We start from the raw sequence: 57545 nt of genomic DNA on the forward strand, positions 1-57545 counted from the left end.
TATCGCCGCACAGCTTCGCCTCAATAACCCCGCGCTCTTCATCCACGGCTTCCGCCGCACGAACCTCGCCATCGAGGTCGTCGAGATGTCGAAGCCGCGCCGCAGTCAGTTCACCATCGACCTTCTCAAGTCATCCGAGAGCCGTCCTGCCATCGTCTACGCCCCTTCGCGCAAGGCCGCCGAAGAGCTCTCGTCTCAGCTCGGTCGCGGCGCCGCCGCTTATCACGCTGGACTCGACCCCGCCACGCGCGAGCGCGTCCAGCGCCACTTCCTCGCGGGCAAGCTCGAGGTCGTCGTTGCCACCATCGCCTTCGGCATGGGCATCGACAAGGCCGACGTCCGCACCGTCGTCCACATCGCGCTCCCCGGCTCCGTCGAGGCCTACTACCAGGAGATCGGCCGCGCCGGCCGCGACGGCCAACCTTCGCGAACCGTCCTGCTCCACTCCTTCGCCGACCGCAAGATGCACGACTTCTTCCTCGAGCGCGACTACCCCGCACCCACCGAGCTCTCGCGCCTCGCCCGTGTTCTCACCGGCAACTTTCAGGAGCCCGACACCCTCCGCAAGAAACTCCGCATGGACGTCGAGACCTTCGACCGCACCGCCGAAAAACTCGTCGCACAGGGCGCCGCCGCCTTCGACATCGCCGGAAACCTCCGCGCGACGGAAAACAAAAACTGGCAGTCCGGCTACGACCGGCAGCTCGCCTTCCGCCGCGCTCAGATCGACGCCATGGCCCGCTACGCCGAAACCCCGCAGTGTCGCATGACCGCGCTCATCCAGCACTTCGGCGACACCGCCGACGGCCTCCGCCCCTGTGGCCACTGCGACTTCTGCTCCCCCGAACGCGCCACCGCGCAGACCTTCCGCGAACCCTCCGCGCAGGAAGACCGCCACCTCCGCGCCATCCTCTCCGCGCTCGACTGCGCCGCCCCACGCGCCACTGGAAAGCTCCACTCCGACCTGGCCCTCGGCATCGATCGCAAGCAGTTCGACGCCTACCTCAACGCACTCACGCGCGCCGGACTCATCACCCTGACCACCGACACCTTCACCAACGCTGAAGGCATCACGATCAACTTCAAGCGGGCCTCCCTCACCCACGAGGGCCGCACCCGCGAAGAGAGCGAAGACCTTGGCGTCTTGCTCCCATCCGATGACCAAACCGCAACGCGATCGAAAAAGAACACCAAATCGTCCCGCGCGTCGAACAATGATCGGCCCCATGCAGGCGTGTCATCTCGACCGAAGCGAAGCGATGTGGAGAGACCTGCTTCTCTACCCCTGACGCCAGCCCAGCAGGCCCTCCAGCAAAACCTCCGCGATTGGCGCAAAGCCGAAGCCGCCAAAACCGGCAAGCCCGCCTTCATCGTCTTCGGAGACTCCGTTCTTACAAACATCGTCCTTGCGCAGCCGCAAACAATCAGCGAGCTGCTTAATGTTAATGGTATAGGTCAGGATAAAGCCGACCGCTACGGAGCAGCCATCGTCACACTCTGCCGCGATACCGGCCCTTCATCTACGCCTGAGATCGTCCATCCACCCACGACCCGGGTGCCCCATCTTCGCGACAGCTCTATCGTCGCTAAGGTGGGTTATCGCGCACAAGCGCGACCCGTTCAATCTCAGACAGCCGAAGCCCTCACTCCCGCGCAGCAACTCCTCGACCAGCGCCTGCGCGACTGGCGCACCTCCGAGGCCGAGCGCCTCGGCCTGCCACAGTTCTTCGTCCTCGGCACCTCCACCTTGCGCAGCATCGTTCTCGCGCATCCGCGAACCATCACCGACCTGCGCAACGTCGAAGGCCTCACGCTCGAGAAGGCCGAACGCTTCGGCCCCAGCATCCTCGAGCTCTGCACCGCCTGACTACTTCACCGCCGCGGCAATCGGCGCACCTGCCTGCTTTTCCGCCGCATTCCAGTCCTGTCCTAGATAGCGGGCCAGCGTCGCTGCGGCCTGGCTCTGTGTTACCGGAGCGACATTCTTCTGCACCCCAAGCGCCGGAACTCCGCGCCCCGTAAAGCCCATGAAGATGTACTTCGACTCCGGGATCTTCTGCCCGTGCCCCTTCCACTCCTCGGGAGCCGACCCTCGTCCATGGTCCACCATGAAGATCAGCGTCGTCTTGCCCTTGTACTCCGGCATCGACTGCAACGCATCCCATAGCTGCTTCATGTACCCATCCACACGATGCGCAGACTCCAGATACTCGCCATAATTGCCCGCGTGCGCCCACTCGTCCGTCTCGCCCAGCGACAGGAGCACGACGCGCGGCTTCTTCACCCGTATGTACTCCATTGCCGACTCAAACACCGGAGCATCGTACGCCTCGTCCTCCCACCCTCGCGGCGAGTTCTCCTTGATGCTGTTCAACACATTCATCACCCGCGTCGTCGGCGACATCGCCGCCGCATCGTATCCCGCATTCACCATGCAGCTCAGGCAGTTCGCCGGATTCACCACGTTGGCGATCACATGCCACGCCCCGAAGGCAGCCACCTTGCCCTGAAACCCAGGCCGCTTCGACAGCCACGCAAGCACCGTCAGGTTCGGGTTGGGCTTGTCGTCGTTCGAGTCGATCCTCGGATCGCCGTGCCCTGTCAGCGTCTCGCTGTACCCAGGATACGAAAAGTTGAATCCATTCGTCACCGAGGCCTCCGAGCCCGCATCGCGGTCGCCGTAGATCTGCCCCTGGGGAATGAACGTGCTCCAGAGAAACGGCATCAGCTTCTGCCGCCGCTCCTCCGCCGTGTCCGCGAGATACTTCGTTCTCAACGCATCCACGCTGCGACCATTGTAGTAACGGTCCTTCGTCAGCAGACTCTCATCGGCGCCGCGAAAGATCTCCTGCCAACGCATCCCATCCGTCATCACCAGCACCACCCGCGCATCGTTAGCGGTCTGCGCAAACGCACTCACTCCCAGGGCAAGCACCGCCACCACCGGAAACATCTTCCAACCAGACACTCGGACCCTCCTCAAACTTCCCCGCCATCCTCTCAGATCACGCCGCCATCGCGCCACTCATGCCAGACACACGCTATGCTGGTCACGCACAGAGCAGCCATGTCCACACCAGATAGAACCCGCCACGCACCCGATTCCATGGCCGGCAGCCCCACCCTCGACGAGCGCGCCAGCCACTGCTTCGGCTGCGGTCCCGCCAATCCCCAGGGACTCCACCTCGTCTTCACGACCAACACAGACGACCCCGCGCACCCCACCGCAACCGCGCACGTCCAGCTCGACCGCTACCACGAGGGTCCGCCCGGCTACCTCCACGGAGGCCTCGTCGCCACGCTCCTCGACGAAGCCATGAGCAAGCTCAACCGCCCGCTCAACGTCCTCGCCATGACGCGCCACATGGAAGTCGACTACCTCCGCCCCGTCCCTCTCTTCCAGTCGCTCACCCTCATCAGCACGCATCTGCGCCGCGAAGGCCGCAAACTCTTCCACCAAGCCGAGATTCAATCGTCAACAGGCGAAGTTCTCGCACGAGGCAACGGCCTCTTCATTGTGATCGACAAAAAGACACTGGCCGCCGCAGGCCTAGCCAACGCCGACGACTAGTCTCACGAAATTGTCATCCTGAGCGGAGCGCAGCGGAGTCGAAGGACTTGCATTTTTCCACTAGACCTCCGACTCCTCCCAATACCCCTGATCCTTCAGAAAGTATCCGTCGTTCCAGCTATGCAGCATCGTCTTGAAGAACATCCACACCATGCGTCCGTGCCCCAGCTTGCGGAACCTCCGGTTCGTCGTCACCACCCCGCCGCGCACAATGCGGAACCGTATCCGCGCCACACCCTTCGATAGCAAGTAGTCCTCCGCAAACAAAGCCCTCTCGTTGAAGCCACCCAGCTTCCAGAACGCCCTGCGATCAAACAGCATGAACATCCCCGTAGCAAACGGCTTCAGCAGCGACCCCACATACTGCATGAAGTTGTTGCCCGCATACAGCGCGTCGTCAAAGAAACTCCCGTCTCTGCACGAGATATTCGTCGTCACCAGATGCAGCCGCCTGCGCCGCATCCGCCACAGCGCGCGCCGCAGCAGCGTCGACTCCGGCAGCTCCACATCCGCATCCAGAAATAGCACATACGGTGTCGACGCCAGCCGTGCCCCCGCGTTCCTCCCTACCGACGGCAAACCACCCTCGATCACTTCGACCAGCAACCGCCCACGAAAGCTCAGCACTCGCTCCACCGTTCCGTCGGTCGACCCGGCATCGGCGACGATCACCCTCGTCTCCGCCATGCCTTCGTAGTCCTGCCGCGTCAGCGACTCCAGCAGTAGCGGCAGCATCTCGGCCTCGTTCTTCGCCGGAATCACAATCGTCAATTCAGCGCCCATCCCGCCTCCTGCTTCCTTCTTCGCAGCCTCGGGCCTCCACCTGCGCGTCGGCGTGAACACTGTTTGAATTCTCTGCAAATCCAGCATGAACGGCCCTCCCCGATTAACCTCCAGCTATAAGGCTTCCGCCTTATCCCCCCTTTGCAAAAGCTGCTAAACTTGAATCTCTCGCGGCAACGCCCTCAAAACAGAACGCGCACCGCGACTCCCAAGGAGAATCGTCATGGCAGACCACACCACCAACGGCAACTTCAGCTCCTCCACCCTCCGCCTCAAGACCGGCCTGGCAGAGATGCTCAAAGGTGGAGTCATCATGGACGTCATGAACGTCGAGCAGGCGCGCATCGCCGAAGAGTCCGGTGCTATCTCCGTCATGGCGCTCGAGCGCGTCCCCGCCATGATCCGCGCCGAAGGCGGCGTCGCCCGTATGGCCAACCCCAAGCTCATCAAGGAGATCATCGCCGCGGTCTCCGTTCCTGTCATGGCCAAGGCCCGCATCGGCCACTTCGCCGAAGCCCAGGTGCTCCAGACCCTCGGCGTCGACTTCATCGACGAGTCCGAGGTTCTCACCCCCGCCGACGAGACCTACCACATCGACAAGCACGCCTTCACCACGCCCTTCGTCTGCGGAGCACGCAACCTCGGCGAAGCCTGTCGCCGCATCGCAGAAGGCGCAGCCATGATCCGCACCAAGGGCGAACCCGGAACCGGCGACGTCGTCCACGCCGTCCAGCACATGCGCCAGATCGTCCGTGAGATCAAGGCCCTCACCGTCCTCGGCGACGAAGAGCTCTACAACGCCGCCAAGGTTCACGGCGCGCCCTACGAACTCATCAAGATGATCGCCAAGTCCGGCAAGCTCCCCGTACCCAACTTCTCCGCCGGCGGCATCGCCACTCCCGCCGACGCCGCTCTCATGATGCAGCTAGGTGCAGAGACTATCTTCGTAGGCTCGGGAATCTTCATGAAGGAGCGCGCCACTCCTCTCGACGTCGAGAACGACCCCAAGGAGCGCGCCGAAGCCGTCTCTCGCGCCAAGGCCATCGTCATCGCCACCACCCACTTCAACGATCCCAAGATCGTCGCCGAAGCCAGCGAACAGGTCCTCGGCTCTATGAAGGGCCTCGCCGCAGCCGCTATCGAAGAATCACAGCTCATGCAGACCCGCGGCTGGTAGTGGAACGAACTGCGATCCTGCAGCCTAAAATATGGCCGAGGCCGAACTTAATTCGGCCTCGGCATGGTTTCTTTCGCTTCAAGAGCAATGTGGTCCAATGCCCCGAAGAAAATTGGTCGTTGACCTTTTCTGGTAGCTCTTGGCGAATTGATTGTTATGAATATCGACAAGACAATCGACTGATAACTTTTAGTGGTGAAGGGGCTACGATGCAGTGGGATGTATGCATCCCACGCAGACTCTATTGGGATGACAATGCTCAAGAGCCACTAGATCCCGCTATGGAAGAACAGGTGTTGCAGCGGATAACAGTAGCGCTTCAATGGATAGGATTCGGCGTTGGCTTCTTTTTTATTGATCCTGACGATCCACGGATTAAGGTCGGGTGGCTTTCCCAAACCTATTGGAGAAGCTAGAATCGTTATGTTTCCTGTATCGCCAGCACGACCCAAGTGCTGGCGATCAACTTTAATCTCAAAACAGGCAAATCACAGGTTGGTTTCTATGCGTCGAATCACTCTCCTCCCCCTCGTTCTATGTGCCTCACTCGCATCAGCACATGCAGATGAAGCCTCCAAGCGTGCCAAAGCGCAAGAGATGGTAAATCTCCTGCACACCGAACGGATAAGCCAGCAGATCGAAAACAACATCATGAAGCAGGCAGCCACCATGCCGCAGCAACTCTTCGGCGGCGAGGTCCCGTCGGCACAGAAGGAAAAGTTTGACACCTTCCAGCAAAAACTCAAGCAGACGACAGAAGAGCAGATTGGTTGGAAGATCCTCGAACCTGCTTATATCGATCTCTACGCAAAGACCTACACGGAGACGGAACTCGACGCCATCCTGACGTTCTACAAGTCACCGGCCGGTCAGTCCATGCTCAACAAGAGTCCTGAACTCTCCACACAAAGCGTGCAAATGGTTCAGGCCAAGATGTCCGTCCTGCAGCCACAGCTGCAAAAGCTGGCTGAAGACTTCGTGCAGAGCACCAGGCCTACGTCCGCGCAGCCCCCGCCGACTCTGAACCCAACGCCAAAGGCTGCTCCTCAGGCAGCACCAAAATCTACAACCCCTTAGCTCATCTCCACTCAAAGCCGGAAACGATTCTGAATCGTTCCAGGCTCTTCGGTGTCTTATTGATAGAGCGCGAGTCCACCGCTTCAGGAAGGGGCCACTTTATCCATGGCCCATCAGTTCTCCAGTCTCACTTTCACTGACAGCGTAAAAGACGTTCAGCGTGAGATGGGTAGCCGCCTCGCAAACGAGAAGCTCACCGAGCGCGGCTCACCCAACGACACCTTCGGCGACTTCGAAAAAGACTTCATCTCCCGCCGAGACGGCTTCTACCTCTCCACGGTCAGCGAAACCGGATGGCCCTACATTCAATTCCGCGGAGGCCCGGCCGGCTTCCTTCACGTCGTCGACGACCGTACCCTCGCCTACGCCGACGTCACTGGCAACCGGCAGTACATCAGCACAGGCAACCTCCGCTCCAACCATCGCGCCGCACTCTTCCTGATGGACTATCCCCACCAGGGAAGGCTCAAGGTCCTTGCAACCGCCGAGGTCATTCCCTGGAGTGAAGCGCCGGAATGGAAGAACCAGCTCCTGCTTCCCGACAGAAGCCGACCCGAACGCGTCGTCATCCTCCATCTCGCCGCCTTCGACTGGAACTGCCCGCAGCACATCCCCCAGCGCTGGACCATCGATGAGCTAAAGCAGACGCCCCTCTTCGAACGCATCAAGGCTCTCGAGAGCGAAGTCAAAAAACTCCGCTCTCAAATCGCAGAGACAAACGTATCCAAACAGCACGAGGCTAGCTTCCAGCCTTCGTCAGGCTGAACCCCACAATCGTGGCTCCCCCGTTGTACGTCGCCGGAAAGTCCTCGAACTGCTGCACAGATTCCCCTAACGCCGGATCGCAGATCAGCAGTTGGTCGTCCAGCACACCGGCAATAGCAATAACATGCTGCCCTCCTCCCGTCCACTGGATATCCACGCATATCGGCCTGCCTGCGTTGATCTCGCTTGCAATCTGGTCGAGCGTCATCGAACCGGCATCGCTGGCCCAGTTGCCATGCACCTTCAGCGCATCTCCCACGCCGCCTGACTTGATGTACTCCACGGGGATACCTAACGCAGGATTGTTCAACACATTCTCCGCAGCAGTCGTATAAGGATTGGCAAGAATCGCCGCGAGTCCCGGGACCGACGCAACCGCCGACGCGCTCGGACACGCGCTCGTGTTCTTCGCGAAGCCGTTGATGTTCTGCCCGATGGTCGTCATGATCTGGCACTGCTGCGCCGTACTCCCAGAGTTGTAGAAGTGGTTGATGCTCGTGCCCACAGCGATCCAGCACCACTCGTTCGTCTCCTGGAACTGCATCCTCAGACCGATGTTCTGCGGCGTGTCCTGACCAGTGTTACCCGGAATCGTCGCCTGCGCCGACCACTTCGCTCCATCGAACGATGCGTAAAACAGTCGCTGGTCATCATCCATTCCCTTCCACATCGCATAAAGATTCCCTGGATTGAACCGAACCGGCGTCACCGGAATGCCGCTGATCGGTGTCCCACTGATCGGAATACCGGTCACAGGAATCCGTTCGCTGACGCCAGCTTCTTTCACGGTAGGCAGCTTGACCGGGGTCGGTTTGATCGGAGTCGGGATGAGATTCGAAGCCGGACGCATCTGCAACGCCGGCCCAATACTGCTTGCCACCCCGGGGATCAGTGCCTGCGCCGACCAATGCGCGCCATCGAACGACGCAAAGTAAATTCCCTGATCACCAGTCACACCCTTCCACGCCGCATACAGTTTGCCATCAAATGCCGCCAGCGATGGCCCTACGCTTGAAGCCACTCCCGGAATCGTAGCCTGTCCCGACCAGTTCGTTCCATCGAACGACGCGTACCAGATCGCCTGGTCGTTATTCATTCCCTTCCACGCCATATATAGCCTGTTGTCATAGAAGGCGAGCGACGGCGCCACGCTCGTAGCCACTCCCGGAACAACCGCCTGACCACTCCATGTTCCATTGAACGAGGCATACCAGATCGCCTGGTCCGATCCCATTCCCTTCCATGCCGCGTAAAGCCTGCTGCCCATCGCGGCCAACGCTGGTCCGGTACTGCTGGCTACGCCGGGAATCTGTAGTTGGGGTGCCCATGCTCCATTCGCAAACCGTGCATAGAACAATCGCTCGTCGCTATGCTCACCCTTCCATGCAGCAAACATTCCACCGCCATACTCGGCGAGCGAAGGTCCAACACTGCTGTTTCCTGGAATCGTCTGCTGGGTAGCCCAGCTTGCCCCATTGAAGGAGGAGTAGAAGAGTCGGTCATCACCAACCTCACCCTTCCATGCTGCATAAAGTAATCCGTTGTATTCGCAAAGTGCCTGCAAAATGCTCATTGGTTCCCTCTTTTCACGAAGAAATAGGGGCCCTTGGATATTGCTGGGAATTATAAGTGCTATCTGTAAATCAATCTCTATGCACCACATCGCCAATGTGATCGTCATTGTGATCCACAGTCGGGGCATCCGGTAGCTCCATCTCCCCAGAACAAGCCAGGCCCCAGCCCGCCCCCCAATTACCCCATTGCAATACTTCCTCTATTGCCGGGATTTCCACAAAGATCTTGTCAAGCCCCAGAATCGCCGATCTTCCACATAACAAGCCGCTTGTAGAGTGCCGATTCGTCTTGCTCCATTCTCTATACTGGATAGAGCAGTCAAATCAGGAGTCCCGACGCAGTCCCGCAAATAGACAGCAACCGGGACCGTACAAATAAGCCCAATAACCTGAAGACTTTGCGCAGATAAGTACGGAGAGGCATGGCCACCAGAACCCCACAGGCGAAGACAAAGCAGACAGACCTGACCATCGGTATCCTCGCGCTTCAAGGCGCATACGACGCCCACGCGAAGGCCATCAGTAAACTCGGGGCAACCCCTAAGCTTGTTCGTCTCCCTGCCGACCTCGACGGTATCGACGGCCTCATCATGCCCGGTGGCGAATCGACCACCATGCTCAAGTTTTTAGAGCAGCGCGGCTTCTTCGAAGTCCTCAAGGACTTCGTTCAGAAGACACCAACGTTCGGAACCTGTGCCGGGGTCATCCTCCTCGCAAGGGACGTCACCAACCCCGCGCAAAACTCCCTCGGCGTTCTCGACGTCACCGTAGAGCGCAACTCATACGGGCGCCAGATCGACTCCGCCATTCTGACTGCTCCATCGAAACTACCGGGCGGCGAGTTGGAGATGGTCTTCATCCGAGCTCCGCGTATCGTGCGAACTGGCTCCGCCGTGGAAACCCTGGCCAATCGTGACAACGACCCGGTCCTCGTCCGCGAAGGCCATCTGCTCGCTGCAACCTTTCATCCCGAACTGAGCCACGACACCCGTGTCCATCAGCTCTTTCTCAATATGGTCAGCGAACACAAGTGCTAGTGCTGCTTTGTAGAAGCATCCATCACCTTGACCGCATGGATAAAGGCCTCCGGGTGAACCGCAATCGTGCCGTCATACGGCCTTGCCAGGTCCGCAATTGCAGCCAGTGTTGTGACGACCACGAATGTCAGTGCGGCAACCTGGCAATAGTGGAGCCACTTCTTGTCGTTGCCCAACAGGCACGACGACACGATCGTCGTGCCTCCCCCAATCACCAGCAGTATCCACAACAACAGCGGGACCTGGTTGCTGCGCTGCAGATCGCGCATATTCCTACGCTCAGCAAGATTGCCCATCGCATACTGAATATGGTCGATGCTGTTCACCGCAGCCGCATTCGCAGGCGCTGACGAAGCCAGAGCGGCCCACATCTTCGTCACCACATCGACAGCGGCGCGGTCCTCGCGGTTGGCCTGCATCGCCGGCCACTCTTGCTGCACGACTACGGTCTCGTACTCCCTTGCCAGCCTCTGAATCTCCTCCCTTTGTGGCGACGGCAGTCCACCCGCAAGCCGGTAAACATTCAGCATCGACGCCGCTTCCAGGTTTGCATCGATCTGGGCCGACCGAAATCCCTCCCAGACCGTATAAAGCATGAATCCAAGAATCACCCCATAGGTCGTTCCCAGAACACCCAGCTGCCAGGCCGTCACATCGTTTAGTACCTTACGGTTGCTGATCGGCCACAAATAGTTCAGGGCCGCCACCAGCAGCAGCGCACCGGCAATCGATGAACAGATCAGCAGAGTATTTTCGAGATAGCTCAACATCGGTCAGCCACCATCCATTTTTTTTGAAGCCAGATTACGCTTGGGCCCCACGAACTCGAAACGCTTTTTCCACGGCCTGTGCCTCTGTTACAGGCTCCGGTTCCCGCCCCACCCGTCTGCATCAGAACCATTTACACTGTTAATGGGTCGGATTGCGCCCCCACGAAGGACACAAGTTTTGTTCAACTCAGTCGTAGCAAAAGTCTTTGGTACCAGTAACGATCGCGCTGTTAAGCGCCTGATGCCTATCGTCTCCGAGATCAACTCTCTTGAGCCGGCGATGCAGGCCCTGACCGACGAACAGTTGCGCAACAAGACTGCCGAGTTTCGCGAGCGGATTCGCAAAGCCGTCGAAGCAGCCGGAGGATCGTACGGAAGTGGCAATGCCGCCATCACCGTCGCAGGGGCTTCCGATGACGATTCCCGAAAAGAAGATCAGGACCGCATCCAGGCTGCTGAAAAAGAAGCCCTCGACCAGATACTCCCAGAAGCCTTCGCCGTCGTCCGCGAGGCCGGCCGTCGCGTCGTCCAGATGCGTCACTTCGACGTGCAGCTTATCGGCGGCATCGTTCTGCACTCCGGCAAGATCTCCGAAATGAAGACCGGCGAAGGTAAGACCCTCGTCGCCACGCTTCCCTGCTACCTCAACGCCCTCGCCGGCCGCGGCGTCCACGTCGTCACCGTCAACGACTATCTCGCCAAGCGCGACGCCGAGTGGATGGGCAAGATCTACGGCTTCCTCGGTCTCTCCGTCGGCGTCATCGTCCATGACCTCGACGACGCCCAGCGCCGCGCCGCCTACGGCGCCGACATCACCTACGGCACCAACAACGAGTTCGGCTTCGACTACCTGCGCGACAACATGAAGTTCGAGATTGCCGACCAGGTCCAGCGTGGACACTACTACTGCATCGTCGACGAGGTCGACTCCATCCTCATCGACGAGGCCCGCACCCCGCTCATCATCTCCGGCCCCACCGACCAGACCACCGACAAGTACGCCCGCGTCAACGTCATCATTCCGCAGCTCGAGCAGGGCGAGCTGATCGAGACCCTCGAGACCAAGACCTGGACCGGCGACTTCGTCATCGACGAAAAGGCCCGCGCCATCACCGTCACCGACGAGGGCTGGGAGAAGATCGAGAAGCTCCTCGGCATCGGCAACATCGCCGACCCCGAGAACTGGGACCTCAAGCACCACGTCGAGGTCGCCATCAAGGCGCACTCCCTCTACAAGCGCGACGTCGAGTACGTCGTCAAAGAGGGCGAAGTCATCATCGTCGACGAGTTCACCGGCCGCCTCATGCCCGGCCGCCGCTGGTCCGATGGATTGCACCAGGCCGTCGAAGCCAAGGAAGGCGTCTCCATCCGCAAGGAAGACCAGACGCTCGCCACCATCACCTTCCAGAACTACTTCCGCATGTACAAGAAGCTCAGCGGAATGACCGGAACCGCCGAGACCGAAGCCGCCGAGTTCGACAAGATCTACAAGCTCGACATCGTCGTCATCCCCACCAATCGCAAGATGCTGCGCATCGAGTACCCCGACGTCGTCTACCGCACCGCGAAAGAAAAGTACTTCGCCGTTGCCGACGAGATTGCGCGTCTGCACGAGCAGCGTCAACCAGTCCTCGTCGGGACCACCAGCATCGAGAAGTCCGAGCTGCTCTCTGACATCCTCAAGCGCAAGAGTGTTCGCCACGTCGTCCTTAACGCCAAGTTCCACGAGAAGGAAGCCGAGATCGTCGCCCAGGCCGGACGCCTCGGCATGGTCACCATCGCGACCAACATGGCCGGTCGCGGTACCGACATCCTCCTCGGCGGCAACTCCGACTTCATCGCCCGCCAGGATCTCGTCCGCAAGTCGCAGGCCCGTGCCGTCTCCGACGCCGAGGGAGCCATCTCTCCCGTCGCAGGCCCCGGCATGTTCCGCTTCTATTACTCTTCGCAGGAGTTTGAGACCACGCAGGAGGCTTGGGACGCAGCGGTTGCCGCCCACTCCACTGCCGCGGACAAGGAACACGACGCCGTAATCGCCTCCGGTGGCCTTCACATCATCGGCACCGAGCGCCACGAGTCGCGCCGCGTCGACAACCAGCTTCGAGGACGCGCCGGACGCCAGGGCGACCCCGGTGCCTCGCGCTTCTACCTCTCACTCGAAGACGACCTCATGCGCATCTTTGCCCGCGAATGGGTCTCCACTCTGCTCCAGCGCCTCGGCATGGAAGAGGGCGTTCCCATCGAGAGCGGCATGATCTCCCGCCGCATCGAAGCCGCGCAGAAGGCCGTCGAAACCCAGAACTTCGAATCCCGCAAGCACGTCCTCGAGTACGACGACGTCATGAACAAACAGCGCGAGGCCGTCTACGGCCTGCGTAAGCAGTTGATGGAAGGCGTCGACCAGAAGCAGCTCATCACCGACGACTATCTCTCCACCATCCTCTCCAACGTACTTGACGAGAACGCGCCTGAAAAAGCGCACCCCGAAGAGTGGAAGACAGAAGCACTCTTCTCGCAGCTTTATGACCTTTTCGGTGCTCATCTCGAAAAGGAGATCGACGTCACCAACCTCAGCCGTCACGAGCTGGGCGAAGCCATCTTCGAGAACCTGCGCGCCCGTTACGAGGTCAAGGAAAAGATCCTCGGCGCACAGGCCATGCGCTATCACGAGCGCGTCGTGATGCTCTCTGTCCTCGACGGCCTCTGGAAGGACCATCTCCTCCAGATGGACCACCTCAAGGAAGGCATCGGCCTGCGCGGCTACGCCCAGCAGGACCCGCTCGTCGCCTACAAAAAAGAGTCCTTCGAGATGTTCGAGGCCATGATGCTCCGCTTCCAGGAAGATACTGTTCGCCACCTCTTCCGCATGCAGATCATCGGTCCCGACGGGACCCCCATCGAGAGCCTCGACCAGCTCCCTCACGGTTATGGCGGATCGGCCCCGATCGATGCTCCACCCGCTCAACCCGCCCTCGCCTCCGAGGCCGCGCACGCTCCGCAGCATGCTCCCGTACCCATCCCAACCCGCGCGCCTTCAACCACCATCGACGAGCTCGAGCGCGAGTTCCAGCGCAAAAAGCAGCGCGAGCTCGATCTCGCCCGTGCCGCAGGAGGAGCCGCCGCAAACAACGGCAACACACCCCGCGTCACCGGCGAAAAGGTCGGACGCAACGATCCATGCCCATGCGGTTCCGGCAAAAAATTCAAAAAGTGCCACGGCGCAGACGCCTAGCGAACCTCTGATTAAGTCCGGTTTTGTTAAGGGCACCCGTTCGACTGCGCTAAGGGCAGGCTCTTCAGCCGTGCCGCAAGTGGCTTGTCTGCAATGCGGCTTTAGCCGCTGAGGGAATGTTCGGATACTTAATCAGACCTTCCCTAGAGCATTTTTCCTCGGATGAGGGCCAAGGGCCCGACATATTCAGCCTGGGCCGAAAGGCCCAGGTAAGGAATGCCCATCAAGGCCCTGCGCGCTGTAAGCGCGACATAATCCACTCTGGAAGACTACTCCTGACGGAATATTGATCTAGATTGATCTAAGCAGCCACCAAAAGCACGAAAGCGACAGTGTTTCGTGCGCTGCCGCCTAATAATTAACTGTGTCATCCCGCGGCGACGCGGAGGAATCTGCTTTTTCCCTACAGCTTGTCGATATCATCCAGCAGCAGCTTGGCCTTCGTCGCCAGCGTCTTCGCTCCTTCAGTATCGCCTGAGGTCAACGCCTCCTGCGCCTGACGCTGGAAATTCCTTACTGTACTAAGTTGCGCCTTCTGCTCTTCGATCTTCTGCGCGGAAAATCCGCTGATGCGCTTCTCATTCGCCGCAATCAGCCCGGCCGCCTCCTGCTGTGCTCTCGGGCTGGTATCGCCGCCAGAAGACAGCGAGCCAATCTTTGCCACCTCCGGTGCCGGCGATGTTGAGGTCGCTGGCGCATCCCCATTGGGCTGGGCAATCGTCCCCGGGGGAACCGCCACAACCTGCGGCGCCCTTCTGCGCCGCTCCCGCTTGATCTTTGAGGCCGCCGACGCATAGGGCACGGGGGGTAGCTTGATCTGCGGAACCTCCACCATCGCAGGGTGGTCCACTGGTGGAGGAGTCTCCAGGTCCACCGGCTGGGTAATCTGTGGCAGGGGAGGAACGACTGCCTTATGATGGCACCCGAATAAGCCACACAGGAGCCCCGCACTTACAACGGCGGCCCGTATGTCTCGTAATGTCGTACCGTGCATCAAACGTGCTCTCCTACGGCTCTGCTCCTGGCTCCCAGCGTGGCCTTCCTTGTCTCTGTTGCCGATCCTGCCGCCATCGGCAATCGCAGCGTGAATGTTGTCCCTCGATCGGCTGCTGCAGGGTCTGGGTTCGATCGCACATCGAGCGCGCCGCCATGTATTTGCAGAATACGGTACGTCAGCGCCAATCCGATTCCGCTTCCGCGAGGTTTTGTTGTGAAATAAAGTTCAAATATCCGTGGAAGCACATCCGCAGGTATCCCGACGCCCTGGTCCATAATCTCGACCACGCTGAATTGGTGGTCTCTCCGAACCGTCACTCTCACCGTTCCGCCGTCGGGCATGGCCTGCATTCCGTTCAGAAGCAGGTTCAGCACCGCCTGACGCACCAACTCTGCATCCACTCTAACCAACACCGGATCCGCCGGCGCGTCCACCAGCACGCGGACCCCATTCTCCTGCATCTCGGCCGAAGCCAGCTCCACAACGGCCCCGATCACCCGCCTCAGGTCGTGCTCCTTCAACGTCAGCTCCATCGGCCGTGAGAAGTCTGCGAGCGTCTGCACCACGCGGTCCAGCCGCTGCATCTCGTTTGCCAGAATGTCGACATGCCGCTGGGCCCCGCCAAACGCCTCCGGCCCCGCGGCATTCAGCTTGCCCTTCAATAGCTCCAGATGCACCACCATGGCATTGATAGGGTTCTTCACCTCGTGGCCGACACCGGCGGTAAGCCTTCCAATCGCCGCCAGTCTCCGTGCAATCTCAAGCTCCTGTCCCAGCTGCATCATCGACTCAATATCGCGCAGCGTCAGCAGCGTTCCCATGCTTCCGCCGCCCAGTCCATCGTCGATGCGGTCCAGCGAGATCTGCACCTGCCTTCCATCCTCCAGCGTCACTCGCTCCGCGCTCACCTGGTCGCCGCTCGCGAACGCGCTCAACACAGCAGCTCCCAGCGCCGTATCCGGCTCAAAGATCTCCTCCAACTGCTTGCCCACCAACTCGCCTTCGGAACGGTTCAAAAAGTACGCCACCGCATCCGACACCATCACTGCCCGATGGTCTTCCGTGAACATCAGCACGCCGTCGCGCAGCGTATCCAGCATCTGGTTAAGGTTTGCCTGTAGCGCCGTATATCCGGCCTCCTTGGTGCGAATTTGTTCTCCCAGACGGTCGATTGTCTGCGATACCCTCACCACCGCATCGCTGTCCGATTCATTCGACTCCTCCAGCGACGGCTTCACTCCCTGTTGCAGCGATAGTTTCTCAAGCTGCCTGCTGATCGACTCAATCGGCTGCAACGCCAGGTTAGCCAGCAGCGCGGCAAACATCATCGCGGCCACCGCCGCCAGCAGCGCAAACAGCGCCGCCGCCCGCAGCCATGGCTCATACGAGTTCTTCAGAAACGTCGAGCGCACCCCCACATGCACGACCAGAAACGGCTGCCCATTGCGGTCCAGCGCCTGCACCGTATCCAATACCCGCGGCTTACCGAACACCTGCCGAATCTGAAATGCGACGCTTCCCGTCTGCAGGATATCCAGGCTGCTGCGACGTCCTATCCGCTGGTTCACTCCATCGGGATCGGTGCTCACCACCGCTACTCCGTGAGCGTCCACCACGCTCACATCCTGCACCGTCGGCGAGTAGCGCACGATGGCATTCATGATGTCGCCCAATGGCAGATGGCTCCGCAGAGCGTCCCTCACCGCCGCATCGAAGGCCTGGTCCGTCCCATCGGAAGGAGGATTGGCGCGAAGTCCCGTCTCCACCGCCTGGCGCGTCATCAGCACCACTTCGTGCGCAAGCACGTCGTTGGCTGCAGCCGTCTGCTCGATCCTCTGCCGCAGCAGCTCACCGACGAATAACGTCGACAGCACCGCAACAATCGCAAACGTCAGCCCCGTAGCCGATACCACCAGCTTCGTCTTCAGGCGCATCGCTAGTCCACCAGAGCAGAATTATTCGAGTATTCCTTTAACTTGTTCTGCAAAGTCTTTGAACTTATTCCAAGTATCTCCGCAGCCTTTGTCTTGTTATTGTGCGTCGACAGCAACGTCTTCAGAATAAGCTGGCGCTCAGCCTCGTCCACCGTCGTGCCAACCTCGACACGGACCGTGTTCTGGTCCTCCAGATACTTGTCCACCGCGCTCAAACGCACCGTCCCGCTGTCCGAGATGCTCTCCGGAACCGCAAACCGCCCGCTCTTCGTCAACACAGGAGCAAACCCCGGCTCGCCAAAATGAGGCGGCAGATGCTCCACGCTCAGCATTCCCGTCCCAGCCAGAATCGTGGCCCGCTCTATCGTGTTGCGAAGCTCGCGCACATTGCCCGGCCAGCTATAAGCCTCCATCCGCTTCAGCAGGGTGTCCTTCACTCCTGTCACCGAGCAGTTGTGACGCTCGTTCATGTCCGTGATCATCTTCTGCGCAATCGCGCCAATATCCTCCACATGCTCGCGCAGCGGCGGCATCTGGATATTGAACACATTCAACCGGTAGTACAGGTCGCCACGCAGTTCACCCGCGGCAACCGCAGCCTCCGGGTCTTTATTCGTTGCGGCGACTACACGCACATCCACCGGCGTTTCGACCTTGCTGCCAAGCCTGCGCAGCGTTCTGTTCTCCAGCACGCGCAACAGCTTCGCCTGCGTCGCGGCCGGCATCTCGCCAATCTCGTCCAGCAGCAGGGTTCCCTCCTCCGCCAGCTCAAAGCAGCCCGCCCTGCGCTCCAGCGCGCCCGTAAATGCGCCCTTCTCATGCCCGAAGATCTCGCTCTCGATCAGCGTCTCGGGAATCGCCGCGCAGTTCACCGCCACAAACGGCTTGTTGCGCCGCGAGCTCAGTTCGTGCAGCGCACGCGCCACAAGCTCCTTGCCCGTACCGCTCTCCCCGGTTACCAGAACGCTTACGTTTGAAGGCGCCACACGCTCAATCAGCGAGAAGATCTGCTTCATCTTCTGCGACGTGCCCACCAGCGGCCCCAGCATGCCCGTATCGCGCTGCTTGCGCTTCTTCGCCTCGAACTCCGTGTCCGCATCCGTGTCGTGTTGCAGGCTGGCGTTCTGTAGAATCGTCCGCAGCCGCATCGGGTCAACCGGCTTCGGCACATAGTCGTAAGCGCCGATACGCATCGCCTCCACCGCCGACTCGATCGACCCCTGCGCCGTCATCATCACCACCGCAATCCGCTCCGGCAGCTCGCCGATGCGCCGCAGAAGCTCCATGCCATCCATCCGGGGCATCTTCAGGTCCGTCACCACAATGGCAGGCTTCCACGAGGACACCTTCTCCAGCCCCTCAGCCCCATCCGCTGCGCCTTCAGCCCGGTATCCCCAGCTCTCGATCAGCTCGGTCAGCCCCGTGCGCGCATGGATCTCATCTTCGACGATTAAAACTCTTTCCAAACCTGTCCCTGCTTTCCTGTCATCTTTTGGGACCACCTTGAGCCGGATGTCCAATTGGATGCTTCAAACTTAAAGTGTATCGCCCGGAGCGCCTCAATAGATACCCCCTGGGACGCCTCCCAATCACCCCACAAAAACGCGAAATCCCCTGTTTTTCGTCCCGATTCCCATGGCATCGCATGGCAAGTCGACCGGTCGCCCTCCCCCGGCACCATCTCCAAGTTATTCTTATCTCATGCTGGAACCCGAAATCACCGCAGAGGCGTATGCCGAGCTCCGCAAACAGGACAAAGCTCCCCTCTTATTAGACGTCCGCGAGCCATGGGAGGCTCACGCCGCCAGCCTCCCCGAGGCCAAATTGATGCCCATGGGCGATGTCCCCTCCCGCTCCCACCAGGAACTCGACCCCGACCAGCCCATCGTCGTCCTCTGCCATCACGGCATGAGGTCGCTCTCCGTCACCATGTGGCTGCGCAATCAGGGCTTCGACCACGTCCAATCCCTCGCCGGAGGAATCGATCGTTGGTCCCGCTTCATCGACCCCGCAGTTCCTCGCTACTGAATCGCCTCGTCCTCCTCCCCCCAAAACCTCTATTTCCACCTCCATCTAGCCTTTACGCAGAAACCTGCATCCTAAAGACAGAAGCGGGGGCGGGCAGTGACACATAGGCAACCATCGAAGGCCGGGCAACGGAAACCTGGTTCTTCTCGAAAAACAGCCGGTGGCAAAGGCAAGAAACTCCGCGAGGAGCACGTCCCTTCACCGCGGCTGCTGCCAAAGCGGCATCACAAGACTGACGATAGCTCCGCCCTTCTTTCCTCCATCGTCGAAAGCTCCGACGACGCCATCGTCAGTTGTACTCTCGACGGCAAAATCACCAGTTGGAACGCCGGAGCAGAAAAGATATTCGGCTACTCCGCTGTCGAGGCCATCGGGCGACCCACCTCGGTCCTCACCTCCGCCACGGCAAAAGACGACGCCGCAAACGTCCTTCGCAAGATCCGTCTCGGCCAGCGCGTCGACCACTACGAGACCTGGCGTCGCCATAAAGACTCCTCCGACATCTTCGTCTCTCTCACGGTCTCTCCCGTATACGACTCCTCCGGCAAAATCGTCGGCGCCTCAAAGATCGCTCGCGACATCACCGCCTCGCATCACGCTGAACAGGCACTTCGCAACGCCGACAAACTCGCCCTCGCCGGACGCATGTCCGCCAGCATCGCCCACGAGATCAACAATCCTCTCGAGGCCATCACCAACCTGCTCTTCCTCCTCCAGCAGGAACCAATCTCCGAACCGGGACGCGCCTATCTCCAACTCGCCCAGAGCGAGCTCACTCGCGTCACCCGCATCGTCTCGCAGACCCTCAGTTTCTTCCGCACTGCAACCCAACCTGCATTCGAGGACCTGGCAACCGCCGCAGAGAACGCCCTCGCACTCCACGCCGGAAGACTGCTCCTCTCCAATGTCTCTGTTGAAACCGCCTACCTCGCTGCCTCGCCCCTGCTCTGCCATCCGGGTGAAATGCGGCAGATCCTGGCAAACCTCATCGGCAACGCGCTCGACGCCATGGCGTCGAAAGGCCGTCTGGTCCTCCGTATTCGTCCGGCAACAAGCACAACATCCGGCACTCAGGGAATCAGGCTCACCGTCGCCGACACCGGCTCGGGAATGACACAGGCAACCCAGAGCCGTCTCTTCGATCCCTTCTACACTACAAAAGGATCGGCCGGCACAGGCCTCGGTCTTTGGGTCACCCGGCAGATCGTTCAGAACCACAAAGGGCGCATCTCCGTGCGGAGCAGCCAGTCTCCCGCCCACAGTGGCACTGTCTTCTCTATCTTCTTTCCCTATCTCGCGGCAGTTCCCGCGCAGACCGGCCTACAGCCTGACCCATGCTCTATTTCGCCCGGGGATGAGTCTCGTCATACACACGCTGCACTTGACCAACCGTCAGTTGCGTATAACGCTGCGTAGTCGACAGACGTTCGTGCCCCAGCATCTCCTGGATCGCGCGCAGGTCCGCCCCCTCCTCCAGCATGTGCGTCCCAAACGCATGACGCAGCGTGTGCGGATGAACGTCCGCCGCCAGTCCCCGGCTGAGAGCAATGGCCTTCACGATCCTTCCCACGCTCCGCGTCGTCAGCCTGCAATCTCCCCTCATGCGGAGGTTCGTCAGCAACGGCCCGCCGTGCACCTTCGCTCCTTTACCCGCTGTGATCAGCCGGGCCTCGCGTGCCGGAAGATACTCCCGCAATGCGATCGCCGCTTCATCGCCCAGGGGAACAAGCCTCTCCTTCTTCCCTTTGCCGCGAACCAGAATCGCATCGTCTCCCCACTTCACGCTGTCCACGTTCAGCCCTACCAGCTCCGAGTTGCGAATCCCGCAGCCATACAGCAGCTCAAAGATCACACGGTCGCGCTCCGGCCACGCCACCGCACCCACATCTTCCGCAGATAGCTTCTTCGCCTTTGTTCGGGTACCAGGCTTTTCAAGCGAATTGAGCACGCGGTTCACCTCCTCCGCGCTCGGTACACGCGGAAGGTGCTTCGGCAGCTTCGGCGTGCTCACCAGCAGCGCAGGGTTCTGCTCCACCACACCCTCCTTCGCCATCCACTTGAACCAGCTCCGCACTGCTGCCAGCGCCCGCGCCGCGCTCGCCTTCGTCAGCCCGCGCTGATAGAGCACCCCCAGATACGCTCGAATATGCAGGTGCTCGACAGTCTTTACCTTGGCGTCCTTGCCCAGCAGCTCTTCCAGATAGGCGGTGAAGTTACGCACCTCCCGCGCATACGCCCGCACCGTATGCTCCGACGCTCCACGCTCGTTCGCCAGCATCGAAAGAAAACGCTCCGCCAACCTCGCAAACTCACTCACCTGTTCCATCGTTATCTCATCATCCTGAACGAAGTGAAGGATCCCTGTATCTCGTTGTTGCTGCGCTTAGCCGCAAAACCGGGTGCCCATATCTGGCGAAGCCGGATGTAGCCTTCGCGCCAAACACGGTGTTCACCCCGCATTCGCCCGTCGTCGCCCCCGCGGATGATGCATCCGATGCACCTGCTTCAGCCGCCCCAGCGCCACATGCGTATACACCTGCGTCGTCGCAATGTCCGCATGACCAAGCAGTGTCTGTACGCTTCTCAGGTCCGCGCCATGCTCCACCATGTGCGTCGCGCAGCTATGCCGCAGCTTGTGAGGACTCGCTTTCGTCCCGGTCGGAGAAGCCGCCCGCACCATCTCCCAAACCCACTGCCGCGTCAGAGGCTTGCCCCTCACACTCAGAAACAACGCCCGCTGCATCGCCCCGTTCACCAGCTCCGGTCTTCCCAGCTTCAAATACATCTCCAGCGCCTCGACCGCCGCACGCCCCAGAGGAACAATGCGCTCCTTGTCCCCTTTGCCTCGAACCAGCGCGCGGCCGGCATCGAGATTCAAGTCCTCGACATGCAGTCCGCATATCTCCGAAACCCGCAGACCCCCTGCGTAAAGCAGCTCGAGAATCGCATGGTCGCGCAGCGATAACCCATCCGCATCCGCCGCACGGGCCGCCGTTCCCGTCCGGTCCAGCATCACCGTCACATCGCTCTCCGCAAGGCTCTTCGGCAGAATCTTCCAGCTCGACGGCGACTCCACATTCACCGTGGGATCATGCGTAATCTTCTTGTCCATCAGCAGCCAGCGATAGAACCCGCGTAGCGCGCTCAGCTTCCGCGCAATCGACCGCGACTCCACCCCATGCCCGCGCAGCCCCTCCATAAATCCGCTCACATCCGCCTGCCGCGCTCCCACCAACAGACCATCGCGCCCCTCAACATGCTCCGCAAACTGCTCAATATCGCGCCGGTATGCCTCGCACGTCGCTGGACGCATTCCCTTCTCCACACGCAGATACGTCACATACTCGCGCACAATCCGTACGTTCCCCGTACTCTCGCCCTGTTCCTGCATGACCTCATTATCGTTGCGCGGACACACACCAACGCCGCACAGACTACGCCCCGTACCCACCTAGCTACGAACCCTCCCACGCACCCCTCGCAAATCTTTCGCAACAAGCGTGTGAATCTGAAATGCGTCTTCGGAAAGCAACCGGGGTGTCATCCTGAGCGATGCTTGGCGCGCTCTTGCGCCAAACATCGCCGCATCCTGGCCAAACGCTCCGGGCGCGACGACGCATCCATCTTGATGACTTACCATGATGCTCTCTCTAACTCATCCCGCGTGAGGTTACTCATGACGCCCATCGACCCCTGGCTCGCACTCGGAGTAGCCGCCTCCACCGCCGCCACCGACGCCGTCTACGTCCTGTTCAACGCCGCCGTCTCCTCGCGCCGCCGCATCCCGGCCGCCACCTGGAGCAGCATCTGGTATCTCCTCTCCGCCTTCGCCGTCATCAGCTACACCCACCACTGGCTCTACGTCGTCTTCGCCGCCGCAGGCTCCTGGATCGGAGCCTATCTCTCCATGACCTTCCTCTCCCGCGACAAACCTCTCACCGGCCCCCGCACAACATAGTCGAAACTTTCTCCTGTCCCGCGAAGATCGGGCGCCCCATCTTCGCAACGGCTTTATCGCCGCTAAGGCAGGACATTCGCGCAAAGCGCGGACCGGCTCAATCGCCACTGGTAAACTGGAAGGCAGTCATGTTCGAGAATCTTTCCGATAAGCTCCAGCGCTCCTTCAAAAACCTCCGCGGCCAGGGAACCATCACCGACGAGAACGTCTCCGACGCCCTCCGCGAGATTCGCATCGCCCTCATCGAGTCCGACGTGAACCTCGCCGTCGTCGACCAGATCATCGAGCACATCCGCACTCGCGCCATGGGCTCGCTCGTCGCCACTGCCCTCTCCCCCACCGAGCAGCTCGTCAAGATCGTCCACGACGAGCTCGTCAACATCCTCGGCAAGGACACCGCGCGCTTCCAGAAGGCCTCGCAGCCGCCCTCCGTCATCCTCATGGCCGGCTTGCAGGGCTCCGGTAAAACCACCACCTCCGCCAAGCTCGCCCAGTGGCTCAAGAAGGCCGGCCACCGCCCCATGCTCGTCTCCGTCGACGTCTACCGCCCCGCCGCCCGCGAGCAGCTAAAGGTCGTCGCCCAGTCCATCAACGCGCAGCTCTACGAAGGCAAACTCGACCCCTCAACCACACACGGCACCGACGACGTCCTCCGTCTCGCCCGCGAAGCCAAACGCGAGGCCGCCAACTTCGGCTGCGACATGCTCATCGTCGACACCGCCGGCCGCCTCGGCATCGACCAGGCCCTCATGGACGAGATGGCGCAGCTCAAAAAGCTCCTCTCCCCCTCCGAGATCCTCTTCGTCGCCGACGCCATGACCGGCCAGGACGCAGTCAACTCCGCCAAGGCCTTCAACGACCGCCTCGCCATCACCGGAGCCATCCTCACCAAGATGGACGGCGACGCCCGCGGCGGCGCTGCCCTCTCCATCCGCAACATCACCGGCCAGCCCATCAAGTTCCTCGGCACCGGCGAAAAGCCCGACGCCTTCGAGCCCTTCCACCCCGACCGCATCGTCTCCCGCATCATGGGCCACGGCGACATCGCCACCCTGCTCGAGCGCGCCGAATCCACCCTCGACAAGGGCAAGGCCGAAGCCTTCGCCAAGAAGGCCCTCACCGGCGACGGCTTCACCCTCGAGGACTTCCGCGACCAGCTCCGTCAGATCAAAAAGATGGGCTCCATGAAGTCCATCCTCAAGATGCTCCCCTCCGTCGGCCCCTTCGCCGGAATGTCGCAGGCCATCGACAACGTCGACGAAGGCCAGTTCACCCGCGTCGAATCCATCATCAACTCGATGACGAAGAAAGAACGCGCCGACCACGAGATCATCAATGGCAACCGGCGCAAACGCATCGCCCGTGGCTCCGGAACCACCGTCCAGGACGTCAACAACCTCCTACGCCAATACGCCCAGATGCGAAAGGTCTTCAAAACCATGGGCTCAGGCGGAGGCATCAAGGCCCAGCAAAGAATGATGAGCCAGATGCAGGGACGCCAAAAGTTCGGGCGGTAAGGTTCAATAATATATTTGTTTTCAGGTAACTCTGCTTGTAGACTCCGGATCATCCACTGCAGTTATGTGTACGTTTTGGAGTCGCCTTGGCTGAGCTCAGAATTAGTTCTTTCGAAAACGAATTCGTCCTCTATTTCGAAACGCCTGAATCTCGAATAAATGCATATGCACTAGCTTCTACACTAGTATCCTTAGCCGACGCTGCTAAGGCAGCCGGAAGAAGCCTCAATAGTGCTGTTGATATTGAGATTGTTGTTGAAGCAATTCAATCTGGAAGCTTTAAAGCGAAGATTGCAGCACTCGCACGCGAATCAGGAATCTTCACTAAACAGCAGCTAATTGCAGGCTTCACAAGCATAGTATTTGGCGTGCTCGGAAATTACATCTATGATCACACTCTTGCGAAGAAGGGTGATGTTCAGGTTGTTGTCAATACAGACGAAGTGATTGTTACGCAGGGTGACACGAAGATCATCGTCCCGCGAGAAATTCACGATGCGACTCAGGTAGTAGCTCAGAATCCTGTATTCACAAGAGCAATCGACCAAATGCTTGCAAGCATAACGCTCGACGATAGAGTTACTGCTTTTGGTTTCGCAAAAGACCTAAATGCTGCTCCTGATCTTTTGATACCAAGAGAGCTACTTGCAATCCGTGACAATTTCTTAGAAGAACAAGCCAAAACGAGAGTGGTGGAAGAAAACTGCAACCTTTACATAGTCAAAGCGATTATGGAACGAAGCAAAAGAAAGTGGGAATTTAAATGGCATGGCATAACCATTTCAGCTCCTATAAAAGATCCAAACTTCTACGACGATTTCGCAAAACACAATTTCACAATTGCACCAGGTGATGAATTTCAAGTTCGGTTAGCAATTCATCAGAAAAAGGACGATATCTCGGGAATCTATACAAACACGAGCTACGAGATACTCGAAGTTTATAGACACATATCACGGCCTAGACCACAGGCATTGCCAATGTAATGGGCCTAGACATCGTAGAACTCGTCATGCGCGCCGAAGAAGTCTTCAACATCACCATCGAAGATTCCGACGCAGAACAACTCCGCACCGTAGGCGACCTCTACGAACTAGTCTGCAAGCTCCTCAACGTCTCCCCCACACCCAACCCCGCAACACCCGCCACCATCCACAAGCCCCCACCCCGCAAATACTCCTCACTCAAGACCTACACCGCCGACGACATCTGGATCATGCTAGTCGCCATCATCCACGACCAGCTCCAGGTCGATGTCAGCGACATCCGCTACAACGCCAGGTTCCAGAACGACCTCGGTGCGGACTAAACCACCTAATCGGGTGCCCCATTCATGCCGAAGGCATGGGTGGGATCATTCGAGCAAAGCTCGAACCGCCTTGCTTAAGGGCACGGCTTCAGCCGTGCCGCAACCGCGCCTCGAACGAGGCGCTACCGCTCTGCCGAAGGCCGTCGCGAAGCCCGAAGGGCGAAACGACTGACCTATTCGCAAGCGCATCCCGGCCAGCCCTACGACGATAGTTGGGCCGTCATCTGCCTGTGTGCTTTTCGGATCGAAGCTGATAATGTGATATGCGGCTTCCACTCCTGCAACGCGGTAGCGCCCCGGGGGAGATACTATGACCCGACGCTTTATCCTTTCGGCCTTCGGATCTGTCTTGGTGCTGGCCTTCACCGTGGCGCATGCAGCGCCCCCTGATGATCCCGTCCTGGGGACCTGGAAGCTGAACACCGACAAGTCGAAATTCACTCCCGGCCCAGGATGGCAGAGCCAGATTCGAACATACCAAGCCACTCCGGCAGGCGCTTCGGTCAGCTGGACCGGAGTCGATGCGAATGGCGAGAAGATGCAGGTGAGTTACACGTATAAATATGATGGGCGCGATTATCCGATGACCGGTTCGGCAAGCTACGACACGTTGAATGCCATTCGGATCGACGCATGGACGGTCAGATCGGAGGAAAAACGAGACAACAAAATCGTGGGCATTGCCGTGCGCACTGTCTCACGAGACGGAAAAGTTCTGACCATCACTGACGAAGGCACCAACCGAAAAGGCATGGCATTCTCGCAAGTGTTGGTGTTCGACCGACAGTGATCGTATTCGGCCTCGGAACAAACAACGGACGGGTGGCCCATGCATCAAAATCTCACTACACACTGGGTGCCCCAATCATGACGCAGTCTCATCGCGGCATGATTGGGGCATTCGACTGAAGCTCGAAACCGACACCCGCACAAAATCTGTCAAGCCCGATCGTGTGCAAATTCTTCAGCATTCATCCCGCAAATGAAATAAATCAAAACTACTTACCACTCCAAGAAAATTCTCCACAAAAGCGCCTGTTTACCACCCTCAAATCCCTACAATAGAAATAGCTAACGAGAAAGCCCCGGCATTCCGCCGGGGTTTTCTCGTTAGCTCCACAAACCATCTGCTTTGAAGATTTTGCACGCACCAACACCAGATTTCCTGGATTTTCAGGGTTTGGCAAAAGAACTGCGCCCGTGGTCCAGATCTAACTTATCTATTTTGAATATTTTGCATAAAAACAGGAGGGGTACCCATGCTCAATGAAGCCATGCACAACAACGACAAGCCGACGAATCTCTACCAATGCCACCACATCTTCCCCGACGACACCCGCTGCGGCAGCCCACGCATGCGCGACGAGCAGTTCTGCTACCACCACCACGACTCACGCCGTCCCGTCGTCCGTCCCCACAACCGTATCGCCCGTCGCAGCACCTTCTCCCTCTTCACACCCACCAGCCAGAACGCCCTGCTGGAGTCACTCGGAGAAGTTATGACCCGCATCGCCGCCAACGACATCGATCCCCGACGTGCCGGCCTGCTCCTCTACGCCCTCCAGCTCGCCTCCACCAACCTGCGCTCCGCCCGCCAGTCCAACGAGCCCGAGTTGACGCTCCACCCAGACTTCTTCAACGAACCGATGCCCGAGCCCCGAGCCCCCCTTCCAAAGAGCACATGCAGCTAACAAAGAATCCTTCCCCACCTGTCCCTCTAAAGGCCTACAATTCCTCACTCCCCCGGGCCACAATTCCAATCTCCTGAGAACCGTCATGCTCGGAAAACACCTCGGCACCGTCAAAGGCAAGCGGCTCGTCCGCCGCGTCCTCACCGTCACCCCGCCAACCGCAGAAGTCTCCTTCGAAGACTCCGGCGACATCCTCGGCGTCCACGTCACCGGCATGGGGACGTACACCTCCGCCGTCCGCGCCGACGGCTCCATCTTTGGCACAGGACAAGGCATGAGCCTCACCGACAACGGCGAGGCCGTCACCTGGACCGGCTCCGGCCTCGGCAAGTTCGGCCCCGGAGGCTCCGTCAGCTATCGCGGCATGCTCTTCTTCCAGACCACCTCCACCCAGCTCGCCGCACTCAACAACACCTGCGCCGCCTTCGAGTACGAGGTCGACCCCTCCGGCAACACCACCTCCAACATGTGGGAGTGGAAGTAGACGCCGAGCATCCTACATCGAGAATCCAACTATCAATCGGGTGCCCTACATCTGACTGCCTCCACCGCCAGATGTGGGACATTCGAGCAAAGCTCAAACCACCTCAAACAACCCCACCTAAACCCTCTACTCCAAAAGAGTTAGTTTTCCAAGAAGAAAGAGGTGGTACGCTCCCATAAATAGGAGCGTTACAACGGCGCTTCAAGCCGATCAAATTTCGCGAACATCCCCAAGGCCCGGCATGAACCCGTTCGACATAAGCATCATTCACTTCCTGAATCAGTTTGCACAAAGATCACAGACCTTCGACTCCTTCAACAATCTGCTCTCCGCCAGTCATGTGTCGACGGCCGCCCCCGTTGTAGCCATCCTCTGGTGGGGCTGGTTCCGTAACAAAGGAGAGAACAACCGGGACCGGCGAATCGTGATCTCCACCGTCGTCTTGTGTACAGCGTCCATCTTCGTCGCAAGAGTTCTCGCCATCTCTCTTCCTTATCGCGAACGTCCGTTGCGGAACCCCCTCCTGCATTTCCGCGTCCCCATCGGCGGGAGCCCGGACTTCCTCATGCGATGGAGCGCCTTCCCCAGCGACCACGCAGTATTCCTCTTCTGCCTGGCTACCTCTGTCTTCTTCCTTTCGCGCAGGTTGGGAATCGCAGTCTTTTGCTATGCGTTCATCCTTGGCGGATCGCGTGTCTACCTCGGTATCCACTATCCAACCGATATTCTGGTGGGCGCCCTGCTGGGAACCGGCATCGCCAGTCTCAGCTTGATCGAGCCTCTAAGAAATTACCTCAGTTCCAAACCGATACGTTGGGCCGAAAAATCGCCCACCTCCTTCTATCCCTGCTTCTATCTCATCACCTTCTTGTTTGGAACGATGTTCGACTCTCTCCGCGAAGTTGCGCTCGAGATCTGGCACGCAAGCTACCGCTTCCTTCATCACTAAGCCGATGCACGACGGCCCATAAACGAAAGCCCTGGCGGATCAGATATGGGGGTCATTCGGTGCGGACGCCCGGTCGGTTCTAAAATGTCTTCATGAGCACGAAGATCACCGAACCCGAGATATCCATCCTCGTCGAAACCTTCTATAACAAGGTCCGCCGCGATCCCGACATCGGGCCCATCTTCAACGCCATCGTCGACGACTGGACCTATCACCTCGCCCTCCTCAAGGACTTCTGGTCCACGGTGCTGCTCACCACCGGCCGCTACAAAGGCGACCCCATGATGAAGCACCTTCAGCTCCCGCTCGACCACGAGCACTTCGAGCGCTGGTTGTCTCTCTTCGCCGAGACAGCCAACGAGGTCCTCACACCGGAGCACGCCGCCGAGGTCATCGATAAATCGCACCGCATCGCCCAGAACTTCAAGGCAGGCATCGCCTACGTGCAGCAACGATCGGCGCAATAATCGGAAGTCTCCATGCTCAAATCAATCACAGCCATCCTCTGCACCGCCTTCTTCGCCGCAGCACAGGCCCAAAGCTTCCCCGACATTAAACCCTCGCCCGCGCAGATCGCCTGGCAGGATCTCGAGATCGGCGTCATCATCCACTTCTCCACCAACACCTTCCTCAACCGCGAATGGGGCGACGGAACCGCTTCACCCTCCACATTCAACCCAACTAACGTCGACACCGACCAGTGGATGCAAGCCGCCAAAGCAGGCGGAGCGAAGTACGCCGTCCTTGTCGCCAAACATCACGACGGCTTCGCCCTCTTCCCCAGCGCGCATACGGGCTACTCAGTGAAAGCCAGCCCCTGGCTCAACGGGAAGGGCGACCTCGTCCGCTTCGCCTCCAACTCCGCGCACAAGGCCGGACTAGGCTTCGGTGTCTACCTCTCGCCCTGGGACCGTCATGATCCGCGCTACGCCGACCCTGTTGCCTACGACAAGTACTACCTCTCGCAACTCACAGAACTTGCCACCCACTACGGCCCGCTCACCGAGTTCTGGCTCGACGGCGCAGGCTCCGCCGGCCGCACCTACGACTTCGACAAGATCGTCCAGGAGCTTCGTACCTATCAGCCCAACACCCTCGTCTTCGCCGACGTCGCGCTCTACAAAAACGCAGACATCCGCTGGGTCGGCTCCGAGGACGGCACCGTACCTTACGAAAACTGGAACGTCATCGACCGCACCGGCTACCTCCGCTGGCGCCCGATCGAAGCAGACACCCCGCTTCGTAAACTGCACTGGTTCTGGCATCCCAACGACGAGGCCTCCCTGCTCACTGTCGATGAATTGTTGAATATCTACACAAAGACAGTAGGCCGGGGCGCGCAACTTATGCTCGGGCTCGCCCCCGACAACGCCGGGCGCCTTCCTGAATCCGACGCCACACGCCTCCGCGAGTTTGGCGAAGCCGTTCAGCGCATCTACGGAAACGACAAAAACCTCGCCGTCAAAACGCCGCACACACTCAATGAAGCATCTGCATCAGCCGCCGTCGACAACGACCCTGCAACCTTCTGGTCCGCTCCAGCGCGTCACGCCACGCTTGAGCTTCGCTTCGGCAAGCCAATCACCTTCGACCGCGCGCTCACCATGGAGTGGCTCAACGAAGGACAGCACGTCGAAGAGTACAGCATCGAGGCTTGGCAGAACGGCGCATGGAAGACGATCGCCCACGCACAGGCGATCGGGCACAAGAAAATTGACTTATTCTCCCCGATAACCGCGCAGCGAGTGCGCCTCAATCTGCTGTCTACTGCTGGATCAGCGGCAATTCGAGAGTTCCAGCTCTTCAACGGAACGACAACCAGATAGAGAACTTACGATCAAAGATCGATAACCCTCCGGCACACGAGACGGAATCTGCATCGTATCTCTTTAGCAAAATCTCCAGGGAGACGACTAAGACATGATCCTCCTCATCATCGTACTTATTCTATTGTTTGGCTTAGGCGGATACCGCATGGGACCTGGGCTGGGATACTACGGAGGAGGAGGACTCAGCCTTATCCTCACCATAGTCCTGATTCTGCTTCTGCTTAAAGTTATTTAGGGTCTGGGAGTTTCTACGAGAAGCTTCATCATTCTCATCAAGCAACGATTATAGGCCGCAGTCCCATCACGGCTCTTCGTCTTCTTGCAGGCCGATTGAATTCCCGATCGGTCCTCGGCGCTCAGCGACGACATATCAGGCGCAGCATTGCCCAATTGAGCGCTGACACATTCCTGATACTTAGCCGGATCCTGTTGTTCCTTCTCACGTTGGCAGACTGATTCCACGCGTTCTGCCTCTGCATCTGTTAGCTGGCGAACACGGAATGAAGGTGTAACGGCTCGATGAGGAGGATTTGTCTTGCCCGGGGAAACATGCAACTCAGTACGGGGTGAAGCATCAGTGCCGCTGTTGCCTTTGCTCATTGGTTCCTGACTCTGCGTCTCTGGAATCACTTGAGGCTCCGCCACCGTTTTCGATCTGAAATGAAGTGCCATCACCACAACCAATACAACAATTGCCGCACAACACCCGGCAACCGTCCAGCCAACTGTAATTCGCTTCAAACCCATAACATCGTGACGCCCGCCTTTTGCTGACCGCATGTCAGAACTTCGGTATGCCTTGGCGGCTTTCGCACTGGATGAATAAACACCTACCGGCCCCGGATGCGACTGCAACACTCGATAGGCATCATTAATCTGTTGGAGCTTCTCCTCAGCCTTGCGACGCAATCGCACGTCGTTCCCGAAGCGATCAGGATGCCAGACCTTCACAAGATCTCGATAAGCCTCTTTTATCTCTGTGGCAGCTGCACCAGCCTCCAGCCCCAAAGCTTCAAGTGCATCATCTGGCAGCACACAATACTCCTCTGAATCAGATCGGTTTTGCCGAACTGAATCTATCGTCGTGACGAGCCGCCAAGCAACGATCCCAGTACGCCACGGATAATCTGCCGTCCGACGGTGCTTCCCATCGTGCGTGCAGCGCTCTTCACCATCGCCTGCACAACTGTGTCGCCACGCCGAGACCCACCACCGCCCAGCACTCCGCCCAACGCTGTACCAGCGGCCTCAAGGCTGCCCAACCAGCCAGACCCCGAGCCTCCTTGCGGCGCAGTTCCAGCTCCCGCACCGCTCGCCGCTGGAGCATTCGGTGCGCTGCCGGCTTCTATTTTGCCCTTCAGCTTCTCGTAAGCCGACTCACGATCAACGGCCGTCTCATACACGCCCGCAACCAGGGAGCTCCTGATAATTGCCGCTCGCTGCTCGGGCGTAATCGGCCCAATCTGGCTGTGCGGCGAGCACACCATCGCGCGTTCGACGACGCCAGGAATTCCCTTCGCATCGAGAAACGAAACCAGCGCCTCGCCGACTCCCATCTGCGTGATGACCTCTTCGACGTCGAGCTTCGGGTTCTCGCGGAAGGTCTGCGCCGCCGCCTTCACTGCCTTCTGGTCTTTCGGCGAAAACGCGCGCAGCGCATGTTGCACACGATTCCCAAGCTGTCCCAGCACAGTGTCCGGCACATCGATCGGATTCTGCGTCACAAAAAAAACGCCGACGCCTTTGGATCGAATCAGGCGGACAACCTGCTCAATCCGCGATTGCAGCACCGGCGGCAGATCGTTGAACAGCAGGTGCGCTTCATCGAAGAAGAAGACCAGCTTCGGCTTCTCCTGGTCGCCGACCTCGGGCAGCTTTTCAAAAAGCTCACTCATCAGCCAGAGCAGAAACGTCGCATACAATTGCGGCGATTGAAGCAACTTGTCCGCTGCAAGTATATTCACCACTCCCTTGCCGCTGGAGTCGGTCTGCAACAGGTCTTCGATATTCAGTGCAGGCTCACCGAAGAACTGATCTCCCCCCTGCTGACCCAGCGTCACAAGCCCGCGCTGAATCGCGCCGATACTCGCTGCAGAGATATTGCCATAACTCGTCTGATACTCCTTCGCGTGTTCAGAGACATGCAGCAGCATCGCCTGCAGGTCCTTCATGTCCAGCAACAACAGCCCGTTGTCGTCTGCGATCTTGAAGACAAGCGTCAACACGCCGGTTTGCGTGTCGTTCAGATTCAGAATGCGGCTGAACAGCAGCGGCCCCATTTCGCTCACCGTCGACCGCACCGGATGTCCTTCCTTACCGAAGACGTCCCAGAAGACCACCGGGCAGCCGGCAAACTGCACCTCGCCGAGTCCCAGCGATCTCACGCGCTCATCGAACTTCGGCGAGCTCTTCCCCGGCTGGCTAATCCCTGACAGATCGCCCTTCACATCCGCCGCAAACACCGGCACTCCGATGGAGCTTAGCGCCTCGGCCATCACCTGCAACGTCACGGTTTTGCCGGTTCCCGTTGCCCCGGCCACCAGCCCATGGCGGTTCGACATCCCCGGCAGCAGATACAACTCGTCGCTGCCCTTTGCAATCATCGGCATCTCAACCATCTCGCGCATATCCTCCGGAACAAATACTTCAGCACCTTTCACCATATCGCATCTGTCTGCGCCTCTCGCCTTTCAAGGCGACGAGCCGAGATCCTTCACCATCCGCACAACTTCGATCTCTTCGCCGTCGCCGACTGGCACCTTCACTCGTCCGGCTTCGCTGTATCCCTTCAGCGAGTACAACGCCACGCCCGTCAGCGTACTTCCCATCTCGAAGCGCCGAAATCCTGCCGCCACGGCCGCATTCTCCGCGGCCTCAAGGAGCAGGCTCCCCAGCCCCCTGCGCGCAAACTTTGGATGAACAAAGATCGCCCGCACCTTCGCCGCATCCACTGCCGGGTCCAGCAACTCTGGTTCGATCGCCTCCACCTGGCTGTCGCCGCCATAGAGAGTCCGGCGCTTCGACCAGCCGCCACATCCGGCAATCTCGCCATCCCCATCCACGGCAACGAAATACGTCTTGTCGGCGATTAATCGGCTGTCGATGGTGAACACCGTCTTCAACGCAGAATCGATCTGCGCCGCAGAATAATCCCCCGCCTGCAGCCCGCGCACCGACGCATCGATAAGTCTGCCTATCGCCTTTACGTCCGCCTCCGTCGCTACCCTGATGGAAAAATTCATGCCTTTCAGTTTATGGAATGCCTTGCTCATGCCACCTCGAACGCCTTACACTTTCGCCCATGCGCCGACATACGCTCTTCCTGCTGCCCGCCCTTCTGCTGCTTGCAACCTTCCCTCTGGCCGCTCAGCAATGGGCGAAATCGAAGCTCGATGCCTCACCACGCCACCGCGAGTACGTCACGCTCAAGCACGGCGACCGCAGCCTGCAGGCCTTCGTCGTCTACCCCGAGGTCAGCAGGAAGGTCCCCGTCGTCATCCTCATCCATGAGATCTTCGGCCTCTCAGACTGGGCCAAGGAGATGGCCGACGAGATCGCCGCCGCCGGCTACATCGTCGTCGCCCCCGACCTGCTCTCCGGAGCCGGCCCCAATGGCGGCAACTCCGACTCCTTCACCAGCATGGATGCCACAACGAAGGCTGTCTCCGGCCTCAACGCCGATCAGGTCAACGCCGACCTCGATGCCGCAGCCGACTACGCGAAGAAGATTCCTGCCTCCAATGGCACCTTCGTCACAGCAGGCTTCTGCTGGGGCGGAGGCAAATCTTTTGCCTTCGCCACGCACCGCAAGGACCTCGCCTCAGCATTTGTCTTCTACGGCCCACCCCCTGCGGAGTTCACCACCATCACAGCGCCCGTCTATGGTTTTTACGCCGGTAACGACGCCCGCATCGGAGCCACCATTCCAGCGACGATCGAAGGCATGAAGGCCGCAGGCAAGAAGTACGACCCTGTCACCTATGACGGAGCAGGACACGGCTTTATGCGCGCAGGCGAAGATCCGGGCAACACCAACCCAGCCAACAAGACCGCACGCGACCAGGCCTTCGAGCGGCTGACCACATTGCTCAAGGCTCTCCCCTCCAAACGCAGCTCCGTCCGGCCGCTCTACATGCCCGTACAGGCTTCGCAAAAAGCGAAGGTCGCCAAGCCGGAGGTCTCTTGCCACTCTGATAACGCAGCATCCGCCTCAATGTAACCGTGCCGCTTCACTGTCTTGTTTCATGAGCGGCTGCGATAATAAATCCGTGGCCGCTTCCATCAACAAATCGCTCAACGTCTCGCTACAGGACCAGCTCGACCGCATCACGCAGAACACCCGAGCGCTCGTCCAGCCTGAGCGGCTCGAATTCTCAGAGCGCACGATCGCCGCGCTCTTCTCCACCGGCATCGAAGACCGCATCCTCAAGGTTGGCGACCATGCCCCTTCGTTCGCGTTGCAGGACACCCGCACGGGCAAGCCAGTCAACTCCCTCGATCTTCTAGCGCTCGGCCCTCTCATCGTCAGCTTCTTTCGTGGACGCTGGTGTCCCTACTGCGTTACGGAACTCGAGACCTGGCGCGACCTTCACGCTGAAGTTCGCAGCCGTGGCGCGCTCTTCGTCGCCATCTCACCGCAGAACGCCCGCCAGAATGCCTTCACCATCGAGCAGCACGGTCTGCCCTTCCCGCTGCTCGCCGATCCCGGCTGCGAGGTCGCCGCGAAGTTCGGCCTGGCCTACAGCGTCACGCCGGAGCAACGCCGCTACTTTCAGTCCATCCTCGTCAACATTCCCTACAACAACGCCGGCCTCAACTACCAGACGGCCACCGAAGCCAGTTGGCAGCTCCCGCTGCCCGGAGTCTTCGTCATCAACCGCGACAACACCATCGCCTTCGCCCAGGCACACGCCGACCACCGCGTCCGCCCCGAACCCGCCGACGTCCTCGCCGCCCTAAAAAGCTAGATTTGATTTCCTTTGCTGCGACTCTTAAATCGAGTCGCCATTCTGAGCGCAGGCGAAGATCCCCGCATTTTCTCGTGACGCCACGGGACTTCGCTTTGAAAGCACACTGCCAATCGAATCCTATACGGCCCTCAAGAAGAAAACCCCGCTGACCGGTGTTTTTCTCCTTGTATTCACGTGAATCGCTCACTTGTTCCTGCGATACCGCTTGATCAGGTTTGTCGTCGACGAGTCATGTTCCAGCTTCGGCTCGTCCCTGCTCTCCAACTCAGCCAGGATCTTCGTTGCCAGCACCTTGCCCAACTCCACGCCCCACTGGTCGAACGAGTCGATATTCCAGATCACACCTTGCGTGAACACAGCGTGCTCATACAAGGCAATCAACTTACCCAGCACTGCGGGCGTCAACTCCTTCGCCAGGATCGTGTTCGAAGGGCGGTTGCCCTCGAAGACGCGATGCGGAACAAGCCAGTCGGGAGTTCCCTCCGCCTTCACCTGCTCAGCCGTCTTGCCAAAGGCCAGCGCTTCAGCCTGGGCGAAGACATTCGCCATCAGCATGTCGTGATGACGGCCCAATGGATTCAGCGTCTTCTCAAAGCCGATGAAGTCGCAAGGAATCAGCCGCGTTCCCTGGTGAATGAGCTGATAGAACGAGTGCTGACCGTTCGTGCCCGGTTCGCCCCAGTAGATCGCTCCAGTCTGATAGTTCACCTCCGTGCCTTCCAACGTAACGTGCTTGCCGTTCGACTCCATCGTCAACTGCTGCAGGTACGCCGGAAACCGCTTCAGATACTGTTCGTACGGGAGCACAGCCTGCGTCTGCGCATCGAAGAACTCCGTGTACCAGATTCCCAGCAGCCCCAGCAGCACCGGCAGGTTCTTCTCAGGCGGCGTCGTGCGAAAGTGCACGTCCATCGCGTGGAACCCCGCCAGCATCTCACGAAACCGCTCCGGCCCGATCGCAATCATCGTCGAAAGTCCGATCGCCGAGTCCATCGAGTAGCGGCCGCCCACCCAGTCCCAGAAGCCGAACATGTTCGCCGTGTCGATGCCGAACTTCGCGACCTCCTTCGCGTTGGTGGAGATGGCAACGAAGTGCTTCGCCACCGCCTTCTCATCGCCCAGCTTCTTGAGCGACCAGTCGCGCGCCGAGTGCGCATTCGTCATCGTCTCCTGCGTCGTAAACGTCTTCGACGCGACAAGGAACAATGTCTCTTCAGGATTAAGATCCTGCACTGCTTCAACAAAATCCGTGCCATCGACGTTGGAGACAAAGCGGAACGTCAGGTCGCGCTGCGAGTAGTGCTTCAGCGCCTCGTATGCCATCACTGGCCCAAGGTCCGAACCTCCAATCCCGATGTTCACCACGTTTTTGATCCGCTTGCCCGTGTGTCCCTTCCACTCGCCCGAGCGGACCCGGTCCGCAAACGCGGCCATCTTATCCAGCACCTCATGCACGCCGGGAACGACATCTTCACCGTCAACGAAAATCTTCTCCGACTTCGGAGCACGCAGGGCCACATGCAGCACAGCGCGGTTCTCGGTGATATTGATCTTCTCTCCCGTGAACATCGCCTCTGTTCGCGCACGCAGCCCGGACTCCTTCGCCAGGGCAACCAGCAGCTTCAGCGTCTCGTCCGTCACCCGATTCTTCGAGTAATCGAGAAAGATCCCCTCCGCCTCCGCCGTCAGCCGCTCGCCACGATCAGCATCCTGCGCGAAAAGGTCTCGCAGATGAGTGCCGCGAACCTGCTCTGCATGGGCCTTCAGGTCCTTCCAGGCTGCGCGTTCGGTCAGAGATACAGTCTTTGTTGCCGTCATACGCTCACTTCTCCTTTAGTGATCCGATCCACCAGGTCTGCATCGTGCGTTTTGTCTTAGGTTTTACCGCCGAGTCTCACTCCAGTGTAGAGCGGAAGTCCCCGGACCTGCTTACACATCGCTCCTCCGCAATGGATCGGCACCAGGATCGCCGCTGCAATGACTAGCCACTGCAACCCCACCCCGTCACGGTCAATCCGCCGCTAAACATGTCTGTTCGATAAACGAACGAGCCATACAAAACACTTGCACATCCTTTATTCGTGCGTTTATCGTAATCTGCATCCGACTATCGCCCTCACCTTTGTGCCGCCCGATAGCCGCCAGGAAAGGGACACATGATTAACGCTTCTACTTCGGATACCTCAGCCCTGCCAAAGGCACAGCCCTCCACGGCAGCGAAACCCACTCCAGCCGCCTCGCTCGACGTTTTTGCCGGCGATCCCAATTTCATGACCTCGCTTGCTCGAGGCCTGGTCGTCATCCAGGCGTTTACCCAGCAGAACCCGCAGATGACGATCTCGCAGCTCAGTGTACGCACTGGCCTTTCCCGCGCTGCCGTTCGTCGCTGTCTTTACACGCTCACCAAGCTCGGCTTTGCCGGTGCAGAGGACGGCTCGCGTTACTCCCTCCGGCCGCGGATGCTCACGCTCTCGCACACCTACACCGCATCGAACACTCTCTCTTCGGCAGCGCAGCCCATCCTCGAACGGATGTCCGCGACGCTGCGCGAGTCCTTCTCCGTTGCTACCCTCGATGGCGACGATATCGTCTACGTCGCGCGTACCACTGTCAATCGCGTTATGGCGGTCGATCTCCACATCGGAAGCCGCCTGCCCGCCTACTGCACCAGCATGGGCCGCATCCTGCTCGCCTATCTGCCGCCCGACCAGCTTGAGGCCTACCTCACCCGCGTCGCTCTTACTCCATTCACCACCCGCACCGTTACCTCAATCGAGAAGCTCCGCATGCTCCTTCGCACGACGCGCCGTAACGGCTATGCTCTCTGCGATCAGGAGTACGAGGTGGGCCTGCGCTCCCTTGCGGTCCCCGTGCTTGCGCCCAATGGACGCGCTGTAGCCACTATTAACCTCAGCGGCAGCGCGCCACGACTCTCCACCCTTGAGATGCAGACGCGGTTCCTGCCCTATCTGCGGAATGCAGCCAACGAACTCGCCGTCTTCCTTCGCTAGAACGAAGACGGCCGAGTCCCGGCCTATCCTGCCTGTGGAGGCGCCACACACCGCACAAAAGCGGCATCACCCTCAGCCTCGACAATCACCTGACCGACCCCTGCCGGAATCACAACCGCTTTGCCTGGTTCAAGCTCTACCTCTTCGCCCGGCGTAATCACTGCGACCGTGCCCTTCAGCCCCACCAGGCATCCCGGCCCTGTCATCACAATCAAACGCTCCTCGGCTTTATCGAGATCGAAGCGGTCAACCGTGAAGTACTTCTTCTCGATCAGCCGCGTAAATCCGTCCATCTCCCTCGGAGCAACCTTGCCTGCATCCGTTTTCCGACGAATCACCTTCAGCCCCTGCTCCAGGTGCAGCTCGCGCGGACGGCCGTAATCATACAGCCGGTACGTGATGTCGCTCGTCTGCTGCGTCTCCAGCAGCACCACGCCGGGCTCGATCGCGTGCACGGTACCGGCATCCACAAACAACATGTCGCCCACCGATACCGGAACCTTCTCCACCAGCGATTCCATCGTGTTATCGGCAACAGAAGCCGCCAGCATCCCGGCATCCACGCCCGGCTTCAGCCCGAGCATCACCGTCGCGCCCGGCTCTGCCTCTAGAACATACCAGCACTCCGTCTTGCCGCGGACTCCACCAGCAGCCTGCGCCTGCCCATCGTCGGGATGCACCTGCACCGAAAGCTTCTCGTTCGGAAACAGCAGCTTCACCAGCAGTGGAAACTCGCCACCAAGAGCGTCAGTCAGCGACTCCAGCGTCTTCCCTTCCAGCTCGCCCTCTTCCACAACGCACTGCGGCCCGGTCAGCCACGCCTCCCCCACCAGCTCCTTCGTTCCGGTCTCGGAGTACCACGGCTTCAGGCTCTTCCTTCCCCACGGTCTCTCACTAAACCATGGCTTCAAACGAAATGGCGCAACACTCATTCGTACTCCCCTCCTCTGCTAAATCCTCGTACCATCCTGGCGAAGCGTAGGGCCTGCCTGGCTGAGCATAGCGCCCCCAAACGTTGTCATCCTGAACCAAAGCAGCCGAATGATCGTATTTTCCACCTCATCAATTTCCTCCTATCGGCCAAATTCTCCCTATCTTTGTATAAATGGAACTTTACGGAATTTGGTTCGGAGGATAACTAATTCCGTGCGGCCTGACGCAATGTCTCTGCCGCCGACTCCGCCGTGATGTCCCTCTGTGGCGAACCCAGAAGCTCAAAGCCCACCATGAACTTCCGCACCGTGGCCGAACGCAGCAGCGGCGGATAAAAGTGCAGGTGAAAGTGCCACTCCTCGTGCTCTGCGCCATCGAAAGGTCGCGGGTGCAGCCCCATCGAGTAAGGGAACGGTGTGTCGAAGACCTTGTCGTAGGTTGACGTCACTGTCTTCAACATCGCGGCCAGATCGACTCGCTCGACCTCGGTCATCGCGGCAAGATCTGCGACATGGCGCAGAGGAAGAATCATTACCTCAAACGGCCACACCGCCCAGAAAGGAACCAGTGCGGCAAAGCTCGCGTTGGTAGCGATCACGCGCTCACCGAGCCTGGTTTCCATCTCGCGATAGGCACACAACAGACAGCAGCCATGCTCCGCAAGATATGCCGTTTGCGCCGCCTGCTCAACCACAGCTTCATTCGGGACCGAACGGCTGGCCCATATCTGACCATGCGGGTGCGGATTGCTTGCACCCATCATCGCGCCACGGTTCTCGAAGACCTGCACATAGCGGATGCCTTCGCGCGCGCCCAACTCCTGCGTCTGCACATCCCAAAGGTCCACGACTTTGCGAATGTCGCCGACATCCATCTTCGCCAAGGTCAAATCGTGCCGTGGCGAAAAACAGATGACGCGACAGACGCCGCTCTCGCCCTCAGCGACCAGCAACCCCTTGCCGCCTTCATTGTCATGAAATCGCGGAGCGTCGGGCTTGAGCGCAGCATAGTCGTTCTCAAAGACATAGGTGCTCGCGTAGTCGTCCGTGCGCACCCCGCCCGCTCGCATATTTCCCGGGCACAGATAGCACTCCGGATCGTAGCTCTTTGCTGCTGGCTGAACCAGCTTCTCCACCTGCCCCTGCCAGGGACGCTGCGTACGGTGCGGCGAAACCAGCACCCATTCGCGCTTCAGCGGATTGAACCTGCGATGAGGATTCTGCTGCGCCAGTGGGTTCACGCTGCACCCGCCTTCTCAAACAGCGCCAAAGCGCCGTCCGAAGGTGAAGAAACAAAGCAATCGGCTTTGATTCCTACGGCAAGCTCGTAGTCGCGCTTGACCTGCTCCACAAACGTCGCTGCAGACTCAGTCTTCACCACATTCACCGTGCATCCACCAAAGCCGCCGCCGGTAATCCTCGCGCCAAAACATCCCTGCTGACGACGCGCAATCTCAACCAGTGAATCGACCTCAGAGCAGCTTGCAGCAAAATCGTCGCGCATGCTCGCGTGTGCCTCGATCATCAACTCGCCAAATCGGTTCATATCCCCTGCAAGCAGAGCCTCGCGGGCCGCCATAACACGCGCATTCTCGGTAATGATGTGCCTGCACCTGGCATAACTTTCAGCGCTCATCTTTCCGCGACAGGCATCGAGATCTGCAACCGCTGCATCGCGCAGCAACTCGATTCCCGGTCGCTCGCGCCGCAGAACCTCCTGACCTGCTTCCACCTCATCGCGGCGATTGCCGTAGTCTCCGGTTGCTACCGAATGCTTTACCATCGAATTGGCAATCACAACACGAACGCTGGAAGGCAGCGGGAGCAGCTCATACTCCAGCGAACGACAGTCCAGCATCATTGCGCGATGCTCAACGCCGCCAGCGACGATAAACTGGTCCATAATTCCGCACTTCGCCCCGACATACTCGTTTTCCGCCGCACGGCAAAGCGGCGCAAGCTCTTCAAGCGGAAGTCTCATCTTCATCTGAGACAGTATGGCGATTGCGACGGCAACTTCAACCGAAGCCGAGGAACTGAGTCCGGCTCCAAGCGGAACATCCCCATCAAGACTCATATTGAATCCGCTAGGACCGATACCTGCCTGCTTCAAACTCCACAGAACGCCAGCCGGATAATCGCTCCAACGCCCATCCGGCTCTTTCCCCAGAGAAGCGATATCAAACTCTCGCGCCTCTCCGTAGTTTGTCGAATAGAAGACGGCCTTACCGTCGCTGCGTGGGCTTATAGCAGCAACCGTGCGAAACCCGATCGCCATCGGCATAACCAGACCGCCCGTGTAGTCCGTATGCTCGCCAATCAGGTTTACGCGGGCTGGAGCTGAATACGTCTTTGCTTCTGAGCCAAACCGGTCAGCGTGTGCTGAGCGCACCTTCGCATCTACTGCTGTCATCCAGGGCACCAGAGTTCATGGATTGCAAGTCACGTTCAATCCTACAACGGACGCGCATCTGGCTTGATTTATTCTTCGCGCAGCACCTCAAGAGGCTTCTGTCCAAGCACCCTGAAGCTCGCTGCCCACCCCGTAAACACCGTGATCGCTGCAGTCGCGAACAAAGCCGCCAGCGTCCAGCTCCAGTGAAAACGATACGGAACGGACATACGGCCAAGCAGGCTATGCGCAATTAGATTTGCAAACCCTACACCGACAATGCCCGCAACCAGCCCCAGCACAGCAAACTCCACCGAGAAAACTGTGCCAATCCGTGCACGTGTGGCGCCAAGCGTCTTCAGCACAACCACCTCGCGAATCCTGCGGTAGCGGGTCCCGGCTATCGCACTGGCAAGAATGACGATACCTGCAAAGACACTGAACGCGGCGAGAAATTGAATGACGTAGGTAATCTGAATGACGACTGACCGAACCGTCTCCAGCGCCTGCGCTACATTGATCACCGTTATCGTCGGGTAGCTCTTATATAGCGCGCGCTGCACCTCGCCGACACGATTGGGATCGACATGCACTCCGCCATACCAAACAACCGGCAAACCCCTGAGCACCGCCGGAGGCAGAATAAACTCGGCGCGTGCATAAGTATGCTGACCATCGGCCTTTGTAAGCGCCGTAACCGTCGCTGTAATCTGCGCATCCTGTGCGGCAAAGGTGATCTTCGAGCCTACCTTCACGCCCAGCCGCTCCGCCGTCCTTCTACCTATCGCAACCTGTGGATGTGTCTCTTCCGCACCCCACCACTTTCCGTCGGTGACGCTCGTCCCGACGGGTGGAGCGGTGAATGACGTCAGTGAGATCGTCTGCAGCATCCTGCGCGGGAAGTTCTTGAGCCTGGCCTGGTTCGCCGGAACACCATCGATAGCAATGATGCGCGATGAGACCACAGGCAGAAGCTCCGGATCGGCAGTGACCGCAGGCTGGGCTTTCAATAATGTGCGCACGCCGGAAATTTCATCGCTCGTGATATCGATCATGAAGACATTCGGCAGATTAGGTGCGCTCGATATATGCAGCTCCGACACAACAGCCTGCTGCACCAGAAACACTGCCGTAATTTGCATGACTCCCATACCAACAGCCGCCAGTAGCGCTGCCGATGGATTGCCCGGGCGATAAAGATTCGCCAGCCCATGACGCAACGCCGATGGCAGGCGCAAACGTGTTCGCGAGAGAAACCATCGCAAGGCCGCAAGTAACGCAGCACATGCCGCCAATAGAACGGCCAGCACTGCGACAAGACCGATGGAGAAGACGTGCCCCACAGTCGCGGAATCGGACAGCGTGGTCGCAATTGCCGCAAGTCCCGCAAGGATAAGCGCGACCGCGACGATTTGAGCGAGGTTCTTTGAAAGCTTTCGGAAAAACGCGGTCACAAAGGGGTCGGCGCTCTCTTCAACCGCTCTGCGGAAGATCAACACCGGCCGTACCGAGCGTATGTCGAGCAGCGGCGGCAGCGTAAACAGCAGGGTCGTCAGCACACCGGTCGCAAGCCCCGTCAATATCGTTCGTATCTGCAGATGAACGCTCGTCGGCACGTTGAGCATCTTGCCCAGGACATACGGAAAGGCAATCTGCACACCTGTGCCCAGCGCAATCCCCAGCACGGCGCCCAGCACTCCCAGCATCAGCGTCTGGATAAGATAAATGCGGATGATCTCGCCGGACCCAGCGCCGATGGCCTTCATAATGGCAATCGTGTCGAGCCGCTGTTCGAGATGCGCACGCATTGCCATCGCCACGCCGACTGCTCCAAGCACCAGAGCGACCAGGCTCATGAGCGAGAGCAGACTGGTCGCGCGATCCAGCCCCTGGGTCAATGCCGGATTGGTCTCGCGGTAGTCGATCACCTGCGCCTCAGGCAGCAGTTTTTCCAGACGCTCCTTGAGGCTCGCGACCGCCGATTCAGAGATAGGCGCACCGTTCTCCGGCTTCGGCACACGGAACAGGTACCGTTGTCCTGCATGGCTCCCAGGGGCCAGCAGACCGCTCGCGTCCAACCCTTCGCGCGAGATAAAGACGCGGGGTCCAGCCGCGAAGTTTCCAGAGAGGCGGTCCGGCTCATTGACCACTACCGCAGCAATGCGAAAGATGCGATTGCCCACCTTCAGCGAATCGCCGATGTTGAGCCGCAGACGCACCAGCAGATCGTCCGCAACCACGACCGTATCGTCGTGCAGAACGTCGCGCAGGCGCCCCGCAGGTTGAAGCTCGACCTCACCGTAAAACGGATACATCTTCGGGTCGACTGCTTTCAACGACACCAGAAGAGGGTCCAGCGTCTTCGCCGAGCTGGCCATAGAAAGCAGCTCTGTAACCGGCGTCATCTGAATGGATTCCGCCTCTATCGCATCCAGCCCCTTCTGCTCTTCCGGCGTTGGCTGCTGGAACATGCGCGCCGAAAGATCCGCCGCCATGATCGACCGGGCACGATCAAGAAGCGCCGACCGGAACGACGATGAAAATCCGCGCACGCCGGTGAGCGCTCCTACACCTATAGCGATGGAGAGCACGACAAAGAAAAATTTTCCGCTCGAAGCACGCATCTCGTGCCTCGCAATTTTTAGCGCCGTGCGGTACGAGAGCGATGCCATGGCTAGCGCACCAGCTCTTCTGAATTCTTGGGCGTCAGTTCGTCCGAGATCACCAGTCCGTCGCGAAGAACAATGCGGCGATCGGCGTAGCCTGCCAGCATCGGGTCATGCGTCACCAGGACAAGCGTGGTTCCTTCGCTGCGGTTCAGGTTCAGCAGAAGCTCCAGAACATGTGTCCCGTTGGTCGTATCGAGGTTGCCCGTCGGTTCATCGGCCAGAACAATAGGCGGCCGCAGAATAAAGGCCCGCGCAAGGGCGACGCGCTGTTGCTCGCCACCGGAGAGCTGTACCGGATAGTGGTCCATGCGGTCGCCGAGCCCCACATTGGTCAGCAGTTCGCGCGCGCGTCTCAATCCGGCGTCGGTGTCTCCTTCCACATTCAGCTCGTAAGGCAGAAGAACATTCTCCAACGCGGTCAACGTAGGAACAAGCTGATACGACTGAAAGACAAAGCCGACGGTACGCCCGCGCACCTTCGCGAGCTTGTCTTCAGGCAGATAAGAAATGGCCGTGCCATTCAGCTTCACCTCGCCCGCAGTCGGCGTATCAAGGCCGGCCAGCAGGCCCAGCAGGGTCGACTTACCACTGCCTGAAGAACCCATAATGGCGACAAACTGCCCGCGCGGCACCTGAAAGTCGATCCCCTTGAGGATGTCCACTGTGCGCGCGCCATTGCGTATCGACTTTCGCAAATCCTCGACTACGATCACCGCCGTTGCTTCAGTCACCTTTACTCCCCCGGCTTCACCCTTGATAGATTCATATACATGCGGCGAGTCGCAATTGTTCCTATACTAGCGTTTCTCCTGGCATCGCTGAGCGGCTGCCGCTCGGACAAGCCCGGCATACAACCGCCAGATGCAGGCGCTGACACAACAAGGAACGAAGCAAGCCCCTCTTTGGTTCCCTCAATGTCCGGCAACGATCAGCAAAACGACCCTCGTCCACGCATCGTCTGTTTTGGCGATAGCCTCACGGCCGGTTACGGTACCGATCCCGGCCAGAGCTATCCCGATTACCTTCAGAGCGATTTGGACAGGAAGGGATACTCCTACCGGGTTGTCAATGCGGGCATAAGCGGCAACACGACCAAAGATGGCGTCGACCGTGTTGCCTCGATCATCGCGATGAAGCCTGCACTGGTCGTGGTGGAGTTTGGCGGCAACGACGGTCTGCGTGGTCTGCGCATCGCAGATACTCGCGCCAACCTCGACAAGATCGTCTCCACGCTCAAGGAAAGCGGGACAAAGGTTGTGCTGGCAGGCATCACGCTTCCACCCGACTACGGTCCCGACTACATCAAGCAGTTCAACGAGACGTATACTTTGCTCGCCGATAAGTACCGCGTCCCCATGCTGCCCTTCCTGCTCAAGGGAATCTTCGGGGTCGATGGCATGATGCAGGCCGACCGTACGCACGCCACCTCCGAGGGAAACAAGGTTGTGGCGCAGAATGTCCTTTCGCTGATCCAGCCCTTGTTGAAGAAGACGCCTTAGCCTATGACAACGACTGGCTGCATCAGTGTTCCCGCAACGCGGCGACCGATCGCGAGCAGGTCAGCGGGGCTGGTAAAAATCTTCACCAGCGGCGATTGAGAGAAGTCAGGCAGGTTGACCTGCATTCCATTGCGCAGCTTCCCTGCCGTATGGTCGTCTACCGTAACGCATGGCATCTCCGGCAGAAGCGTCCGTGGGTGCGGAAGCCGCGCCTGAATCGTGTCAGGTGTGAGCATTTTGAGTTCATCCATCGTAATCGCCTGCTCCAGCGTAAAAGGACCAGCCTGGGTCCGCCTCAGAGAAGACAGGTGCGCGCCGCATCCTGCAAGCTGCCCAAGTTCGTGAGCGACGGAGCGGACATAGCCTCCGGCGGAGACGCGCATCGTGAAGGTCGCCTCATCGCCTGCAAGCGACTCCAGTTCGAAGCTGTGAACCGTGATGCGCGCCGGTTTGACTGGCACCTCTGCTCCGGCGCGGGCCAGCTTATGCGCAGGGACGCCTTGAATCTTCTTTGCGGAGTAGATGGGAGGGACCTGGTCGATCTCGCCATGAAAGCGCTTTGCCAACTCTCGCAGAGCATCGAGAGCAAGCGTCAGAGAAACCGGCTCCGCCGTCGCTTCACCCTCCGCGTCAAAGGTGTCGGTTGCGAAACCGAAGCGTATCCTGCCTTCGTAGCTCTTCTCCGCAGCGCCAAAGAACTGCGCCAGCCGTGTGTATTTGCCCAGCAGGAGTGGCAATACTCCTGTCGCCATCGGATCGAGCGTTCCCATGTGCCCGATCGAACGCTCGCCAGACGCGCGTCGCACGACGGCAACCACATCGTGAGATGTCATACCGGCAGGTTTGTCGATTACAAGAAGTCCATTCATCCCATCGCTTAGTTTACCGGCTAAACACCGTTGCCGCTGCGCCTGACAAGCGAGAGAAACTCATTGCGGGTCTGCAACTGTGTCTTGAAGACGCCAAGCATGGCCGAGGTGACAGTGCTTGAGTGCTGCTTCTCGACTCCACGCATCATCATGCACAGATGCTGCGCCTCCAGAATGACGGCGACCCCCTGGGGATTGATCGCCTCGGTGATGGCTTCGCCGATCTGTCGCGTCAGCCTCTCCTGCACCTGCAAGCGACGGGCGAAGACGTCGACCAGCCTCGGAATCTTGCTGAGACCGATAACCTTTCCATTCGGAACATAGGCAACATGGGCCTTGCCAAAGAATGGCAGCAGGTGGTGCTCGCACATGGAGAAAAACTCGACATCTTTGACGATCACCATCTCGTCATAGTCAACGTCGAAGAGTGCTTCGTGCAGAACATTCGTGATGTTCATGTTGTAGCCCCGCGTCAGAAAGGCCATCGCCTTCTCCATACGCTCGGGTGTACGGATAAGACCATCGCGGGTGGGATCTTCACCTATACGGGCGAGAATCTCCCGGTACAGGTCCTGCGTGGAGAACTCGGAGAGTGCAGGCGCTTCAAGCGCTGTATTTATGCCGGCCATAGTGTGGGCCTTTCTGATAATTTCCTGTTTGCCGCTCATAGTGCCCCGTCGGGAGGAATCGCCCCACCGGCGTAATCAAATGAATTGTTGCTGGTCTCCTCGACGTGAATCCGCTCCAGGTGGGCCATGGGAAAACCGGCAAAGATGCGATGAACCTCTATGGATAGATTCTCCGTAGTCGAAACACGATTCGCAAAAGGTGAAAGTGTGTTGAGATTCGTGTGATCGAAGCGATCAAGAAGATTTGTCTTCGCAAAGGCATCGAGATCACCCAGGTTGCAGACCATGCCCGTCATAGGGTTCACCTGGCCGCTAAAGGTAACCTCCACGGTGTAGTTATGACCGTGGCCATGTGGATTGTTGCACTTGCCGTAAACTTCGCGATTGTGTGACTCATTGTACGCATCGCTATGCAGCCGATGCGAAGCGCTGAAGTGATAGCGGCGCGAAAGATAGGCCTTCATGCCTGCTCTCCCTTTTCCCCGTAAAAATCCGCAAAGAGATCGGGCATCTCGTAGACGCGCACACGATGCAGGCGCGCGTTGGGAATCTTGTCATCAAGCCGGTTCCAGATGGCGATAGCGATATTTTCAGTCGTAGGAATCGAGGTGCGGAACTCCGGCACCTCAAGGTTCAGGTGGCGATGATCGTAGACGCCGACGACCTCCCGATCGAGGATGTCTTTCAACTTCTTCAGATCGACGACAAATCCCGAGACGGGATCCACTTCGCCCGCCACCGTGACTTCAAGCGTGTAGTTGTGGCCGTGGCCATTGCGATTGGCGCACTTGCCAAAGACACGCTGGTTCTCCTGTTCGCTCCAACTGTCCACCCAGTAGTAATGTGCAGAGGAGAATTCCGCCTTACGCGTAAGAAATATCATTCTTTACTCTCAACTTGTTTTGATACCTCATTAGACTCAGCAGATGTCTTTGAGGTTACAGACCGGTCTTATAGCTGCGTCCCTTCCAAGTCACCGACCTGTGGAGCCGGTGGTGGATCGTGCTTCGACTCAGCAGAAATACAAACAAAGGCACACCGAGAATAGAGATCGCAACATCAAATGCCGGAAAGTTCGACCGCGTCACTCTTGCATAGAAACGCCAGAGCGTTCGCGCCCATATCAGCAGCAACGCTCCCCGCTGCCAGTTTACGAGCCATGGAACACCAAGCGCCAGCGCAGGCAGTCCGAAGAAGAGCACCAGATCGAGGACACGCCACGCGGCCAGATAGAGCGGCCGGGGAAAAAGCACTGCAAGGTTCTTGGTCCAGCCTTCAATCATGTCCGTTGTCGTGCGATACATACGGGTTGAGAGCGCGTCGGGAGCATAGCGGAAGCGGATAGGATGACGACCTCGCTTGAAGTTACGGGCCAGCGCAACATCTTCAAGCACGTCTTTACCGACGGCGCGATGGCCGCCGACAGAAAAGTATGCATCGCTCTTGACCAGCAGGAATTGGCCGTTTGCCGCGGCGATGCGACGCTCAGGATCGTTGACCTCCTTCATCCTGTAGACACTGGCAAGCTCCGAAAACACGAGAGGCATCACGCTGCGCTGCCAGAAGCCGGTCACAAGCTGTCGAGGCGAGTAAGAGAGCAGCTCAACGTTGTGGCGCTCAGCTTCACGGATCGAGCGCGAAAGATCATTCGTCTCGTGAACGGTATCGGCATCGGTAAAAAGCAGCCACGCTCCCTGCGCGGCCTGGGCGCCAGCCCAGCAGGCGTTATTCTTGCCGGTGAAGCCCCCTCGTGCGCTCAGGTCGAGTGAGGGTGCGTCGATCACAACAATCCCAGCCTGTTTTGCAGCGAGATTCGTAGCGATGTCGCGGGTCGAGTCGGTTGAGTCGTCGTTGACGACGATAAGCTCCCAGTGACGCCCCAGCTCGAAGCCGGGTTCGGACTGACTAACCAACGAACCAAGGCAGGCAGGCAACGACGCCTCTTCGTTGCGCGCCGGCACGATCACGGAGAGTTCCATCTCCTGTTTTTGTTTGTCCTTTTCTGCGTCCTGGGTCACGACTTCGTATTATAGGAAGGTGGAGGCTTCGGTGCAGAGAGGGTTACTAGCGTTGGCGTTGATACTGTCTGCGATCATATCGACCGGTTGCGATCGGGGGCAGCACCCCGAACGGGTAAATAAGGCCGCTCCTCAGTTTTCGATCAGCGATGGGTCGCAGTCGGCGGACCTCTCGAAGTTCCGGGGCAAGGTGGTTCTGCTCAACTTCTGGGCCTCGTGGTGCGCACCCTGTATCGATGAGCTTCCATCGTTAATGGAACTGCATCGACAAATGCCGCAGATAGAGATCGTCACGATCAGCATGGATGAAGACCCCGAGGCTTACCAGCGGTTCATGACAAAGAACCACATCGGCCTGCTCGCCGTCCGCGATCCTTCTCAAAAGATCCAGACGATGTACGGCACGGTACAGATTCCCGAGACCTATGTCATCGACCGGCAAGGCATGTTGCGACGTAAATTCGTCTCTGCGCAGAACTGGACCAGCCCTGAGATCGTGGAGTACTTGTCGAAGCTCTAGCCCTGCGACGATCGCACAGGCGACCAGACCTTGCGAATATCGTGGCTGCGCATTCCGGCACGGCGAGCTGCCTCGAGTCCTTCGTCGGAGTCTTCAAAGACGATGACGCGGTCGGGCTTTACGCGCATGCGGCGCGCCGCCTCGATATAAACGTCTGGGGCAGGCTTTGCATGCTTCACATCGTCGGCGGTGACAATGGTGTAGAAGAGCGGCCGCAGACGGGTAGCGATCAGGGTGGCTTCGACGTTTTTCCTAATACCGTTGGACGCGACTGCCATGGGGACCTTCCCGAACCAGTCGCGGGCGACGTCGGTCACAACCTTAATCTCCTGGATGAGGTTTATACCCGCAAGATAAGCTTCATTAACGCGTTCATAGAAATCAGATCTGACCAGAGATTCGACCTTGAAGTCGGCCTCGTATGCGTCCAGAAGATCTTCCGGTCCTAGTCCGTGGCGCGGGTGATACCACTCGGGAGGCATCGTCAGGCCCAGCGGCGCGAGAGCCTCCTGAATGGAGTAGAGGTGCGCACTGGCGCTATCGACCAACGTACCGTCGCAATCGAAAACGAGCGCGTCGAACGTGCCGTTCTCAAGAGCAAAGGACATGGTGCTTTGAATTCTACTTGCCGGAAATATCAAGGTTCACCCATCCACACCAAAATGCGCAAAGGATTACAAATAAAGGTTTTATTTGGATGGCTGTAGATGGTCGAAGGATTCAGGTTTCTTCCGCACGAACCGGCAATTCAAGAACGGGCAGGTTTTGCACAGTCAAGCCGAGAAAATCCTGCAAAATGTGCGGATTCCCTGGCTGCGCAGCGTTTGAAACATTTTCCTGGTGAATGCTTACTGGTTGACTCCGCTGGCGAGGAAGCCTCCGTCGACGACGAGGATCTCTCCGGTCACGAAGGTGGAGGCATCGCTGGCGAGGTAGATAGCAGCACCGATCAGCTCTTCGGTTTTGCCAAAGCGTCCCATCGGGGTGCGCATAAGAAGTTCCTGGCCGCGGGGGCTTTCGTCGAGCAGCTTCTGATTGAGTGCGGTGCGGAAGACTCCCGGGGCGATGGCGTTGACGGTGACACCGCGCGAGCTCCACTCGACGGCCAGCGACTTCGTGAGCGCCGCGACTGCTGCCTTGCTGGTGGCGTAGGCGGTGACTTCCTTGAGCGAAACAAAGGAGTTGAGCGACGCGATATTGATGATGCGTCCGTACCCGCGGTCGAGCATGTGCTTGCCGAAGATCTGGCAGGCGCGCAGGGTCCCGGTCACGTTGGTGTCCATGATGTCGTTCCACGTCTCCTCGGAGACGGTGAGAGTGGGCTCGCGCTTGATCTTGCCGGCCGAGTTGATGAGGATGTCGACCTTGCCGAACTCCTTGAGGGTGCCATCGAGAAGAGCTTCGAGCGAGGCGCGATCGCCGACGTCGGAGGCAAGACGGAGGGAGCGGCGGCCTTTGGCTTCGATGGCCTTCGCGGCCTCTTCGACCTGTTCGGCGCGACGCGAGGTGGCGACGACATCTGCTCCCGATTCCGCGAGTCCGATCGCCATTGCCAGGCCGATGCCTGAGGTTCCACCTACCACTACGGCTGTCTTACCGGTCAGATCGAACAACGAGTGCGCCATGAAAATTTCTCTCCTTTACTAATTCGTCTTAGTGCCTGCGGATATCTGTTCCAAGATGGTGTCGACGACCACTTCCGGGGCACGATCATTCACTATACGCAAAGCGTCGGCCGGGGGTTCGAGCGTATCGAACTGACTTTTGAGCAGGTTGGGGTTCATAAACTCGTGATGCCGTGCTGCAAGCCGCTCAGTGAGAAGCTCAGGTGAGCCATCGAGCCAAACGAAATGAATTGCACTTTCAGGCATACCAGAGGCCAGCGTGTCACGATACTTCTGCTTGAGGGCGGAGCAAGCGAGGATGCCGCTCTTCTGCTCCTTGAACCATCCCCGCATGAGCTGGTTGAGAGTCTCTAGCCAGGGCTGGCGGTCGTTGTCGTTGAGGGGATGACCTGAGGCCATCTTCTGTTTGTTGGCGGGCGGGTGGTAGTCGTCGGCATCGGCGAAGACTGCACCGGTGCGCTGCGCCAGCAACTCACCGATGGTGGATTTGCCGGAGCCGGTGACTCCCATAAGAACGACGATCATTTGGCCACGACCCGGTTCGCGACTCGGAGGACGAGCGGCGGAGAAGCAGATCTCTCCACTCCGCTGCGCTTCGGTCGAGATGACACATCATTGGAGGGACACGGATATTGCATCGTTCTTATGATCCCAGAAAGACGGGGCGGATGTGTCGATCAAAGAGGTTCGTGGTGACATTTCTTGCAACCACCTCTTCGTTGGCCTCTAGGGCCTTCAGGTAGCGGTCGCCCATCCTGGCCGCCACCTTGAAGCCGACGTGCAGGAGCTGGCGCAGGCTGGCGTTGTAGGCAGGGTTGGACTGATCGTGGCGCAGGGCAGAGACGAACTGCTCGCTCGTCCAGCCGTCGACCTGATCGGGTGTGGGCAGTTTGGCAACGTCGATGTCGATGACGGTAGCGTAGGGCGCGCAGAGCTCTTCGCGGTGGCCGTGGGCTTCGCGGTAGACCTCCTTTGCGATGGCGAGGCCGGAGCCACCCGCCTCGGCGAGACCGATGACCTCCTCGAGCCAGGTCGTACCAGCGGTCTTCAGGTGAACACCTGCGCCTGACTTCTTGACCGCATCGTGGATGGCCTTGTAGATGGAAAACTTGTCGGACCCAGAGTGAACGCTGAGCTTGAGGCTGGCAGGCAGACCGTAGGTCTTGACGGCGAAGGCGATGGCGGCGATGTCCTCGTTGAACTCTCGGGCGAACTGCTGGACGTCGCCGACGTAGTCGACGCCCTTGTTGAAGCGGCCAGTGAACTTGGGCGCAATGGTCTGAATGGGAATCTTCTCGTCGGCGATAGCTGCAAGGATGATGAGCAGCTCGACGGGGGTCTGCGGCGAATCGGTCTCGTCCATGGAGACCTCGGGGATGAAGTTGGCCGCGCCCTTCTTTTCGACGAGGAAACGGTAGATACGTCCGGCGTCCTGCACGGCGGCGAGGAACTTGTTGGCCACCCCGGCGACGAAGACGGGGTTTGTATGGAAGGGCTCGGCGATGCCGGGGATGGCGACGGTGCCGATGAGTTCGGGGTGGCGAGCGACGAAGGTTTCCACGTCGGCCGCGTCGGCGGGCTTGCCGATCATGTCGGCGACATCGAGGGTGAAGAAGTCGCAGGGCGCAAGGAAGCGTTCGACCGTATTCAGGTTGATATGGTCGGCGTCGAGAAAGTAGGCCTTCTTCCAGCCGAGTTCCTTGACCGCGGCATCGGCGGCCTTGCGTGTCTGCGCCGGATCGCTGCCGATGATGTTGTGTTCACGGTTGGACTTGTTCCACACCGGAGCGACTTCAACGCCCGCCTCCAGCGCCTTGGCGCATGCGGCGAGCTGCGCCTTTGCCTGATGGGCGAACCGGTCGCCGACTCCGATTGAAAACCGTGGAAGCTGTCTTACGGTACCGTCACCCATCTATCAGGCCTCTCTATAGTGGTCCAACCACTTTGTATGGATCAGCATACGCACTGATTTGGGTTTGTGCAAACAGCGGTATGAATTTGCGGGGACAATCTGTTGAACAGCAAATCCCTCCACGCCGCTGCGCTTCAGGATGACAATTCATGTGAGCGACATTTGAAACCGGACCCCGCTAGTTCTTGAAGCGGCCGTTGTATGCCCACAGGCCGAGGCCGGGATTGGAGATATAAAAGATCTCTTCTCCGCCTACGGTGTTCCAGCCATCCTTGAGTATTTCGGGGTTGTACTTCGCGGTGTATTCGGCGAGGTCGCCGTACTGGAAGTGGACGCTCTCGATCTCCTCGCGCGTGAGGTGGCCGGGACAGTAGCGAATGGTGAAGCGGCCCTCGCTGGAGCCATGGATGAGGTGCGCGGCGGCGGAGAGGTTACCGGCGAGCGCAGGGTCTTCCTTGACGTATTCGAGAGTCTTTGGAGTACCGCAGTAGCCGTACTTGCGAATGAGCTTGTCGATGGCCGCGTCCTCGCCGAACTCGTGGACGGCGGGCGCGAGGACGATGAGTTCTGCGTTGTCGGCCAGCGCCATGCGGGTGCGATAGACACTCTTGTTGCCGAGCCAGGTGGAGCGGAACTCGTGGGGGTCGAGGAAGACGACAGCCTTGTGAATCTCGCGATCGAGCATCTGGAAGTTGACCTTGAGCGCGAGGTCGGCGGCAAGGTTGAAGCACTCGACGTCGTCACCGATGTAGAGACCGCGAAGGACGAGCTTACCCTCAGCGTTTTTGCCAACCACGGTCTGCACATAGACGATGGGCAGGCTGGTGGCAAAGTGGTCGCTGGCGTAGTTGAGCACGCGGCGGACGGGAGTGTCCGCGCGTCCCATCATGCGCTCCATGCCGTAGACCGCCCCGAGGAAGTGTGAGCGGTGGATCCCCATGGAGCCGCCGGTTCCGACGAAGATGTTCTTGTTGTAATTGGCCATGCCGACGACCTCGTGGGGCACGACCTGGCCGATGGAGAGGATGAGGTCGTGGCCGCCGTCGCGAAGGAGCTTGTTGACCTGTGCGGGCCACGGGTAGTCGACCTTGCCCTCGGAGACCTCGTAGAGGAAGGAGCCAGGGACCTCGCCGAGGGTGACGACGTCGTTGCGCCAGTCGTGGACGCGGAAGAGCGAGCGCGGGGTAGCGCCGTACATTGTCGCAATCTCTGTATCGGTCATGGCCTTGTGCGTACCGAGCGCGGGAAGGGCATCGGTGAGGCGCGAGCCGTAGTAATCCCATGCCAGTTCGGTGATGACGCCGGCCTGCGAGTGGAAGCGGGTAAAGTCCGGTGGGACGGCGAGGACTTTGTTCCTGACGCCGATGGCATCCAATGCAGTAAATAGATTTTTACGAAGTTCTTCGACCGACATCTCAGTGGTCGGACTACCGGCGGCAAAGTAGAGGCTCATGTCACGCCATTTTACGCTGAGGGGTAAAGACGCTACCGTGGCGGTAGGAGAGACGCTTATGAAAGAGCAGGATTTGAAGCTCGCAATGCCCGATGGAACAGCCGAAGCAGTTCTGTATAAGGCGGATGATGGCAAGGCGCTGCCTGGCGTTCTGTTTGTGCCGGATATAGGGAGCATCCGCGATGCGATGCGGCAGATGGCGCGGCGGCTTGCGGATGAGGGTTACACGGTGCTGATGCCTAATCCGTTCTACCGGACGAGCGCTACGCCTGTGTTCCCGCCCACGATCAAGCATGGTACGCAGGAGAGGTTGACGCGCATCGGGGAGTTGAGTGCTCCTCTGACGCCGGACAAGTTGGAGCAGGACCTGGCTGTGTATCTGGACTACCTGATAGAGCAGGCGACGACTGGCAAAGGAACGGTGGGTGTCGTGGGGTACTGTATCGGCGGGGGAATCGCCCTGCGCGCGGCGGCGGTACGGGCGAACCGGGTAGGCGCGGTGGCATCGTTCCATGGCGGCGGGCTGTACAAGGAGGGCAATCCGGCGAGCCCGCACAAGGTGCTGCCGCAGGTGAAGGCTCGGCTCTACTTCGGCCATGCGAGCGAGGACGGCAGCATGAGAGCCGAGGATATTACAAAGTTTGAGAAGGTGCTGAAGCATTGGGGCGGCAGGTTCGAGAGCGAGACCTATGCGGCAAGGCATGGATGGACGGTCGCGGACAACCCGGCCTACAACAAGCCTGAAGCAGAGCGGGCGTGGGTGAAGTTGACTGGGTTGTTCAAAGACACGCTGCAGGCCGCGATGGGTTGAGGGCTATGGCGGTTTTCGTAAAGCTATAGAGCGGGCCTTCAGCCCTTGTATCGTGGTGGATACCAGCCTGGGGCTATGCCCCAGGCTGGTATGGTGCGGGCCTTTGGCCCTTGACGGCTGTCCCCTCTACACCTTTGTGAAAACAGCTATAGAAGCAGATTCCTCCACTTCGCGCTGTGTGCTCCGGCCGGAATGACAACCGAAAAATTGTGCGGCTGGAAAAGGAAGGGGGCGTGGCTGGGATGGCCACGCCCCTTTGCTGGAAGTGCGATTAGAGTTTGTAGGCTTTTTTGACGAGGTTGACGGTGAGATCCTTGACGACCTCGAAGGCCTCGTCCTGGTCGAGGCGGTGTTGCGCGACGAGGTTGCCGAGGAAGGCGCAGTCGATGCGGCGGGCTACGTCGTGCCGCGAGGGGATGGAGAGGAAGGCGCGGGTGTCGTCGTTGAAGCCGACGGTGTTGTAGAAGCCGGCGGTCTCGGTGGCCGTCTCGCGGAAGCGCATCATGCCCTCGGGGGAGTCGTGGAACCACCACGGCGGACCGAGCCGAAGCACGGGATAGTGTCCGGCGAGGGGGGCGAGCTCGCGCGAGAAGGTGGACTCGTCGAGCGTGAAGAGGATGAAGGTGAATCCGGGTTCGTTGCCGTACTTCGAGAGCAGCGGACGCAGGTTGCGGACGTACTCGGTGGCTGAAGGAATGTCGGCACCTTTGTCACGGCCGAACTTCTCGTAGACGAGCTTGTTGTGGTTGCGGATGCTGCCGGGGTGAAGCTGCATGGTGAGGCCATCCTCAACGGACATGCCCGCCATCTCGGTGAGCATCTGCGCCTGGAAGATCTGCTGCTCTTCAGGCGTGGAGCGACCGGAGACGATGCGTTGATAGAGCGACTCGGCCGCTTGCGCGTCGAGGTCGGCGGTCATTGCGGTGAGGTGACCGTGATCGGTCGCGGTGGCACCCATGGACTTGAAGAAAGCACGGCGGTTGCGCAGAGCGTTGAGATACCCCTTGAAGGTGCCGACCTTCTCCCCAGTGATAGCGCCGAGTCTTTCGATGTTTTCGAGGAAGCCCGTGTATTCGGCATCTATGACGACGTCTGGGCGGAAGGTGGGCAGCACCCTTCCCTTCCAGCCAGACGCGCGGATGGCCTTGTGATAATCGAGCGTGTCGAGCGGGGAATCAGTGGTGGAGAGCACTTCGATGTTGAACTTCTCGAAGAGCGCACGTGGGCGGAACTCAGGAGTTTGCAGCTTCCGGGAGATGACGTCGTAGTACTCATCGGCGTTGCTGGTGCCGAGACGCTCGGTCAGTCCAAAGAGCGTGCTCAAGGAGTAGTCGAGCCAGAGCCGCGTGGGAGTGCCGCGGAAGAGGTAGTAGTTGCGGGCGAAGATGCGCCAGACCTCGCGCGGGTCGGCCTGCCGTTTGCCATCGTTTTGCGGGATGCCGAGCGATTCCAGTGAGACGCCCTGCGAATACAACATGCGGAAGATGTAGTGGTCAGGCTGAATGAACAAGGCTGCAGGATCGGGGAAGGCTTCGTCCTTCGCGAACCAGGCT

Annotated in this window: 55 protein-coding genes (2 of these 55 running past the window's edge); 26 read left to right on the forward strand and 29 right to left on the reverse strand. The window is 59.2% G+C overall.

Annotated features, from left to right (window positions below):
- Nucleotides 1–1867, forward strand: the 3' portion of a protein-coding gene (locus JSS95_05490) for a RecQ family ATP-dependent DNA helicase (GenBank protein ID MBS1799260.1). 542 nt of this gene lie to the left of the window's left edge; the window shows 1867 of its 2409 coding nt (coding positions 543–2409); its start codon lies beyond the left edge, outside the window; it ends in the stop codon at nucleotides 1865–1867.
- On the opposite strand, the gene JSS95_05495 is transcribed toward JSS95_05490, so the two are convergent.
- Nucleotides 1868–2968 (reverse strand): alkaline phosphatase family protein, encoded by a 1101-nt coding sequence (locus JSS95_05495; protein MBS1799261.1) that lies wholly within the window; start codon nucleotides 2966–2968, stop codon nucleotides 1868–1870.
- 99 nt (nucleotides 2969–3067) lie between these two features.
- Here JSS95_05495 and JSS95_05500 point away from each other — a divergent pair, with 99 nt between their 5' ends.
- Nucleotides 3068–3571: a PaaI family thioesterase gene (locus tag JSS95_05500; GenBank protein ID MBS1799262.1), complete on the forward strand. Its 504-nt coding sequence runs from the start codon at nucleotides 3068–3070 to the stop codon at nucleotides 3569–3571.
- A gap of 60 nt (nucleotides 3572–3631) precedes the next feature.
- On the opposite strand, the gene JSS95_05505 is transcribed toward JSS95_05500, so the two are convergent.
- Entirely contained in the window at nucleotides 3632–4354 is a 723-nt protein-coding gene (locus JSS95_05505) for a glycosyltransferase (protein MBS1799263.1), read from the reverse strand.
- Nucleotides 4355–4577: 223 nt separating this feature from the next.
- Here JSS95_05505 and pdxS point away from each other — a divergent pair, with 223 nt between their 5' ends.
- The 3 genes from pdxS to JSS95_05520 all read left to right on the forward strand — a co-directional run bounded on the left by pdxS (nucleotide 4578) and on the right by JSS95_05520 (nucleotide 7373).
- Nucleotides 4578–5531 (forward strand): pyridoxal 5'-phosphate synthase lyase subunit PdxS, encoded by a 954-nt coding sequence (pdxS, locus tag JSS95_05510; GenBank protein MBS1799264.1) that lies wholly within the window; start codon nucleotides 4578–4580, stop codon nucleotides 5529–5531.
- Between the two features lie 597 nt (nucleotides 5532–6128).
- Nucleotides 6129–6608: a DUF2059 domain-containing protein gene (locus tag JSS95_05515; GenBank protein ID MBS1799265.1), complete on the forward strand. Its 480-nt coding sequence runs from the start codon at nucleotides 6129–6131 to the stop codon at nucleotides 6606–6608.
- A 105-nt stretch (nucleotides 6609–6713) separates the two neighbouring features.
- A complete protein-coding gene (locus tag JSS95_05520) occupies nucleotides 6714–7373 on the forward strand; it encodes a pyridoxamine 5'-phosphate oxidase family protein (GenBank protein MBS1799266.1) in 660 nt (219 codons plus the stop codon).
- Here JSS95_05520 and JSS95_05525 read toward each other — a convergent pair.
- A complete protein-coding gene (locus JSS95_05525; protein ID MBS1799267.1) occupies nucleotides 7348–8946 on the reverse strand; it encodes a hypothetical protein in 1599 nt (532 codons plus the stop codon). The two genes, JSS95_05520 and JSS95_05525, sit on opposite strands and share 26 nt — an antisense overlap.
- A 423-nt stretch (nucleotides 8947–9369) precedes the next feature.
- Between JSS95_05525 and pdxT the strand changes: the two genes are divergently transcribed.
- Nucleotides 9370–9984, forward strand: coding sequence for a pyridoxal 5'-phosphate synthase glutaminase subunit PdxT (pdxT, locus tag JSS95_05530; protein MBS1799268.1), 615 nt, complete (start codon nucleotides 9370–9372; stop codon nucleotides 9982–9984).
- On the opposite strand, the gene JSS95_05535 is transcribed toward pdxT, so the two are convergent.
- Complete coding sequence (locus JSS95_05535) at nucleotides 9981–10754, reverse strand: DUF4239 domain-containing protein (GenBank protein ID MBS1799269.1); 774 nt, start codon at nucleotides 10752–10754, stop codon at nucleotides 9981–9983. The genes pdxT and JSS95_05535 overlap by 4 nt on opposite strands.
- Before the next feature lie 178 nt (nucleotides 10755–10932).
- Between JSS95_05535 and secA the strand changes: the two genes are divergently transcribed.
- Nucleotides 10933–13986: a preprotein translocase subunit SecA gene (secA, locus tag JSS95_05540; GenBank protein MBS1799270.1), complete on the forward strand. Its 3054-nt coding sequence runs from the start codon at nucleotides 10933–10935 to the stop codon at nucleotides 13984–13986.
- A gap of 403 nt (nucleotides 13987–14389) precedes the next feature.
- Here secA and JSS95_05545 read toward each other — a convergent pair whose 3' ends face one another.
- Genes JSS95_05545 through JSS95_05555 form a run of 3 tightly spaced genes read right to left on the reverse strand, consistent with a single transcriptional unit; the run spans nucleotide 14390 to nucleotide 18383 of the window.
- Nucleotides 14390–14980 carry a hypothetical protein gene (locus tag JSS95_05545; GenBank protein ID MBS1799271.1) on the reverse strand — a complete coding sequence of 197 codons (591 nt, stop codon included), beginning with the start codon at nucleotides 14978–14980 and terminating at the stop codon, nucleotides 14390–14392.
- The gene (locus tag JSS95_05550; GenBank protein MBS1799272.1) at nucleotides 14980–16917 is read right to left on the reverse strand and encodes a PAS domain-containing protein; all 1938 of its coding nucleotides are present in this window, start codon (nucleotides 16915–16917) and stop codon (nucleotides 14980–14982) included. The genes JSS95_05545 and JSS95_05550 overlap by 1 nt, the downstream gene beginning before the upstream one ends.
- A gap of 2 nt (nucleotides 16918–16919) precedes the next feature.
- The gene (locus JSS95_05555) at nucleotides 16920–18383 is read right to left on the reverse strand and encodes a sigma-54-dependent Fis family transcriptional regulator (GenBank protein MBS1799273.1); all 1464 of its coding nucleotides are present in this window, start codon (nucleotides 18381–18383) and stop codon (nucleotides 16920–16922) included.
- Nucleotides 18384–18618: 235 nt separating this feature from the next.
- Between JSS95_05555 and JSS95_05560 the strand changes: the two genes are divergently transcribed.
- Nucleotides 18619–18945: a sulfurtransferase gene (locus tag JSS95_05560; protein MBS1799274.1), complete on the forward strand. Its 327-nt coding sequence runs from the start codon at nucleotides 18619–18621 to the stop codon at nucleotides 18943–18945.
- 96 nt (nucleotides 18946–19041) lie between these two features.
- Nucleotides 19042–20361, forward strand: a complete 1320-nt coding sequence (locus JSS95_05565) for a PAS domain S-box protein (GenBank protein MBS1799275.1) — start codon at nucleotides 19042–19044, stop codon at nucleotides 20359–20361.
- Here JSS95_05565 and JSS95_05570 read toward each other — a convergent pair.
- On the reverse strand, nucleotides 20285–21271 hold the full coding sequence (locus JSS95_05570; GenBank protein ID MBS1799276.1) for a tyrosine-type recombinase/integrase: 987 nt from the start codon (nucleotides 21269–21271) through the stop codon (nucleotides 20285–20287). The two genes, JSS95_05565 and JSS95_05570, sit on opposite strands and share 77 nt — an antisense overlap.
- A 123-nt stretch (nucleotides 21272–21394) precedes the next feature.
- The gene (locus JSS95_05575) at nucleotides 21395–22336 is read right to left on the reverse strand and encodes a tyrosine recombinase XerD (protein ID MBS1799277.1); all 942 of its coding nucleotides are present in this window, start codon (nucleotides 22334–22336) and stop codon (nucleotides 21395–21397) included.
- A gap of 285 nt (nucleotides 22337–22621) precedes the next feature.
- Here JSS95_05575 and JSS95_05580 point away from each other — a divergent pair, with 285 nt between their 5' ends.
- The 11 genes from JSS95_05580 (at nucleotide 22622) to JSS95_05630 (ending at nucleotide 30917) form a co-directional block, all read left to right on the forward strand.
- The gene (locus tag JSS95_05580; protein MBS1799278.1) at nucleotides 22622–22903 is read left to right on the forward strand and encodes a hypothetical protein; all 282 of its coding nucleotides are present in this window, start codon (nucleotides 22622–22624) and stop codon (nucleotides 22901–22903) included.
- A 128-nt stretch (nucleotides 22904–23031) separates the two neighbouring features.
- On the forward strand, nucleotides 23032–24420 hold the full coding sequence (ffh, locus tag JSS95_05585; GenBank protein MBS1799279.1) for a signal recognition particle protein: 1389 nt from the start codon (nucleotides 23032–23034) through the stop codon (nucleotides 24418–24420).
- Nucleotides 24421–24506: 86 nt separating this feature from the next.
- Nucleotides 24507–25406 carry a hypothetical protein gene (locus JSS95_05590; GenBank protein ID MBS1799280.1) on the forward strand — a complete coding sequence of 300 codons (900 nt, stop codon included), beginning with the start codon at nucleotides 24507–24509 and terminating at the stop codon, nucleotides 25404–25406.
- Nucleotides 25406–25729, forward strand: a complete 324-nt coding sequence (locus JSS95_05595; protein ID MBS1799281.1) for a hypothetical protein — start codon at nucleotides 25406–25408, stop codon at nucleotides 25727–25729. The genes JSS95_05590 and JSS95_05595 overlap by 1 nt, the downstream gene beginning before the upstream one ends.
- A gap of 310 nt (nucleotides 25730–26039) precedes the next feature.
- Entirely contained in the window at nucleotides 26040–26519 is a 480-nt protein-coding gene (locus JSS95_05600) for a hypothetical protein (protein MBS1799282.1), read from the forward strand.
- A 469-nt stretch (nucleotides 26520–26988) separates the two neighbouring features.
- Entirely contained in the window at nucleotides 26989–27420 is a 432-nt protein-coding gene (locus tag JSS95_05605) for a hypothetical protein (GenBank protein MBS1799283.1), read from the forward strand.
- An 85-nt stretch (nucleotides 27421–27505) separates the two neighbouring features.
- Nucleotides 27506–27904: a hypothetical protein gene (locus tag JSS95_05610; protein ID MBS1799284.1), complete on the forward strand. Its 399-nt coding sequence runs from the start codon at nucleotides 27506–27508 to the stop codon at nucleotides 27902–27904.
- A 241-nt stretch (nucleotides 27905–28145) separates the two neighbouring features.
- The gene (locus JSS95_05615) at nucleotides 28146–28853 is read left to right on the forward strand and encodes a phosphatase PAP2 family protein (GenBank protein ID MBS1799285.1); all 708 of its coding nucleotides are present in this window, start codon (nucleotides 28146–28148) and stop codon (nucleotides 28851–28853) included.
- 92 nt (nucleotides 28854–28945) lie between these two features.
- Entirely contained in the window at nucleotides 28946–29320 is a 375-nt protein-coding gene (locus tag JSS95_05620; GenBank protein ID MBS1799286.1) for a group III truncated hemoglobin, read from the forward strand.
- 12 nt (nucleotides 29321–29332) lie between these two features.
- Nucleotides 29333–30679, forward strand: a complete 1347-nt coding sequence (locus JSS95_05625; protein MBS1799287.1) for an alpha-L-fucosidase — start codon at nucleotides 29333–29335, stop codon at nucleotides 30677–30679.
- A gap of 94 nt (nucleotides 30680–30773) precedes the next feature.
- Nucleotides 30774–30917: a DUF3309 family protein gene (locus tag JSS95_05630; protein ID MBS1799288.1), complete on the forward strand. Its 144-nt coding sequence runs from the start codon at nucleotides 30774–30776 to the stop codon at nucleotides 30915–30917.
- Here the strand turns inward: JSS95_05630 and JSS95_05635 are convergent.
- The 3 genes from JSS95_05635 to JSS95_05645 all read right to left on the reverse strand — a co-directional run bounded on the left by JSS95_05635 (nucleotide 30914) and on the right by JSS95_05645 (nucleotide 33924).
- Nucleotides 30914–31717: a J domain-containing protein gene (locus JSS95_05635; protein MBS1799289.1), complete on the reverse strand. Its 804-nt coding sequence runs from the start codon at nucleotides 31715–31717 to the stop codon at nucleotides 30914–30916. The genes JSS95_05630 and JSS95_05635 overlap by 4 nt on opposite strands.
- Nucleotides 31718–31758: 41 nt before the next feature.
- Nucleotides 31759–33300, reverse strand: a complete 1542-nt coding sequence (locus JSS95_05640; protein MBS1799290.1) for a DUF853 domain-containing protein — start codon at nucleotides 33298–33300, stop codon at nucleotides 31759–31761.
- 72 nt (nucleotides 33301–33372) lie between these two features.
- A complete protein-coding gene (locus JSS95_05645; protein MBS1799291.1) occupies nucleotides 33373–33924 on the reverse strand; it encodes a GNAT family N-acetyltransferase in 552 nt (183 codons plus the stop codon).
- Between the two features lie 59 nt (nucleotides 33925–33983).
- On the opposite strand from JSS95_05645, the gene JSS95_05650 reads away from it, so the two are divergent.
- The gene (locus JSS95_05650; protein ID MBS1799292.1) at nucleotides 33984–34901 is read left to right on the forward strand and encodes a dienelactone hydrolase family protein; all 918 of its coding nucleotides are present in this window, start codon (nucleotides 33984–33986) and stop codon (nucleotides 34899–34901) included.
- Between the two features lie 25 nt (nucleotides 34902–34926).
- The gene (locus JSS95_05655) at nucleotides 34927–35649 is read left to right on the forward strand and encodes an AhpC/TSA family protein (GenBank protein ID MBS1799293.1); all 723 of its coding nucleotides are present in this window, start codon (nucleotides 34927–34929) and stop codon (nucleotides 35647–35649) included.
- Nucleotides 35650–35835: 186 nt separating this feature from the next.
- Here JSS95_05655 and pgi read toward each other — a convergent pair whose 3' ends face one another.
- Nucleotides 35836–37470 (reverse strand): glucose-6-phosphate isomerase, encoded by a 1635-nt coding sequence (pgi, locus tag JSS95_05660; GenBank protein ID MBS1799294.1) that lies wholly within the window; start codon nucleotides 37468–37470, stop codon nucleotides 35836–35838.
- 338 nt (nucleotides 37471–37808) lie between these two features.
- Between pgi and JSS95_05665 the strand changes: the two genes are divergently transcribed.
- The gene (locus JSS95_05665; protein MBS1799295.1) at nucleotides 37809–38663 is read left to right on the forward strand and encodes a helix-turn-helix domain-containing protein; all 855 of its coding nucleotides are present in this window, start codon (nucleotides 37809–37811) and stop codon (nucleotides 38661–38663) included.
- Between the two features lie 23 nt (nucleotides 38664–38686).
- On the opposite strand, the gene JSS95_05670 is transcribed toward JSS95_05665, so the two are convergent.
- From JSS95_05670 to JSS95_05690, 5 genes are all read right to left on the reverse strand, one after another.
- A complete protein-coding gene (locus JSS95_05670; protein ID MBS1799296.1) occupies nucleotides 38687–39595 on the reverse strand; it encodes a class I mannose-6-phosphate isomerase in 909 nt (302 codons plus the stop codon).
- A gap of 206 nt (nucleotides 39596–39801) precedes the next feature.
- Entirely contained in the window at nucleotides 39802–40836 is a 1035-nt protein-coding gene (locus JSS95_05675) for a UDP-glucose--hexose-1-phosphate uridylyltransferase (GenBank protein ID MBS1799297.1), read from the reverse strand.
- Nucleotides 40833–42008: a galactokinase gene (galK, locus tag JSS95_05680; GenBank protein ID MBS1799298.1), complete on the reverse strand. Its 1176-nt coding sequence runs from the start codon at nucleotides 42006–42008 to the stop codon at nucleotides 40833–40835. The genes JSS95_05675 and galK overlap by 4 nt, the downstream gene beginning before the upstream one ends.
- Nucleotides 42009–42076: 68 nt before the next feature.
- On the reverse strand, nucleotides 42077–44659 hold the full coding sequence (locus JSS95_05685; protein ID MBS1799299.1) for an ABC transporter permease: 2583 nt from the start codon (nucleotides 44657–44659) through the stop codon (nucleotides 42077–42079).
- Nucleotides 44660–44661: 2 nt separating this feature from the next.
- A complete protein-coding gene (locus tag JSS95_05690) occupies nucleotides 44662–45369 on the reverse strand; it encodes an ABC transporter ATP-binding protein (protein ID MBS1799300.1) in 708 nt (235 codons plus the stop codon).
- A 57-nt stretch (nucleotides 45370–45426) separates the two neighbouring features.
- On the opposite strand from JSS95_05690, the gene JSS95_05695 reads away from it, so the two are divergent.
- A complete protein-coding gene (locus tag JSS95_05695) occupies nucleotides 45427–46155 on the forward strand; it encodes an arylesterase (GenBank protein MBS1799301.1) in 729 nt (242 codons plus the stop codon).
- Here the strand turns inward: JSS95_05695 and truB are convergent.
- The 5 genes from truB to JSS95_05720 are packed head-to-tail and all read right to left on the reverse strand — an operon-like array spanning nucleotide 46152 to nucleotide 49632.
- Nucleotides 46152–47024 carry a tRNA pseudouridine(55) synthase TruB gene (gene truB, locus JSS95_05700; GenBank protein ID MBS1799302.1) on the reverse strand — a complete coding sequence of 291 codons (873 nt, stop codon included), beginning with the start codon at nucleotides 47022–47024 and terminating at the stop codon, nucleotides 46152–46154. The two genes, JSS95_05695 and truB, sit on opposite strands and share 4 nt — an antisense overlap.
- Before the next feature lie 20 nt (nucleotides 47025–47044).
- Complete coding sequence (gene folE / locus JSS95_05705; GenBank protein ID MBS1799303.1) at nucleotides 47045–47653, reverse strand: GTP cyclohydrolase I FolE; 609 nt, start codon at nucleotides 47651–47653, stop codon at nucleotides 47045–47047.
- Between the two features lie 35 nt (nucleotides 47654–47688).
- Nucleotides 47689–48117 carry a 6-carboxytetrahydropterin synthase gene (locus JSS95_05710; GenBank protein MBS1799304.1) on the reverse strand — a complete coding sequence of 143 codons (429 nt, stop codon included), beginning with the start codon at nucleotides 48115–48117 and terminating at the stop codon, nucleotides 47689–47691.
- A complete protein-coding gene (locus JSS95_05715; GenBank protein ID MBS1799305.1) occupies nucleotides 48114–48536 on the reverse strand; it encodes a 6-carboxytetrahydropterin synthase in 423 nt (140 codons plus the stop codon). The genes JSS95_05710 and JSS95_05715 overlap by 4 nt, the downstream gene beginning before the upstream one ends.
- A gap of 55 nt (nucleotides 48537–48591) precedes the next feature.
- The gene (locus JSS95_05720; protein ID MBS1799306.1) at nucleotides 48592–49632 is read right to left on the reverse strand and encodes a glycosyltransferase; all 1041 of its coding nucleotides are present in this window, start codon (nucleotides 49630–49632) and stop codon (nucleotides 48592–48594) included.
- A 103-nt stretch (nucleotides 49633–49735) separates the two neighbouring features.
- On the opposite strand from JSS95_05720, the gene JSS95_05725 reads away from it, so the two are divergent.
- Nucleotides 49736–50191, forward strand: a complete 456-nt coding sequence (locus tag JSS95_05725) for a TlpA family protein disulfide reductase (GenBank protein ID MBS1799307.1) — start codon at nucleotides 49736–49738, stop codon at nucleotides 50189–50191.
- Here the strand turns inward: JSS95_05725 and JSS95_05730 are convergent.
- From JSS95_05730 to JSS95_05750, 5 genes are all read right to left on the reverse strand, one after another.
- Nucleotides 50188–50799 (reverse strand): HAD family phosphatase, encoded by a 612-nt coding sequence (locus tag JSS95_05730; GenBank protein ID MBS1799308.1) that lies wholly within the window; start codon nucleotides 50797–50799, stop codon nucleotides 50188–50190. The genes JSS95_05725 and JSS95_05730 overlap by 4 nt on opposite strands.
- Before the next feature lie 240 nt (nucleotides 50800–51039).
- Nucleotides 51040–51816: a glucose 1-dehydrogenase gene (locus tag JSS95_05735; GenBank protein MBS1799309.1), complete on the reverse strand. Its 777-nt coding sequence runs from the start codon at nucleotides 51814–51816 to the stop codon at nucleotides 51040–51042.
- A gap of 18 nt (nucleotides 51817–51834) precedes the next feature.
- A complete protein-coding gene (locus tag JSS95_05740; protein ID MBS1799310.1) occupies nucleotides 51835–52341 on the reverse strand; it encodes a gluconokinase in 507 nt (168 codons plus the stop codon).
- Nucleotides 52342–52459: 118 nt separating this feature from the next.
- Nucleotides 52460–53728: a hypothetical protein gene (locus JSS95_05745; protein MBS1799311.1), complete on the reverse strand. Its 1269-nt coding sequence runs from the start codon at nucleotides 53726–53728 to the stop codon at nucleotides 52460–52462.
- Nucleotides 53729–53906: 178 nt separating this feature from the next.
- On the reverse strand, nucleotides 53907–55181 hold the full coding sequence (locus JSS95_05750; protein ID MBS1799312.1) for a DUF2088 domain-containing protein: 1275 nt from the start codon (nucleotides 55179–55181) through the stop codon (nucleotides 53907–53909).
- Between JSS95_05750 and JSS95_05755 the strand changes: the two genes are divergently transcribed.
- A complete protein-coding gene (locus tag JSS95_05755) occupies nucleotides 55180–55992 on the forward strand; it encodes a dienelactone hydrolase family protein (protein ID MBS1799313.1) in 813 nt (270 codons plus the stop codon). The two genes, JSS95_05750 and JSS95_05755, sit on opposite strands and share 2 nt — an antisense overlap.
- Nucleotides 55993–56263: 271 nt before the next feature.
- On the opposite strand, the gene uxaC is transcribed toward JSS95_05755, so the two are convergent.
- Nucleotides 56264–57545, reverse strand: partial view of a glucuronate isomerase gene (uxaC, locus tag JSS95_05760; protein ID MBS1799314.1) — the 3' portion only. It continues 116 nt past the right edge of the window; 1282 of the gene's 1398 nt are visible here — the last part of the coding sequence; its start codon lies beyond the right edge, outside the window; its stop codon occupies nucleotides 56264–56266.

The sequence above is a fragment of the Acidobacteriota bacterium genome, from assembly GCA_018268895.1.
GTDB lineage: Bacteria > Acidobacteriota > Terriglobia > Terriglobales > Acidobacteriaceae > Edaphobacter.

Excerpts from the sequence above, each read along its gene's own strand:
- JSS95_05640 (MBS1799290.1), bottom strand. The coding sequence starts at position 33,300 with ATGGTTGAGATGCCGATGATTGCAAAGGGCAGCGACGAGTTGTATCTG.
- JSS95_05615 (MBS1799285.1), top strand. The coding sequence starts at position 28,146 with ATGAACCCGTTCGACATAAGCATCATTCACTTCCTGAATCAGTTTGCA.
- JSS95_05595 (MBS1799281.1), top strand. The coding sequence starts at position 25,406 with ATGGGCCTAGACATCGTAGAACTCGTCATGCGCGCCGAAGAAGTCTTC.
- JSS95_05670 (MBS1799296.1), bottom strand. The coding sequence starts at position 39,595 with ATGAGTGTTGCGCCATTTCGTTTGAAGCCATGGTTTAGTGAGAGACCG.
- folE (MBS1799303.1), bottom strand. The coding sequence starts at position 47,653 with ATGGCCGGCATAAATACAGCGCTTGAAGCGCCTGCACTCTCCGAGTTC.
- JSS95_05715 (MBS1799305.1), bottom strand. The coding sequence starts at position 48,536 with ATGATATTTCTTACGCGTAAGGCGGAATTCTCCTCTGCACATTACTAC.
- JSS95_05610 (MBS1799284.1), top strand. The coding sequence starts at position 27,506 with ATGCTCGGAAAACACCTCGGCACCGTCAAAGGCAAGCGGCTCGTCCGC.
- pdxT (MBS1799268.1), top strand. The coding sequence starts at position 9,370 with ATGGCCACCAGAACCCCACAGGCGAAGACAAAGCAGACAGACCTGACC.
- JSS95_05600 (MBS1799282.1), top strand. The coding sequence starts at position 26,040 with ATGACCCGACGCTTTATCCTTTCGGCCTTCGGATCTGTCTTGGTGCTG.
- JSS95_05505 (MBS1799263.1), bottom strand. The coding sequence starts at position 4,354 with ATGGGCGCTGAATTGACGATTGTGATTCCGGCGAAGAACGAGGCCGAG.
- JSS95_05750 (MBS1799312.1), bottom strand. The coding sequence starts at position 55,181 with ATGAGCCTCTACTTTGCCGCCGGTAGTCCGACCACTGAGATGTCGGTC.
- JSS95_05665 (MBS1799295.1), top strand. The coding sequence starts at position 37,809 with ATGATTAACGCTTCTACTTCGGATACCTCAGCCCTGCCAAAGGCACAG.
- JSS95_05560 (MBS1799274.1), top strand. The coding sequence starts at position 18,619 with ATGCTGGAACCCGAAATCACCGCAGAGGCGTATGCCGAGCTCCGCAAA.
- JSS95_05525 (MBS1799267.1), bottom strand. The coding sequence starts at position 8,946 with ATGAGCATTTTGCAGGCACTTTGCGAATACAACGGATTACTTTATGCA.
- JSS95_05720 (MBS1799306.1), bottom strand. The coding sequence starts at position 49,632 with ATGGAACTCTCCGTGATCGTGCCGGCGCGCAACGAAGAGGCGTCGTTG.
- JSS95_05620 (MBS1799286.1), top strand. The coding sequence starts at position 28,946 with ATGAGCACGAAGATCACCGAACCCGAGATATCCATCCTCGTCGAAACC.
- JSS95_05550 (MBS1799272.1), bottom strand. The coding sequence starts at position 16,917 with ATGCGCCTGAAGACGAAGCTGGTGGTATCGGCTACGGGGCTGACGTTT.
- JSS95_05580 (MBS1799278.1), top strand. The coding sequence starts at position 22,622 with ATGACGCCCATCGACCCCTGGCTCGCACTCGGAGTAGCCGCCTCCACC.
- JSS95_05710 (MBS1799304.1), bottom strand. The coding sequence starts at position 48,117 with ATGAAGGCCTATCTTTCGCGCCGCTATCACTTCAGCGCTTCGCATCGG.
- JSS95_05500 (MBS1799262.1), top strand. The coding sequence starts at position 3,068 with ATGTCCACACCAGATAGAACCCGCCACGCACCCGATTCCATGGCCGGC.
- JSS95_05520 (MBS1799266.1), top strand. The coding sequence starts at position 6,714 with ATGGCCCATCAGTTCTCCAGTCTCACTTTCACTGACAGCGTAAAAGAC.
- JSS95_05695 (MBS1799301.1), top strand. The coding sequence starts at position 45,427 with ATGCGGCGAGTCGCAATTGTTCCTATACTAGCGTTTCTCCTGGCATCG.
- JSS95_05625 (MBS1799287.1), top strand. The coding sequence starts at position 29,333 with ATGCTCAAATCAATCACAGCCATCCTCTGCACCGCCTTCTTCGCCGCA.
- ffh (MBS1799279.1), top strand. The coding sequence starts at position 23,032 with ATGTTCGAGAATCTTTCCGATAAGCTCCAGCGCTCCTTCAAAAACCTC.
- JSS95_05745 (MBS1799311.1), bottom strand. The coding sequence starts at position 53,728 with ATGGGTGACGGTACCGTAAGACAGCTTCCACGGTTTTCAATCGGAGTC.
- JSS95_05535 (MBS1799269.1), bottom strand. The coding sequence starts at position 10,754 with ATGTTGAGCTATCTCGAAAATACTCTGCTGATCTGTTCATCGATTGCC.
- galK (MBS1799298.1), bottom strand. The coding sequence starts at position 42,008 with ATGACAGCAGTAGATGCGAAGGTGCGCTCAGCACACGCTGACCGGTTT.
- JSS95_05575 (MBS1799277.1), bottom strand. The coding sequence starts at position 22,336 with ATGCAGGAACAGGGCGAGAGTACGGGGAACGTACGGATTGTGCGCGAG.
- JSS95_05545 (MBS1799271.1), bottom strand. The coding sequence starts at position 14,980 with ATGCACGGTACGACATTACGAGACATACGGGCCGCCGTTGTAAGTGCG.
- truB (MBS1799302.1), bottom strand. The coding sequence starts at position 47,024 with ATGAATGGACTTCTTGTAATCGACAAACCTGCCGGTATGACATCTCAC.
- JSS95_05630 (MBS1799288.1), top strand. The coding sequence starts at position 30,774 with ATGATCCTCCTCATCATCGTACTTATTCTATTGTTTGGCTTAGGCGGA.
- JSS95_05605 (MBS1799283.1), top strand. The coding sequence starts at position 26,989 with ATGCTCAATGAAGCCATGCACAACAACGACAAGCCGACGAATCTCTAC.
- JSS95_05655 (MBS1799293.1), top strand. The coding sequence starts at position 34,927 with ATGAGCGGCTGCGATAATAAATCCGTGGCCGCTTCCATCAACAAATCG.
- JSS95_05685 (MBS1799299.1), bottom strand. The coding sequence starts at position 44,659 with ATGGCATCGCTCTCGTACCGCACGGCGCTAAAAATTGCGAGGCACGAG.
- JSS95_05650 (MBS1799292.1), top strand. The coding sequence starts at position 33,984 with ATGCGCCGACATACGCTCTTCCTGCTGCCCGCCCTTCTGCTGCTTGCA.
- JSS95_05515 (MBS1799265.1), top strand. The coding sequence starts at position 6,129 with ATGGTAAATCTCCTGCACACCGAACGGATAAGCCAGCAGATCGAAAAC.
- pgi (MBS1799294.1), bottom strand. The coding sequence starts at position 37,470 with ATGACGGCAACAAAGACTGTATCTCTGACCGAACGCGCAGCCTGGAAG.
- JSS95_05645 (MBS1799291.1), bottom strand. The coding sequence starts at position 33,924 with ATGAATTTTTCCATCAGGGTAGCGACGGAGGCGGACGTAAAGGCGATA.
- JSS95_05735 (MBS1799309.1), bottom strand. The coding sequence starts at position 51,816 with ATGGCGCACTCGTTGTTCGATCTGACCGGTAAGACAGCCGTAGTGGTA.
- pdxS (MBS1799264.1), top strand. The coding sequence starts at position 4,578 with ATGGCAGACCACACCACCAACGGCAACTTCAGCTCCTCCACCCTCCGC.
- JSS95_05730 (MBS1799308.1), bottom strand. The coding sequence starts at position 50,799 with ATGTCCTTTGCTCTTGAGAACGGCACGTTCGACGCGCTCGTTTTCGAT.
- JSS95_05570 (MBS1799276.1), bottom strand. The coding sequence starts at position 21,271 with ATGGAACAGGTGAGTGAGTTTGCGAGGTTGGCGGAGCGTTTTCTTTCG.
- JSS95_05740 (MBS1799310.1), bottom strand. The coding sequence starts at position 52,341 with ATGATCGTCGTTCTTATGGGAGTCACCGGCTCCGGCAAATCCACCATC.
- JSS95_05755 (MBS1799313.1), top strand. The coding sequence starts at position 55,180 with ATGTCACGCCATTTTACGCTGAGGGGTAAAGACGCTACCGTGGCGGTA.